This window comes from Corynebacterium sp. H128, assembly GCF_037482625.1.
Taxonomy (GTDB): Bacteria; Actinomycetota; Actinomycetes; order Mycobacteriales; family Mycobacteriaceae; genus Corynebacterium.
On the sequence record NZ_JBBHKW010000008.1, the window covers coordinates 55,866 to 113,536 of the forward strand.

Annotated in this window: 48 protein-coding genes, 2 tRNA genes and 3 pseudogenes (1 of these 53 only partly in view); 23 read left to right on the plus strand and 30 right to left on the minus strand. The window is 58.0% G+C overall.

Going from position 1 to position 57,671, the window contains the following annotated elements; all coding sequences use genetic code 11:
* Positions 1-172 precede the first annotated feature (172 nt).
* Entirely contained in the window at positions 173-889 is a 717-nt protein-coding gene (locus WG915_RS08465) for a DUF305 domain-containing protein (RefSeq protein WP_339564947.1), read from the plus strand.
* On the opposite strand, the gene WG915_RS08470 is transcribed toward WG915_RS08465, so the two are convergent.
* Positions 886-2,055: a L,D-transpeptidase gene (locus tag WG915_RS08470; RefSeq protein ID WP_339564948.1), complete on the minus strand. Its 1,170-nt coding sequence runs from the start codon at positions 2,053-2,055 to the stop codon at positions 886-888. The genes WG915_RS08465 and WG915_RS08470 overlap by 4 nt on opposite strands.
* 226 nt (positions 2,056-2,281) lie before the next feature.
* On the opposite strand from WG915_RS08470, the gene WG915_RS08475 reads away from it, so the two are divergent.
* The 4 genes and pseudogenes from WG915_RS08475 to WG915_RS08490 all read left to right on the plus strand — a co-directional run bounded on the left by WG915_RS08475 (position 2,282) and on the right by WG915_RS08490 (position 4,030).
* Positions 2,282-2,354, plus strand: a tRNA-Lys gene (locus tag WG915_RS08475).
* A 41-nt stretch (positions 2,355-2,395) separates the two neighbouring features.
* A pseudogene (locus WG915_RS08480) lies at positions 2,396-2,699 on the plus strand (hypothetical protein).
* 86 nt (positions 2,700-2,785) lie between these two features.
* Positions 2,786-3,397, plus strand: a complete 612-nt coding sequence (locus WG915_RS08485) for an isochorismatase family protein (RefSeq protein WP_339564949.1) — start codon at positions 2,786-2,788, stop codon at positions 3,395-3,397.
* A gap of 63 nt (positions 3,398-3,460) precedes the next feature.
* Entirely contained in the window at positions 3,461-4,030 is a 570-nt protein-coding gene (locus tag WG915_RS08490; protein WP_339564950.1) for an isochorismatase family protein, read from the plus strand.
* 93 nt (positions 4,031-4,123) lie between these two features.
* On the opposite strand, the gene WG915_RS08495 is transcribed toward WG915_RS08490, so the two are convergent.
* The gene (locus tag WG915_RS08495; protein ID WP_339564951.1) at positions 4,124-4,402 is read right to left on the minus strand and encodes a DUF3618 domain-containing protein; all 279 of its coding nucleotides are present in this window, start codon (positions 4,400-4,402) and stop codon (positions 4,124-4,126) included.
* A 124-nt stretch (positions 4,403-4,526) separates the two neighbouring features.
* Between WG915_RS08495 and bcp the strand changes: the two genes are divergently transcribed.
* Positions 4,527-5,006: a thioredoxin-dependent thiol peroxidase gene (gene bcp, locus WG915_RS08500; protein ID WP_339564952.1), complete on the plus strand. Its 480-nt coding sequence runs from the start codon at positions 4,527-4,529 to the stop codon at positions 5,004-5,006.
* A gap of 5 nt (positions 5,007-5,011) precedes the next feature.
* Complete coding sequence (locus WG915_RS08505) at positions 5,012-5,638, plus strand: TetR/AcrR family transcriptional regulator (RefSeq protein ID WP_339564953.1); 627 nt, start codon at positions 5,012-5,014, stop codon at positions 5,636-5,638.
* Position 5,639: 1 nt separating this feature from the next.
* Here the strand turns inward: WG915_RS08505 and acpS are convergent, their stop codons facing one another.
* Positions 5,640-6,008 carry a holo-ACP synthase AcpS gene (acpS, locus tag WG915_RS08510; protein WP_339564954.1) on the minus strand — a complete coding sequence of 123 codons (369 nt, stop codon included), beginning with the start codon at positions 6,006-6,008 and terminating at the stop codon, positions 5,640-5,642.
* A gap of 109 nt (positions 6,009-6,117) precedes the next feature.
* Here acpS and WG915_RS08515 point away from each other — a divergent pair, with 109 nt between their 5' ends.
* Positions 6,118-6,531, plus strand: coding sequence for a hypothetical protein (locus tag WG915_RS08515; RefSeq protein WP_339564955.1), 414 nt, complete (start codon positions 6,118-6,120; stop codon positions 6,529-6,531).
* Positions 6,528-6,821: a winged helix-turn-helix domain-containing protein gene (locus tag WG915_RS08520; RefSeq protein WP_339564956.1), complete on the plus strand. Its 294-nt coding sequence runs from the start codon at positions 6,528-6,530 to the stop codon at positions 6,819-6,821. Before WG915_RS08515 ends, WG915_RS08520 begins: the two co-directional genes overlap by 4 nt.
* 82 nt (positions 6,822-6,903) lie before the next feature.
* Here WG915_RS08520 and pflA read toward each other — a convergent pair whose 3' ends face one another.
* From pflA to WG915_RS08560, 8 genes and pseudogenes are all read right to left on the minus strand, one after another.
* Positions 6,904-7,773 carry a pyruvate formate-lyase-activating protein gene (gene pflA, locus WG915_RS08525; RefSeq protein ID WP_339564957.1) on the minus strand — a complete coding sequence of 290 codons (870 nt, stop codon included), beginning with the start codon at positions 7,771-7,773 and terminating at the stop codon, positions 6,904-6,906.
* A gap of 6 nt (positions 7,774-7,779) precedes the next feature.
* Positions 7,780-8,358 (minus strand): annotated as a pseudogene (gene grcA2, locus WG915_RS11625) (autonomous glycyl radical cofactor GrcA2).
* Positions 8,332-10,182: pseudogene (locus WG915_RS08535) on the minus strand (pyruvate formate lyase family protein); the annotation flags it as partial. The pseudogenes WG915_RS08535 and grcA2, both read right to left, overlap by 27 nt.
* Before the next feature lie 244 nt (positions 10,183-10,426).
* On the minus strand, positions 10,427-11,281 hold the full coding sequence (locus tag WG915_RS08540) for a helix-turn-helix transcriptional regulator (RefSeq protein ID WP_339564960.1): 855 nt from the start codon (positions 11,279-11,281) through the stop codon (positions 10,427-10,429).
* A gap of 102 nt (positions 11,282-11,383) precedes the next feature.
* On the minus strand, positions 11,384-12,769 hold the full coding sequence (locus tag WG915_RS08545; protein WP_339564961.1) for an L-serine ammonia-lyase: 1,386 nt from the start codon (positions 12,767-12,769) through the stop codon (positions 11,384-11,386).
* Between the two features lie 35 nt (positions 12,770-12,804).
* Entirely contained in the window at positions 12,805-14,124 is a 1,320-nt protein-coding gene (locus tag WG915_RS08550; RefSeq protein WP_339564962.1) for an HAAAP family serine/threonine permease, read from the minus strand.
* A 1,199-nt stretch (positions 14,125-15,323) separates the two neighbouring features.
* Entirely contained in the window at positions 15,324-24,272 is an 8,949-nt protein-coding gene (locus tag WG915_RS08555) for a fatty acid synthase subunit beta domain-containing protein (RefSeq protein ID WP_339564963.1), read from the minus strand.
* Between the two features lie 210 nt (positions 24,273-24,482).
* Entirely contained in the window at positions 24,483-24,668 is a 186-nt protein-coding gene (locus tag WG915_RS08560; RefSeq protein ID WP_339565019.1) for a hypothetical protein, read from the minus strand.
* A 108-nt stretch (positions 24,669-24,776) separates the two neighbouring features.
* Between WG915_RS08560 and WG915_RS08565 the strand changes: the two genes are divergently transcribed.
* Entirely contained in the window at positions 24,777-25,403 is a 627-nt protein-coding gene (locus WG915_RS08565) for an RraA family protein (protein WP_339564964.1), read from the plus strand.
* A gap of 106 nt (positions 25,404-25,509) precedes the next feature.
* Here the strand turns inward: WG915_RS08565 and WG915_RS08570 are convergent.
* Positions 25,510-25,591, minus strand: a tRNA-Leu gene (locus WG915_RS08570).
* 81 nt (positions 25,592-25,672) lie between these two features.
* Between WG915_RS08570 and WG915_RS08575 the strand changes: the two genes are divergently transcribed.
* A complete protein-coding gene (locus tag WG915_RS08575) occupies positions 25,673-26,065 on the plus strand; it encodes a hypothetical protein (RefSeq protein WP_339564965.1) in 393 nt (130 codons plus the stop codon).
* A 2-nt stretch (positions 26,066-26,067) separates the two neighbouring features.
* Entirely contained in the window at positions 26,068-26,424 is a 357-nt protein-coding gene (locus tag WG915_RS08580) for a DUF3817 domain-containing protein (RefSeq protein WP_339564966.1), read from the plus strand.
* 92 nt (positions 26,425-26,516) lie between these two features.
* Here WG915_RS08580 and nagB read toward each other — a convergent pair whose 3' ends face one another.
* Genes nagB through WG915_RS08605 form a run of 5 tightly spaced genes read right to left on the minus strand, consistent with a single transcriptional unit; the run spans position 26,517 to position 30,720 of the window.
* Positions 26,517-27,287, minus strand: coding sequence for a glucosamine-6-phosphate deaminase (nagB, locus tag WG915_RS08585; RefSeq protein WP_339564967.1), 771 nt, complete (start codon positions 27,285-27,287; stop codon positions 26,517-26,519).
* Positions 27,288-27,289: 2 nt separating this feature from the next.
* Complete coding sequence (locus WG915_RS08590) at positions 27,290-28,426, minus strand: N-acetylglucosamine-6-phosphate deacetylase (protein ID WP_445227813.1); 1,137 nt, start codon at positions 28,424-28,426, stop codon at positions 27,290-27,292.
* Positions 28,419-29,111, minus strand: coding sequence for a putative N-acetylmannosamine-6-phosphate 2-epimerase (locus tag WG915_RS08595; RefSeq protein WP_339564968.1), 693 nt, complete (start codon positions 29,109-29,111; stop codon positions 28,419-28,421). The genes WG915_RS08590 and WG915_RS08595 overlap by 8 nt, the downstream gene beginning before the upstream one ends.
* Before the next feature lie 3 nt (positions 29,112-29,114).
* A complete protein-coding gene (locus WG915_RS08600; protein WP_339564969.1) occupies positions 29,115-30,020 on the minus strand; it encodes an ROK family protein in 906 nt (301 codons plus the stop codon).
* Positions 30,013-30,720 (minus strand): FadR/GntR family transcriptional regulator, encoded by a 708-nt coding sequence (locus tag WG915_RS08605; protein ID WP_339564970.1) that lies wholly within the window; start codon positions 30,718-30,720, stop codon positions 30,013-30,015. Before WG915_RS08605 ends, WG915_RS08600 begins: the two co-directional genes overlap by 8 nt.
* Positions 30,721-30,992: 272 nt before the next feature.
* On the opposite strand from WG915_RS08605, the gene WG915_RS08610 reads away from it, so the two are divergent.
* The 5 genes from WG915_RS08610 (at position 30,993) to WG915_RS08630 (ending at position 37,484) form a co-directional block, all read left to right on the plus strand.
* Positions 30,993-32,603, plus strand: coding sequence for an ABC transporter substrate-binding protein (locus tag WG915_RS08610; protein ID WP_339564971.1), 1,611 nt, complete (start codon positions 30,993-30,995; stop codon positions 32,601-32,603).
* A gap of 163 nt (positions 32,604-32,766) precedes the next feature.
* Positions 32,767-33,732 (plus strand): ABC transporter permease, encoded by a 966-nt coding sequence (locus WG915_RS08615; protein ID WP_339564972.1) that lies wholly within the window; start codon positions 32,767-32,769, stop codon positions 33,730-33,732.
* Complete coding sequence (locus WG915_RS08620; RefSeq protein WP_339564973.1) at positions 33,732-35,744, plus strand: dipeptide/oligopeptide/nickel ABC transporter permease/ATP-binding protein; 2,013 nt, start codon at positions 33,732-33,734, stop codon at positions 35,742-35,744. The genes WG915_RS08615 and WG915_RS08620 overlap by 1 nt, the downstream gene beginning before the upstream one ends.
* A gap of 2 nt (positions 35,745-35,746) precedes the next feature.
* Positions 35,747-36,544: an ABC transporter ATP-binding protein gene (locus WG915_RS08625; protein ID WP_339564974.1), complete on the plus strand. Its 798-nt coding sequence runs from the start codon at positions 35,747-35,749 to the stop codon at positions 36,542-36,544.
* 16 nt (positions 36,545-36,560) lie between these two features.
* Positions 36,561-37,484 carry a dihydrodipicolinate synthase family protein gene (locus tag WG915_RS08630; protein ID WP_339564975.1) on the plus strand — a complete coding sequence of 308 codons (924 nt, stop codon included), beginning with the start codon at positions 36,561-36,563 and terminating at the stop codon, positions 37,482-37,484.
* A 58-nt stretch (positions 37,485-37,542) separates the two neighbouring features.
* On the opposite strand, the gene rdgB is transcribed toward WG915_RS08630, so the two are convergent.
* From rdgB to clpS, 8 genes are all read right to left on the minus strand, one after another.
* Positions 37,543-38,145 (minus strand): RdgB/HAM1 family non-canonical purine NTP pyrophosphatase, encoded by a 603-nt coding sequence (gene rdgB, locus WG915_RS08635; protein ID WP_339564976.1) that lies wholly within the window; start codon positions 38,143-38,145, stop codon positions 37,543-37,545.
* The gene (rph, locus tag WG915_RS08640; RefSeq protein ID WP_339564977.1) at positions 38,145-38,879 is read right to left on the minus strand and encodes a ribonuclease PH; all 735 of its coding nucleotides are present in this window, start codon (positions 38,877-38,879) and stop codon (positions 38,145-38,147) included. Before rph ends, rdgB begins: the two co-directional genes overlap by 1 nt.
* A gap of 139 nt (positions 38,880-39,018) precedes the next feature.
* Entirely contained in the window at positions 39,019-39,777 is a 759-nt protein-coding gene (locus tag WG915_RS08645) for an MBL fold metallo-hydrolase (RefSeq protein WP_339564978.1), read from the minus strand.
* A gap of 64 nt (positions 39,778-39,841) precedes the next feature.
* Positions 39,842-40,660: a glutamate racemase gene (gene murI, locus WG915_RS08650; protein ID WP_339564979.1), complete on the minus strand. Its 819-nt coding sequence runs from the start codon at positions 40,658-40,660 to the stop codon at positions 39,842-39,844.
* A 21-nt stretch (positions 40,661-40,681) separates the two neighbouring features.
* Complete coding sequence (locus WG915_RS08655; RefSeq protein ID WP_445227817.1) at positions 40,682-41,299, minus strand: rhomboid family intramembrane serine protease; 618 nt, start codon at positions 41,297-41,299, stop codon at positions 40,682-40,684.
* A 123-nt stretch (positions 41,300-41,422) separates the two neighbouring features.
* Positions 41,423-42,361 carry a P1 family peptidase gene (locus WG915_RS08660; RefSeq protein ID WP_339564980.1) on the minus strand — a complete coding sequence of 313 codons (939 nt, stop codon included), beginning with the start codon at positions 42,359-42,361 and terminating at the stop codon, positions 41,423-41,425.
* 4 nt (positions 42,362-42,365) lie between these two features.
* On the minus strand, positions 42,366-42,905 hold the full coding sequence (locus WG915_RS08665; protein WP_339564981.1) for a DUF2017 domain-containing protein: 540 nt from the start codon (positions 42,903-42,905) through the stop codon (positions 42,366-42,368).
* A 3-nt stretch (positions 42,906-42,908) separates the two neighbouring features.
* Entirely contained in the window at positions 42,909-43,217 is a 309-nt protein-coding gene (gene clpS, locus WG915_RS08670) for an ATP-dependent Clp protease adapter ClpS (protein ID WP_339565015.1), read from the minus strand.
* Between the two features lie 142 nt (positions 43,218-43,359).
* On the opposite strand from clpS, the gene WG915_RS08675 reads away from it, so the two are divergent.
* The 3 genes from WG915_RS08675 to WG915_RS08685 all read left to right on the plus strand — a co-directional run bounded on the left by WG915_RS08675 (position 43,360) and on the right by WG915_RS08685 (position 45,810).
* The gene (locus WG915_RS08675; protein WP_445227814.1) at positions 43,360-44,715 is read left to right on the plus strand and encodes a nicotinate phosphoribosyltransferase; all 1,356 of its coding nucleotides are present in this window, start codon (positions 43,360-43,362) and stop codon (positions 44,713-44,715) included.
* Positions 44,716-44,847: 132 nt separating this feature from the next.
* A complete protein-coding gene (locus WG915_RS08680; protein ID WP_339564982.1) occupies positions 44,848-45,225 on the plus strand; it encodes a hypothetical protein in 378 nt (125 codons plus the stop codon).
* 3 nt (positions 45,226-45,228) lie between these two features.
* Positions 45,229-45,810, plus strand: a complete 582-nt coding sequence (locus tag WG915_RS08685) for an RNA polymerase sigma factor (protein ID WP_445227815.1) — start codon at positions 45,229-45,231, stop codon at positions 45,808-45,810.
* A gap of 88 nt (positions 45,811-45,898) precedes the next feature.
* On the opposite strand, the gene WG915_RS08690 is transcribed toward WG915_RS08685, so the two are convergent.
* From WG915_RS08690 to WG915_RS08700, 3 genes are all read right to left on the minus strand, one after another.
* Positions 45,899-47,965 (minus strand): Hsp70 family protein, encoded by a 2,067-nt coding sequence (locus WG915_RS08690; RefSeq protein ID WP_339564983.1) that lies wholly within the window; start codon positions 47,963-47,965, stop codon positions 45,899-45,901.
* 118 nt (positions 47,966-48,083) lie between these two features.
* Positions 48,084-49,547, minus strand: a complete 1,464-nt coding sequence (locus WG915_RS08695; protein WP_339564984.1) for a GTPase — start codon at positions 49,545-49,547, stop codon at positions 48,084-48,086.
* An 11-nt stretch (positions 49,548-49,558) separates the two neighbouring features.
* Entirely contained in the window at positions 49,559-51,382 is a 1,824-nt protein-coding gene (locus tag WG915_RS08700; protein ID WP_339564985.1) for a dynamin family protein, read from the minus strand.
* 261 nt (positions 51,383-51,643) lie between these two features.
* Between WG915_RS08700 and WG915_RS08705 the strand changes: the two genes are divergently transcribed.
* The 3 genes from WG915_RS08705 (at position 51,644) to WG915_RS08715 (ending at position 56,787) form a co-directional block, all read left to right on the plus strand.
* On the plus strand, positions 51,644-53,278 hold the full coding sequence (locus WG915_RS08705) for a hypothetical protein (RefSeq protein WP_339564986.1): 1,635 nt from the start codon (positions 51,644-51,646) through the stop codon (positions 53,276-53,278).
* Positions 53,279-53,416: 138 nt separating this feature from the next.
* Positions 53,417-55,399 carry an ATP-dependent DNA helicase gene (locus tag WG915_RS08710; protein WP_339564987.1) on the plus strand — a complete coding sequence of 661 codons (1,983 nt, stop codon included), beginning with the start codon at positions 53,417-53,419 and terminating at the stop codon, positions 55,397-55,399.
* Positions 55,396-56,787 carry a class I adenylate-forming enzyme family protein gene (locus WG915_RS08715; protein ID WP_339564988.1) on the plus strand — a complete coding sequence of 464 codons (1,392 nt, stop codon included), beginning with the start codon at positions 55,396-55,398 and terminating at the stop codon, positions 56,785-56,787. Before WG915_RS08710 ends, WG915_RS08715 begins: the two co-directional genes overlap by 4 nt.
* Here WG915_RS08715 and WG915_RS08720 read toward each other — a convergent pair.
* Together WG915_RS08720 and WG915_RS08725 are read right to left on the minus strand one after the other, a co-directional pair.
* Complete coding sequence (locus WG915_RS08720; protein WP_339564989.1) at positions 56,728-57,579, minus strand: hypothetical protein; 852 nt, start codon at positions 57,577-57,579, stop codon at positions 56,728-56,730. The two genes, WG915_RS08715 and WG915_RS08720, sit on opposite strands and share 60 nt — an antisense overlap.
* An 81-nt stretch (positions 57,580-57,660) precedes the next feature.
* Positions 57,661-57,671, minus strand: partial view of a hypothetical protein gene (locus tag WG915_RS08725; protein ID WP_339564990.1) — the end only. 889 nt of this gene lie beyond the right edge of the window; the window shows 11 of its 900 coding nt (coding positions 890-900); its start codon lies beyond the right edge, outside the window; it ends in the stop codon at positions 57,661-57,663.

Here is a 57,671-nt window from a genome sequence, read left to right on the forward strand (position 1 = left end):
ATTCCAAGACTCTCACCGAAGCGCCACCGAATCCCGCACCTTTAGTTTAAGAAAAGCCGGGCAACACACTGACTGTTTCCTGCTATCTAATTGGAGCCGTCGTCCGCAGTAGATGCCTTCGGTAAGTTCGACCGTAGACGTATACCGACGGAAGGGATCAGGGTTACTTCAGATGAACAAAAGATCAACTGCACTCCTAGTGTCGGCATTGAGCCTCGCCTCCGCCGGCACCCTTAGTGGCTGTGGCGGATCACCGGAAAGCACTGGATCCACAGGCGCTAAGCCAATCACTTCCCTTGCCCCTGGCGAAAGCCTTCCGAGCACTTCTTCAGCTTCTCCGGAGACCTCCGTCGCCGAAACGAGTTCAGATACCCCGTCAACTCAAAGCGACGAGCCTCGTAGCGCAACCCCGGTTGATGGCATCCCCCGCGAAACGGACTACAACAACGCGGACGTGGAGTACGTCGCTGAGTCAAGCATCCGAGCAGAGCGTATGGCACAGGCCGCGGAAATCTACCTGGCGCGCGGCGGAACTTCCGAGAAAGGGAAGGCCATTGCGCAACGAGTTAAGGCTCAGCAGTCGAACCTAATTCAGCCGCAAAACGAGCTTTTGACAACGTGGGGCATTGATAATCCACAAACGGTCTTCCCTGCACATCCGGCAGGAATTCCGACCGCCGAGCAGGTGGAGAGCCTCAATTCTTTGGAGGGTAAAGCTGCAGACGATGCTTTCCTCGGGCTTGTTTCAGCGAATCTAGACGGCGCTGTTGAATCAGCCCGTAGCCATGTCTCGGCAGGATTCCACCCCGAGGTGAAGGAAGCTGCCCAGCTAGTCATAAACGAGTACGAAAAGGAAAAGGCCTCCATTACGGAGGCCCAGCAGGTTTAAGCGTTACCGGCTTTCCATTCTCCCCATGGGATGTTCCAGTCTCCAAGGCCGTCATAGCCCGACAGGGTGCCGCCTAGGGTGTTCTGCACAACGACGACGTCGCCACGCTTGAAGTTCTGCTGGAACCAAGCAGCATTTTCGGTGGAGACGTTTACGCAGCCATGCGAGGTATTCTGACTCCCCTGCGCCCAAACCGACCATGGGGCGGCGTGCACGAAAATGCCCGAATAGCTCATCTGTGTGGCGTATTGCACTGTGGTCTTGTAGCCGCCAGCGTCAAGAGCCAAGCCATAGGTGGTGGAATCCATGACCATCGATTGGTGCGAATCTCCGATGATGTAAGTGCCATTCGGTGTCGGCCATTGGCTCGATCCAAGTGAAACCGGGATTGATTTGACTACGTTTGCGCCATCATAAATGGTCATAGTCTTGGTGTTGTCATCAACAACAGCCTTGTAACCAGCGGCGATGTTGAAACTAGTGGCGTTATCTTCACTGCCATAAACACCGCCACCGAGGTCCACACCGTAGATTTTGGCATCAACCTTCACCTTTGTGCCCTCAGGCCAGAACTCGGCGGGACGCCAACGCACCTCATAGTCATTGAGCCAATAGAACGCGCCCTCGACCTTGGGCTCAGTGGTGATAGTAATCGCCTCTTGCGCGGCGCGACGGTCCACAACGGGCGTCGAGAAGCGCATGCCGATGGTCTGACCGACACCAACATTGGAGTCCTCCAGCGGAGACAACGACACAAACGCCGTTCCCGCCGGATTCATAGTAGAGAACGTCGAAGTGGTTTCCGTCCCGTTAGATCCCGTGGCGGTTACCGTATAAGTCCGGTAGTAGCCGAGAACTTCAGTGGTTTCCCAGGTTTTCTTATCTGCGGAAAGTTTTCCTTCTACCACCTTGCCGGATTCATTAGTCATCGTGACTTCTTCCAGCTCATCTTCTAGCGCTTTCACCAAGATGGGCTCCGCAGGGCTCACGTTCTCAGCGCCATCCGCGACAGACACCGCAGGCGCCAGCTTCTCGACGGCCGCAGTACCATCTCCCTGCGCCGTTTCACCAGCACTTGACGAATCCGCACCACGATCAATTGTGCAGCCAGCAAGCGACACCACTAAACCAAGGGCCACTACAAGAGCAGCGATGGACTTTCCCATTTATCCTCCGCGCCTCAGCACAATACTTTTCCAGTCATTGAATCTATACCGTCGACAAAGGAAAACCTTACCCAAAACACCCTTTTAACTACATCAACCCGTGCTAGGGTAACCACTAACACCAAAACACGTTCTGACCTGCCGATTTTACTTGCACCGTTAGAAGCTGTTATATTTTTCTTCGTTGCCAACGAGGCCAGAACATTAGTTCCAGCCCGATCAACATGCGCCATTAGCTCAATTGGCAGAGCAACTGACTCTTAATCAGTGGGTTCGGGGTTCAAGTCCCTGATGGCGCACAATAAGGCCCCAGCTAGACAGTGGTTTTCACTGAAACTAGCTGGGGCATTTTTGTTTTACCCCCTACCCCCGATTTCGTTCCAACGCATTGGGTGACGATCTACACCCACAATCAAACATCGACAAGATGGCTGCGACTCATCGGTTGTAGCGCGCTCAAGCGCTCCTATCGCGACGAGATCCGTACCCTCGCCCCGGACGTGAAGTTTGTCCACGTACACGGCAGTGACGAGCTATTGCAATCCCAGCTGGATGCTCTTAAGCCCCTTGATCACGATGAAGCGGGGTACGTGTTTGATATCGCCGCCGCTCCGCAGCAGTTGGTATCAGAGGCGAGCTCGTGAATTGGAGTCTAGGAATTCCTAGTAACTGGCTGTGGGGACGTATTGTTTTACCCCACAGCTTTCCTGTGTGAATACACTTAGGAAGTATGACCGGTCCAAACCATTCAAAACCGCCACAACAGCGCAATGTCAGCCGCGCATTAATAGTGGTTGACGTTCAGAACGATTTCTGCCCCGGCGGGACCCTTGCCACCGAAGAAGGTGGAAACGTAGCCAAGAAGATCGCAGCGCTGCTGAGCAACCAGGATGACTATGCTGTTGTCGTCGCCACGCAGGATTGGCACATTGACCCCGGGGAGCATTTCTCCGATGCCCCGGATTTTGTGAATTCTTGGCCCGTGCACTGCGTTGCGCAATCGGATGGCGCCGACTTCCATCCCGCGCTCCAAGGCTATCCCTTCGATGCTGTTTTCCGGAAAGGCGAATACGCAGCCGCCTATTCTGGTTTCGAGGGCGCCGATCACGGCACCAGTCTGAACGAATATCTGCTCGAACACGCCATCACCAATGTAGATATTGTGGGTATAGCAACCGATTATTGTGTGCGGGCGACAGCCCTTGACGCGGTAGCCAACGGCTATGTAGTGCGAATTCTCACTGACTACGTGGCGGCAGTTGCCGAAACTACCGGCGTCGCTGCCCTCAGCGATATCGCTCGCGAAGGTGCCACCGTGGTCGACGGCAGCTCACAAAACTAATTTCCTGTTTAAACGATGGCCTGTCAACCGGGAAGCCGAAGGGATTTAAATATTATTAACTCTGTGGAAAACAAGCACGCGCTTCTCATCGTTGATACTCAAAATGACTTCTGCCCCGGCGGGGCTTTGCCGGCAGAAGGAGGCAATCTAGTCGGTGAGAAGATTGCGGACCTGGTCATGTCCGATCACGGTTATGACTACGTGCTGGCCACTCGAGATTGGCATATTGACCCCGGTCCACACTTTTCCAAGAAGCCCGACTTCGTGGATACCTGGCCAGTCCACTGCAAAGCGGGCACCCTCGGGGCAGAATTTCACCCGGCTCTCGAGCTCGCATTTCAGGAACTTCCCCCAGATGCGGAATTCCTTAAAGGCCAGTACACGCCGGTGTACTCCGGGTTTGAAGGTAGCTGCAACGGTGTGTTGCTGGAGGACTACTTACGCGAAAAGGGAATAAGCCACCTTGATATCGCGGGCATAGCCACTGACTTTGTGGTGCGCGAAACCGCGATGGACGCAATCCGACGTAAATTCCGCGTCCGGATACTCACAGACCTAGTAGCCCAAATCAACGCAGATTACGGTCAGCTGGCGTTAGATGAGCTCAGCGAAGCCGGAGCCGAATTGGTTTAGCACCGAACTAGGTGGCCAAGAGTCCCCTATTCCTTAGACAGCACAACAAAAATGCCCAGCTAATACGGCTGGGCATTTTGACTGTGCTGTGAACTAAGCGCGCTCAGCGAGCATCCGCTGGATCTCCTTGAGATCGCGCTTCTTCTGGCGAGAACGCGCGACAGAGAGGGCAATCAGGCAGACAACAACAGCAGCTGCGCCACCCAGGACTGCCTGTACCTTTGGTTCTTGTACCTTATCCGCAGCGGAACGCTTTGCGTCTCCTACGAGCGCCTGCGGACGGCTGCGATCGGCGAGTTGGTCGAGCGTGCTAGCGAGCTGACGTCGGGTGCGCTCAATATCGCGCTGGATGTCATCAATGTTGCGTGCCACGAGGAATCTCCTGGTTCATTGTTGTGCGGTTTATCGTTTTGACTCTACCGTCAAAGGTAGTCGACGTGCAGATTTCGCGCATACACAGCAGGACTTTCTGCTACTGCACGCTAAAGTAGGACATATGACTGAAGCGATTCGACTCGAACCTGGCACCAATGCCCCCGAATTCAGCCTCACAAATGACGAGGGTGGCACGACCTCCCTGCAGGACTTTGCTGGCAGCCGCGTCGTCCTATTTTTCTACCCTCGCGCTAATACGCCTGGTTGTACCAAAGAAGCCTGCGATTTCCGCGACTCCTTGGCACCACTGAATGATGTCGGCATCCAAGTCGTGGGTATTTCCCCAGACAAGCCGGAAGCGCTGGCCAAGTTTCGGGCGGATCATGGGTTAAACTTCCCGCTCCTTTCCGATCCGAATCGCGAAGTCCTAAAGGCCTATGGCGCGTTCGGTGAGAAGAAGAACTACGGCAAGATCGTCGAAGGCGTCATTCGCTCCACTTTCCTTGTGGAGGCTGACGGGACCATCGGCCTTGCTCTGTACAATGTGCGCGCCACCGGCCACGTCGCCCGCGTGCTCCGCGAATTGGATGTGACCCCATAGGGACCATGTCGGAGATCCTCGTACCCCGGCGCCGTCCGGCACAACAACGCAGTCGCGAGAAGTTCTGCCGCATTCTGGCTTCCGCGCGCGCAGTGCTTGTCGACGTCGGTTTTGAGTCCTTCACTTTCGATGAAGTAGCAAAGCGCGCTGAGGTACCCATCGGCACGCTCTACCAGTTCTTCGCCAATAAGTACGTACTTATCTGTGAACTTGACCGAGAAGATACCGCGGCAATTGTGGAAGAACTGAACAATTTCTCTCAGCGTGTACCCGCGCTGCAATGGCCAGAATTCCTCGACGAATTCATTGACCACCTCGCTAAACTCTGGCGTGAGGACCCGTCACGGCGGGCCGTGTGGCACGCAATCCAATCCACTCCGGCGACCCGCGCCACTGCTGCGGCCACGGAAAAGCAGATGCTGGAGATCATCGCGGAAGTCATGCAGCCGCTCGCCCCCGGGACTCCCCTACAAATGCGGCTAGGGTTGGCCGGCATTCTGATCCACACCGTGACCTCGTTGCTGAACTTCGCAGTGCGCGAATCTACAGAGGACGAGTATTCCTTCGAAGCGACCGTAGTGGAGATCAAGAGAATGCTGGTGGCGTATCTCTTCGCCGTCGCCACGGTTTAGGTCACTCGATACCCAGCACGCACACCGCCGTGGCGTAGTCACCATCGTGGCTAATGGAGATTTCTACGGTGGCGTCGACAAGCGATTGCTGCAGGCGGACCCTCCCCCACTGATCCTGCTGCACCACCACCTGACTCCAGATCGTTTCTGCAGCCACTGGCGGCCTACCGTACATCGACTGGGACCACGCCTTAACAAAGGCCTCTTTGGCGGCCCAGCAGCCCGCTAGATGCTGTTCTCGGCTCGGTTTGCCCAGCGCACGGCGCAGCTCAGTTGGATGAAACACCTCGCCAAAGTGGGAACCCGGCCGAGCGAGCTGCTCCGAGAAGCCGGGAATGTGAACGAGGTCGATGCCAACGAAGTTACGCATAGCAACCAAGCTTAAAGACTTTCCATCATTATCCTACGGAAAGTACTTGCCATTCTGGAAAGTTGTTTCTATAGTTGAGATAACACTTCGACCAGGAAAGGCTCATTCCATGACCACTCCAGACCAAGCCCGCGAACAAATTCATCTCGCCGATTCTCTCGCCCATCGCGCAAGCAGCTTTAACCCAGTGTGGATCACTTACGTCGCTATTTGCGCAGCCGGTTCCTTTTTCATCATGGGTAAGCATTGGGCACCAAATTCCCTCATTCCCATGATCCTCAGCCTTAGCTGGGTGGTGGCTTTCATTGCCATGATTGGTGTCTTCGCCATGATTCAGCCTGCAGCTCGCCGCGGCTTCAGCAAACGCTGGGGAATTATGATGGTCCTTTGGACTGTCACATGGACACTCACGACAATCTTGGAACCGAGCCTCAATGTGGCGATGTCGCTGTCAACTGCGTTCCTATTGCTGGCCGTTGCGGGTCCTATCTGGGAAGCTATTGCGAATCGGACAGTCCGATGAGCTCGCACCCACGTTTGGATCTCGACCCAGCATTCGGAAACCCCTTACGCTTTTCCCTCGTAGCTGCGCTGTCTGGCGTGGATTACATGGTATTCAAAGATCTGCGCGACTACATAGCTACCACTGATTCCACGTTGTCGAAGCACGCATCTGCTTTGGAAGAATTGGGATACGTAAAGATCAAGAAGGGCTTTGTGGGAAAGAAGCCCCAAACGAAATTGTCTCTCACCAGCGCCGGCCTTAAGGCATGGAAGGCCCACCTAGTGGCGCTTAGAGAGATTGCCGGCTAGCCCACGGTCACAACTAGCAGCAAAAAGCAACAGCACCCAATGGATTTTCCATCGGATGCTGTTGCTTCCCTAACCCAAGGTTTTAGTGGACTTCAAATCCGGCCGCACGGAACTTTCCGCGAATTTCGGCCATGCTCTCTGCGGTCGGCGGAGAAGTTTCAGTCAGGCTGTAGTGCATATCAAGTTCCCGCCACTTGTCAGCTCCCATGTTGTGGAACGGCAGGACCTCAACGCGCTCAACGTTTGTTTTCCAGCGACTAACAATATCCACAACTTGTTGGACGTTTTCCGCAGAATCCGTCAAACCTGGAACTACCACGAAGCGGATCCAGACTCGCTTTCCAAGCGCGCTGAGTCGATCACCAAAATCAATGGTCGGCTGCAGCTGACGCCCAGTCACCTGCTGGTAGGTTTCTTCGTTACCGGATTTCACATCAAGCAGAACAAGATCGAGATTCTCTAAATCCTGGTCAGTGAGGCGAGTTCCTAGGAAACCTGAAGTATCGATGCACGTGTGGATACCCGCATCATGCACCATCTTCAGCAAGCGTCGGGTAAACGCAATCTGGAAAAGGGGCTCGCCACCGGAGATGGTCAGCCCGCCACCGGAGGCACTGAACACTGCTTTGTAGCGCTTAATGCGCTTGTAAACAGCCTCAATTGGCTCCAAGGTGCCGGTCTTCATCTCCATGGTGTCCGGGTTGTGGCAATACAGGCAGCGCAGCGGACAACCAGACATGAACAACGTCATGCGGGTGCCGGGACCATCCACGGAAGTCACTAGCTCCCAGGAGTGGATTAGCGCCACGTCACCGGTTCTGCGGGCTGCGAGCAACTCTTGCCGGTTTTCAGTTTCGAGGAGCTCACCTCCGCTGATTCCGGCAGCGACGCCGCGGACCTTCTCCCCGACTGAGGGTTCGAGGAGAACTACGCCTGTAATGCCATCGGCCATAGAGCTTTAGGATCCTTCGTGGAAGGTACGGGAAATGACGTCAAGCTGCTGTTCCTTGGTCAGCTTCACAAAGTTCACTGCGTAGCCAGAAACACGAACGGTCAAGCTTGGGTACTTCTCTGGGTGCTCGACAGCATCTTCAAGGGTTGCGCGATCAAGCACGTTGATGTTGGCGTGGTACAGACCAGCCTCCATGTTGTGCTCCGCACGGTTCTTCTTCATGTTCTCGAGGCGCTCGTCGAAAGTATGTGTAGCCATTAGAGTGATCTCCTTCTTAGGAAGTGGTTAGTTGGCAGGGTCCATGATGAAGCCAGCATCCAGCACACCAACGAGGTTAGTGATGCGTTCTTCTGACGTACGTCCCAAACCGGATGGCGTGATCGTGTTGGTCAGCGAGATGCCGTCGAGAGCATCGTTGTAGTCCAACTTGCCCACGGACAGCATCGAAGCGACCATGCCGTGGTTATCAGCACCGTTTTCTGGGTTTGCACCTGGTGCGAACGGGGTGCCAGCCTTGTGGCCGGATGGGAACGCGCCGGTTGCCTTGCCGTAGACCACATTGGAGGTAATGGTCAGGACAGACATGGTTGGCAGGGCATTGCGGTACATCGGGATGGCCTTGATCTTTTCCATCACGGTGTGGACAACGGTGGCGGCAATGTCGTCGGCACGGTCGTCGTCGTTGCCGTACAGCGGGAACTCACCCTCGGTCTTGTAGTCCACTACGAGACCAGTTTCGTCGCGAATCGGGGTGACCTTAGCGTACTTAATTGCTGCCAAGGAGTCTGCAACGATGGACAGACCTGCAATGCCGCAGCCCATGGAGCGCAGGATGTCGGAGTCATGCAGCGCCATTTCGATGGACTCGTAAGCGTACTTGTCGTGGCAGTAGTGGATGATATTCAGGGCTTCGACGTAAGTGCCGATTACCCAGTCCAGCATGTCCTCGTACTTAGCCCAGACCTCATCGAAGTCGAGTGGGCCGTCGCCGTCGATTGGAGCAAAGCCTTCTACGATCTGCTTGCCGGAGACTTCGTCACGGCCGCCGTTGATTGCGTAGAGCAGGGACTTCGCAGCATTGACGCGTGCGCCGAAGAACTGCATTTGCTTGCCGACGCGCATTGGTGAGACACAGCATGCGATGGCTGCATCGTCGCCCCACTTGTCGCGGATCTGCTTGTCTGACTCGTACTGGATCGAGGAGGTCTCGATGGAGATGTGAGCACAGAACTTCTTGTAGCCCTCAGGAAGCTCAGGATCCCAGAAGATGGTGATGTTTGGCTCTGGGGATGGGCCGAGGTTTACCAGGGTCTGCAGCAGACGGAACGAGGTCTTGGTGACCATATGACGGCCGTCGTCAGCGAAGCCTGCATCGGACCAGGTGGCCCAGTATGGGTCGCCAGAGAAGATCTGGTCGTAGTCTTCGGTACGCAGGAAGCGGACGATGCGCAGCTTGATAACGAGCTGGTCGATGATCTCCTGTGCATCAGTTTCCGTGATCAGGCCCTTGGCCAGATCGCGCTCGAAGTAGACATCGAGGAATGCGGACAGGCGACCGACGGACATTGCGGCGCCGTCCTGGGACTTGATGGAACCGAGGTAGCCAAAGTAGGTCCACTGCACAGCTTCTTTAGCGGTGGTGGCTGGGCCGGAGATGTCGAAGCCGTAGGACTGAGCCATCGCCTTCAGCTTCTTCAGAGCCTTGATCTGCTCGGAGTGCTCTTCGCGGAAGCGTGCCCAGTCCTCGTTGAATGGCATATCCGCAACACTGTCACGGCTTTCCGTCTTCTCCTGAATCAGTGCATCTACGCCATAGAGCGCGACGCGGCGGTAATCGCCGATGATACGGCCACGGCCATAGGCATCCGGCAGACCGGTGATGATGTGCGAGGAACGAGCCGCGCGAATACGTGGGGTGTAGATGTCGAAGACACCATCATTGTGGGTCTTGCGGTAGCGAGTGAAGATCTTGGCAACTTCTGGATCCGGCTCTTTGCCGGCTTCCTTGATTGCCTGCGCAACCATGCGCCAGCCACCGTTAGGCATCATGGCACGCTTGGTTGGCTCGTCGGTTTGCAAGCCGACGACAACGTCATCATCTTCAGAGATGTAACCAGCTGGGAAGGCGTCGATATCGGACGGGGTGTGCGTATCGATGTCGTACACTCGGCGCTCACGCTCTGCGGCCAAGTACGTGGAATCTAGGTGTTCCCAAACGCGCTTGGTCTTTTCGGTTGGCTCAGCAAGGAACTGAGCATCGCCATCGTATGGCGTGTAGTTGCGCTGAATGAAGTCACGGACATCGATTTCTTCAACCCAATTGCCGGGGGTGAAACCCTCCCATGCAACGTCCGAGCTTTCAACATTAAACTTACCCATAAAATAATAACCTTTCAGGTTGGGAAGCATATTTTTTTGAGATATTTGTCAATCTCAAAGTTTTAGATAGTTGATCACTTTTCAGCGACCAATTAAGTTTTCAAGTCAACGCACTCACACAGCTTTAACCGCCTCAAACGGGGCAATGTGAAGTTAGCGGATCTAATGTGTCCATTATATCCGCAGAATCGATTCAGATCCAGTTCGGGCCACTATTTTTTTCAGCGCCTGGCAGTTAACGGGATCAGCCCCAATCCCCCACCACATCGAGCCGCTATCCTCGCACTCGAACCAAGTAGCGGTACACCGTGGCTTCCGAGACGCCCAGCTTGGTTGCGGTCGCCGAAATTCCACCCTTGAGCAGGTAGAATCCTGCATCGTCCAGCTCGGCGACAATGTGCAACCGATCATCAAGACTAAGGTTATCCACATCCGCACCATGCTTCACAAGTACCGAACTGAGCATGGACTCAAACAGAGTATCTAGGTTGGAATGCAGGTTTTCCATTGTGGCATCTTGCGAGTCAGCCTCCTGCATGTTGCTCGTCATTTCTTCAACGGCCCGCTGCTTAACTTCGTCGATTGTAGGCAATCCATCAAATGCATCAGGTTGCCCAAATTGATCCGAAATTGGATCTGGAATTGGCAGGTCATCAACAAACTGCTCATAGCCCTCCGCAATTACCGGCGAGGCGCCACCAATTTGCGGTCCGATAAAACGCTGAAATTGCACGAAGTCAGTGATATCAACATTGGTGCAAATCATTCCGATAAGCTCATCGTTTTCATCTCGGATAAAATAACTGGAAGAACGACAAATGCGCCCAACTCCATTGACTGCTCGATACCCGGCCACGTAAGGCACGGAGGAACTCGCCCCTTGACGCATGAACCATAGCGCGAAGTTTGTGACCGGCCCGCCCATTTTCCGACCGCTGATGTGGCCATTAACGATGGCAATAATCGACTCGTCCGGAACCGTGAGATCGTGCAGCACAATCTCACAGTTGGGCCCGACTGCTTGCCCCAAAAACTCCACTAGCGGAACGTAGCGAGCATAAAGGTCGCGCCGATCCTTCACCGGGGGCGAGGTGAGTAGGCTCTTCATTGATCTGGGTGCAAATTTCATTGTCTTCACTCTTTTTGGCGTCGATTTCGGTATAGGTATCGGCGGGCTATACAGCCCGCCGATTACACGCTCTCAATCGTCCTTATTGGGTAGACCTTACCCCTATGAGCATGGAAGAAGTACGGGAAATACGACCTTCGCCAAACCGCCGGAGGAGGTTTCACGGTACTTGTAGCTCATGTCCTTGCCCGTTGCGTACATCGTTGTGATGACCGCATCGAGGGAAACTGCTGGAGCAGACTCGCGATTCATAGCCATAGTGGCTGAGTTGATCGCCTTTACAGCACCGATAGCGTTTCTTTCCACACAAGGAACCTGTACCTGCCCGCAGATCGGATCACAGGTGAGGCCGAGGTTGTGTTCCATGCCGATTTCCGCAGCGATGCAAACCTGCTCAGGGGTGGCACCGAGCAGTTGAGCCAGACCTGCGGCAGCCATAGAACAAGCCACGCCAACTTCGCCTTGGCAGCCAACCTCTGCACCAGAGATGGACGCATTCATCTTGTACAGTGCACCAATCTGCGTGCAGGTGAGGAAGTAATCTGCGTATTCCTTCTCACCAACTGGGGCGATGAACTCGTTGTAGTAAGCCAAAACAGCTGGCACAACGCCACAGGCACCATTAGTTGGAGCAGTCACCACGCGACCACCGGAAGCATTGGTTTCACAGACTGCAATTGCAATCATGTTTACCCAGTTGACGCTGGTCAGTGGGCCGACTTTACCGGTTTCCTGATGGGATTCCAGGCGTTCCTTCAGCGCCTTTGCACGGCGAGGGATACGCATTGGCCCAGGCAAAACACCTTCGGCCTTTTCACCGCGTTCGGTTGCTTCCTGCATGACGTTCCACACCTTGGCCATGTGTGCCTTAACAGCGGCTTCCCCATGGGCTTCGATCTCGTTCGCCATGGCGAGCTCTGGGATGCTGATGTTGTGCTTCTCACACAGACGCAGCATGGTATCGGCAGTTGGGAATGGGTATGGAACTGGTTGGTGCGTGGTACAGCGCTTGCCTACTTCGTCCGCCGGCACGATGAAACCGCCGCCGATCGAGCAGTATGCCTTGGTCAAAATGACTTCATCACCGCGGTAGGCAGTGACCGACATGGTGTTTTCGTGTGCAGGGTGGAAGTCATTGTGGAAGATGATGCCGTTTTCGCCATCAAAGTCCACTTCCTTTTGGCTGCTACCAATTTGAATCTTGCTGGTAGCACGTACGGTGTCCAAGAAGATAGGGATTTGATCGATGTCCACCGTCTCTGGTTCGAAGCCAGCAAGGCCCATGATGATGGCGTCATCTGTCGCATGTCCCTTTCCGGTGAGGGACAAGGAACCGTATACAGCCGCTTCAACCCGATCGACCACATCGATGAGCTCACTTGATTCCAACTCGTCGACGAAGGCCTTTGCTGCCTTCATTGGGCCCAGGGTGTGAGAGCTTGAGGGGCCGATGCCGATCTTGAACATTTCGAAGATGCTAATGAACATCTTGATTCACTTCCGTTTCTTTCCTGATGCTCGAACTAGAAAGCCTGGATGATGTTGTAAACGATGGTGCCGGCGGCAATGAAGCCGATGAGCCAGACGAAGTAGTTGCTGAAGTGGCCGCTGAAGCGCTTCAGGGCAGGGACCTTCATCATTGCGTACTGAGGCAGGAGGAAGAGAAGGATGGCGATCGTTGGGCCACACAGAGTCTCGATCATGCCCAGGATAGATGGGTTAGCCCAGCCGGTGAGCCATGCAGTGACGAGCATGAAAACGAGGGTGAAAGTTTCCAGTGCTTTGCCCTGAGGGCCTTTTCCTGCAGATACGCGCTTGACGATGCCTTCGAAACCTTCTGCAGCACCGAGGTAGTGGCCCAGGAAGGACTTTGCGACGGCGATGATTGCGACGATCGGGGCAACCCAACCGATCACTGGGTCATCGAAGTGGTTAGCAAGGTAGGACAGGATGGTGATGTTCTGTTCTTTTGCTTCTGCAATGTTCGCTGGGGTGAGGGACAGCGCGGTGGAAAAGACGAAGAGCATAACTACGACGACCATGAGCAGTTCAGCTGCAGCAAGGATCTTGCCGGTCTTCTTGTCGGAGTGAGCACCATAAATCTTCTTGTTCTCCTTGGCGAAGGAGGAGATGATTGGCGAGTGGTTGAAGGAGAACACCATCACTGGCACGAGCAGCAGGAGGGTTACTGCGAGTCCGTGGCCCGAGGCTGCGGCGACAGACTCAAGGTTGAAGGTGGTGAACAGCGCGCCGGTCCACTGTGGGATCAGGTACAGCGAGAGGGCAACCAGGATCGCGATGAATGGGAAGACCAGGACAGACATGACCTTGACCACGACATTCGCACCGAAGCGAACAATGACGATGAGACCACCGACGAGGATGAGGGACAGCAGCCCACGTGGTGGAACCGCCATGTGGAGCTGGTGCTGCATGAAGGAGGCCACCGTGTTAGTGATGGTCACGGAGTAGACGAGGAGGATTGGGTACACCGAGAGGAAGTACAGGATGGTCATGGCCATGCCGGCCTTTGGACCGAAGTGCTCTTCCACTGCCTCAGTGAGGTCTCCGCCCTCAGAAGAGGAGGAAAGGACGAAGCGGGTGAGGCCGCGGTGTGCCCAGAAAGTCATTGGGAATGCAACGAAGGTCATGATGAGCAGCGGGATAATGCCGCCGACGCCTGCGTTGATTGGGAGGAACAGAACGCCAGCGCCGATGGCGGTGCCGAAGAGGCTCAGCATCCATACGGTGTCGCCCTTATTCCATTTAGGGGCGGAACTGGAGGAGTTTGCGGATGGGGCGTCATCCATCTTGGAGCCATCTGGCTTGATTGCGATTGACATGAGGGGTTTTCCGATCGAGTGCGGAGTTAAGAGAAACTTTGCATTTCACTTGTCTACCCTTCGACGTTCGTGATGTGAAGCACAAATAATTTCTCAACTGACATGTTTCACACTAGTCGAGTTTGTCCAGTTTGCGAAAATCTTTTTAACATTTAGGGCCCTTTTGCGACCTTTTTCACATTGTTGAACAGGAGCACGAGGAGTCCTACACCTTAGATTTCAACGAAAAACGCACCATTTATACCGTTCTAGCTGCAATAACTTCAACACATAGTCCCATTGGTGAACATTGTTAGTTCTTTTGCACTTTTTGAGTCTGGGACATATTTTGCAATGAGAATTTTGCATTGGCTTCCCGCGCAAATTCTCGCAGCCGTACATTTCTGCAAAATTTGCTCGCAAATTTGAGCTGTGCCGACTCCTTTGGCTTCGATTCGACCGGAATGTCAGCCCCAAATCGAGAAAACTAGGCCGTGCGATCGCCGAACATCCCGTTACATCGCCGCGATGTGGTCGGCAATGAGTTAAAACGAGCACAAGTTTTCGCATCACTCCCCTTGCGCACTTCACGCCATCCATAACAGACGATAGCCTTAGGCAAAGAAACCCCATTTGGCAAAAGATGACGCACCAAAGTTTCTCGACGGTAACCGCGGCGGGGTCACCGAAAATGGCTTTTCCTTGAATTACTGTTCGCACTCTCAACAACGACTCTGGAGAGATCACGCTCCGTTACCAAGATGGACGGGGAGCAAAACAGTTGCAATCAGCGCCACCGGTTCTCCCAGAGCGCCGCAATCCAACTCAGACGGTAGATCGGAACTATTGCCAGCTGGTCGTTCGCCCATTTATTGGCAGCAGTCGGTGTGCGTCGAGTGTTAAACCTACTAGTAGCGCTAGGAGAAGCTGGAACAATCACATACATCGCGAAGTACGGCTAGTTCCGAAGGAAACAAATGACCCGGCTCATCGTCAGAATTGTCGTATTCCTAGGTGGAGCCTTGGGGCTGGTTTACAGCTCAAACAACCGCAAGAAACAACCAAACCCAAAAACAAGTAGCCGCGCTCCGGGAGATCGCCGGGTAGGCCCGTGCTTTTCGACGCCCCCAGCGCTCGCGCCCACCGCGACACAACAACAAGCCCCGCTCCCCGCCCCTAGCAGCTAAGGCATCGGGGGCGGGGCTGCGCCGCCGTCCGGGCTATGCCTGCATCACGCCGTCGATAAGCCGCGCGGATTCGGAGAGCAGCATCGCTGCCTCGCGTTCTTTGGCCACCGCGCCGGTGCCACCCAAGTTGCGATCAACGGGCTTTTCGTAGAGCGCAGCGCCGCCGTGCATGGCGCCGAGGACGCGGCGCAAACCGGCCTCCTCGCGGTCTGCGGCCGCGGCCTGCCAGGATGCCAGTCGGGAGCCCAAAGCAGCCTCAAACGCAGCCGGATGCACGATGGCGATCAACGCAGATACGTGTCCGAAGCCCAGAGAGGTAACCAGACCAGCCTTTGGTGCACGACTACGCAAGTCAAGCGCAGTACGCAACCACACCAAGTGTTCGTTCTTTGCCAAAGCAGGATCCACGCAGTCCAGGGAACGGTTTGGCGGAACCACGCCAGAACGCAGCACCTGAGTCAGCCCTATCATCTGGAAGGCCGCAGCACCACCCTTTGCATGGCCGGTTAGGGCCTTCTGGGAGATCACGAACAGTGGATTACCCTCAGTACGACCGATCGCGCCTGCGATGCGAGTGTGTAGATCAGATTCGTTCGGATCATTGGCTTCTGTCGAGGTGTCATGCTTGGAAATAATCGCAATTTCATCAGCGCTAACGCCCACGGCAGCCAATGCGTGGACCAATCGAGAATCCGTACCTCCACGCGCAGCACCCAGCGCACCGAGGCCAGGAGCCGGGATAGAGGTATGCGCGCCATCGGCAAAGGATTCGGCAAAGGCCACGACACCGAGCACTGGTAGCCCAAGATCAGCTGCTACCGAGGCACGCGCCAGCAGAATCGTGCCACCACCTGCGGATTCAACGAATCCGCCGCGACGACGATCGTTGGCGCGGGAGAAGAACTTGTCCTCGATTCCCTTGCCTCGCATCTCACCAGAGTCTGCCGTGGCTGCCATGTCGCCGAAGCCGGTGATGCCTTCCATGGACAGATCATCCAAGCCGCCGGCAACCACAAAATCGGCTTTGCCAAGGCGAATCTTGTCCATGCCTTCTTCTACGGACACTGCTGCCGTGGCACACGCGGCGACCGGGTGGATCATCTGTCCATAGCCGCCTACGTAGGACTGCATGACGTGGCCAGCCATCACGTTCGGTAGTGCTTCCTGCAGAATGTCATTCTGCCGTGGCTCAGCGAGCATGCCGTCGATGAACAAGGAACGCAGAGAGGCCATGCCACCCATGCCTGTTCCCTGTGTCGAGGACACCCGGGTTGGGTGCAATGAGCGCAGGATTTCCGCCGGAGTGAAACCGCTGGACAGGAAGGCATCCACCGTGCATACCAGGTTCCAGACGGCAACCCGGTCCAGGTTGTCCATCATGTCAGCTGGGATGCCATAAACCGATGGATCGAATCCCTCAGGGATCTGGCCACCGACGAAACGGGACATCGCCATTCGGCGTGGCACACGCACCGCGGAGCCTGCCTTACGGGTCACGATCCACTCCCCTGCCTCTGCGTCGAAGTGAGCCGTGGTGGTGTCGGGTTCCGAATCTACAAAGGTGCGGGCGGCAGCCTCATCGGAGACATTGAAGCTCAGGTCGCGGTCCAGGTAGACGGTAGTCAGCTCCGGCATGAGGTTATCCACCATGCCGAAGTCATCGTGGTACTGGCGCACGCCGACACGAGCAAGAACCTCGTCGTGGAAACGCTCGAAGATCTCTTCTTCTGCCACCGGTTCATCGGAAGCGTCGTACCAACCTGGCTTTGGATCCTCATCCCAGTGGATCAGCCCCATGGACCATGCCAGCTCGGTGACGCCAGCGGCGGAGAGGTCACCGTTCAGCTCGGCGTCGAAACGCGTCCGGGCAGATCCATACGGGCCCAGCTCGCCAGCACCAACGATGACCACCATGTCTTCGAGGCGTTGCGTTACCTCGAAGGACGGCGTGGTGGTTTCGAATCGGCGGTACGGGGTAGGCAGCGCCTTGAGCGTGCGTGGTTCCTCCACATCCTCCGCTTCGACAGCTGCTGCAGCCGCATTTCGTGCCAGCTCAGCCAAATCCAAATCCGCCTCGCCGAGACCACCGGTGAAGTCCTTGGTGATCGGATCCTGCGCAGCAGACTTACGGACCGTTGGCTCGATCTGAGAGAGCAGCTCCTCGGCGATCTCAGAGGTAGCGTAGGTGCGCACGCCAGCCGACTCCACAGCATCGACCAGCGGATCGTTGCCGCCCATGAGGCCAGTGCCGCGCACCCAACCGATGAGAGCGTGGACGAGGGAGGTACGAGCGCCCCAGACAGGTTCTGCATGCCAGCGGGTAACCAGCGCGTCAAGGGCGGCCTTGGACTCGCCGTAGGCACCGTCGCCACCGAAACGACCACGGTTCGGCGAACCTGGAATCACCACATGCAAGCGCTTGCCGATCTCAGTATCGACGCCGATTGCGGACAGCCCCGCGATGAGCCGCTCAACTGACCAGAGCAGCAGTCGCATCTGGTTCTCGGCCTGCGGGCCAGCATCCACAAGGGAACCGGAAACGCGAGGTGCCGCGAATGGGAACAGCAAAGTCGGAACCAGTGCAGCCTTCAGCACCTTCTTAGCACCGTTGACCGTAGCCGTCTGCTCAGTACCAATCCATTCGATGATGGCATCCAAATCCTGGTAAGAGGACAGGTTAGCTGGAACAACCCACAGCGCAGCCTGACCGCGGGCAGCGCTGCGATAAAGGTTCTTGTAGAACTCGAGGCGCTCGTGGCTCAGGCTCGACGTAGTCACGATGACCGTAGCGCCACCTGCGAGCAGCCCTGCTGCGACAGCGGCCGCAATGGAGTTCGGGGACGCGCCCGTCACTACCGCTAGATCCCCGGCGTACTCCAAGGCTTCAGTCGAACGTGCTTGTGCCGCCAGCTCCGTCAGACCGAAGTACTCTGCCTGCTTAGCGACGGCCTCGCCTGCGCCAGTCACATCAATCTCGGTGAGCTCGCCCAACGCAAACCGGGCGATGTCTTCGCGAGCAGAGGCCCAACGGTCGTCGAGGAGCACTGACTTGTTCGCGTCAAAGGACGGGGCCACCTGACGTGGCCAGTCCGAACCCAGTTCCTTAGACACGAGCTCAAAGAGTGCCACGCTGTCATCCTGCTCAGCGAGCTCATTCTGATGCGTTTCATTGAGCCCCAGGGAGGACAAGATTGTGCGAGCAGTTTCCGCAAGGACACCCTCACGACCGGTCACGGCCTCAGCGAACTCGCCGAGCGCAGCGGAATCTACGACTCCACCGCCAGCGCCTCCTGCCGATGGCAACGCAACGGAAACGCCCCGGCGCGCCGCTACGGCCTGTACTGCGGCGTCGATGAGCGCATCGAGTTCAGCAGCGTTACTTGGGGTGGCAGGGCTCAGCGAAGCTAGGTCACCGCCGCGCAGGGAGGAGCCCTCCCGAGCCCCCATCACTACCGCTGCCTGGACATGGTCGGCCCAACCCGGGCCGAGCTGCCACGTACCGGTGACGCGTTCGGCAATGTAGCTCGGGCGCTTGCCGGTCGGGCCGGTGATGCGGCGGAGGGCATCTGCGGAAGCATCGGAAAGCACCGGGCCGAAAGCAGAGTAGCCCTTGGCCATGCGGGAAACAGTATTCTTCAGGTCCTCCAGTTCCGCATCGGCAGCACCATCAATGGCGCCCAATCCGAACTCCACGCCGAGGTCCAGCAACAATTGGTTACGGCGAGAGGAAACGCCTTCTACCAGCGTTTCAATGGAATCGCTTGCCCCCATTTGCTCTGGGCGCACCTTGGTCCAGATTGCGATGAGCATCTCGGTAGCGTCGGATGGGGTGAAAGCAATGTCCTCCGGGCGTGGTCCCCCGGTTGCAGCTGGTGCTACGACGGCAGGAGCTTCGGTAGGTGCCTCCGCAACGTTCTCGGAGGCTGCCGGTGTTGCTGTTTCCAGGTCTGTATCCGCTTCGACTTCGCGAGTAATGGCATCAGTGGCGAATACTGTGGTGGCATCGCGCTCAACGTTGAGCACCTCGATGTCTACATCGCGGTACTGCGGTAGGCGTAGGGTCTGGCCGAGCATGTTCGCGATAGTCGGCGCAGATCCCACGCCTACCTCTACGAAGCGCTCCACATCGAGTGACGTCAGTGCCAAGTGTTGCGTCTCGATCCAACGCACTGGAGAGGCGAATTGCCAGGCCAGGAGCTCGATGAGGAGGGTGCGTGCGAGCTGTTGTTCATCTGCTCGGGCACCGTCGTAGTCGGCAAGGATGGCGTCGAGAAGCGGGCTGGAGACCACCTCGGTCATGGCCACCACGAAGTCCCGCTCGAGAGAAAACGGGCGCGCAACCAGGTTGGGAATGTAGCGGCCAACCAGGATGTCCAGGTCGATCTCATGCGGGATCAAGGAATCCAGATGATCGCGGAATGCGCCTACACCGTCCCGTAAGTGTGAGGAGTGGAAGGGAACGTCGATGCCTGGGATCTGGATGAAGGCACGCTGCCCTGGTGCCCGCTTCTCGGCGTCGGCCGCCAGTGCTGCGAGTCCGGCGCGAGTGCCGGCAACAGCGTACTGGACACCGGCAATGTTGTAGTTCACGATCTCAACGAACTCGCCCGACTGTTCAGCGATCTTGGCAACATAAGGGAACACGTCCGCAGCGGAAATGCCCATCTTGTTGGGGCGCAGCGCTGCCAGGCCGTAGTTGGAAACGCCCCGTTCATCGCGCTCCACCAACCGGTGCATGGTCAGTCCACGCTGATAAACAATTTCCAACACGGCTTCGAGGGAGAGCACGCCGGCATAGGCTGCGAGGGCGTTGTACTCGCCGACGGAGTGGCCTGCGAAGTAGGCACGCTGGTTGAGCGCCGCAGCTTCGCGCATCTCAGCAACCTGAGCACATCCCAGCGTTGCCATGGCTACCTGGGTGAACTGGGTCAGGTACAGCACACCGTCGGGGTGCTGGAACTTCTCGCCCTGAACGATCACTTCCTGTGGGTTGTTTCGGACGATCTCCAGAATGGAGTAGCCGAGTTTCGCGCGGGTGTGCGCATCAGCGCGATCCCAGATATCGCGAGCCGCTGCGGATGATTGATAAGCAGCCATACCCATTCCTGGCGATTGGATGCCCTGACCTGGGAAGGCGTAGAAGGTGGTTGGTGCGGCCATGACTGCAGTGCCGGTCATGACCATGGTGCCATCCACCTTGGCAACGATCTCACGGACTTCGCCGAAGCCTGCGCGCTTATCGACGCCCGCGCGCTTCACGGTGAACTCGATCTCCGCCCCCGGCAGGATCGGTGCCAGCATCGTGGCGGTGTATTCAATCACCTTCTTTGGCTCAGAGCCCTCAAAGCCGGAGGATGCGATGAGTTCGGCGATAGCTGAGGTCCACATGCCGTGGACGATGACGCCGTCTGGCAGCCCGGCCAAGGAGGCAGCCACATTGGAAACGTGGATCGGATTGCGGTCTCCGGATACCACCGCGAATGGCTTCATCGAGGTCGGGGCGACCACCTTGGCGTAGGCGCGGAAGGAGCGTGGCGTATCGACGACGGTTGGGAATACCGAAGTGTTAGTGCGGGCAGTGGTCTTGCCGTTGCGGCCGCGGATGGCAAAGCGCTCGGATAGCTCCGCTGCGAGGCATTCTCCTCGATCAGGATAGGTGGCGTAGACCCGAGCACGCACCACTACGACGCGACCCATATCAGTATCAGACACCTCGTCTGCGGTGGCTTCAACGCGGATAGGGACGCTGCGGGTTGGCAGCGCATCCGGCTGAGCTTCCACCAGTTTGATGTGGTGTTCCAGGTGGACCAAGGACAGCATGCCTTCAACAACTGAAGCGGAGTCGGTGCCGGGGATAACGGCAGACTTCACAGCTGAGAAGATTGCCGGCCAAGCCAGGCCCACGATGACGTCGGGGGCGGTGCCTCCGGGGCGTACGGTGCGATCCAAGTAGGCAGCGGTGACATTGTTGTAGTCGGCGATGTGCTCAAGCGAAAGCTCGGTGTGCCACTGCGCTGAACCATCCTTGATTTCCGCCAATTCGCCGCCCGCCGCGATGCGGGTGAGTTCCCCCATGGCGGCTTCCGCGTCCGCTTGAGTCACTGCCGGCACGCCCGCGCCTTCCGGCAAGGTGAATCGGATCTTCAGCTCAGCGGTGGTGCCTGGCGCGGTGGAACCGGACAGCGGCACTGTCAACTCTGCGTGGTCCGCATCGAGGTCACAGATGGCAGCACCTGTTGGCGCGTGGGTGGCCGAGTCGCGGGTTTCGCTTAGCTCCCAGGCAGCTAGGTCTCCAAGGCGGGCCACCATAGATGCGGTGTTGCGGCCAGCCCAATAGGTGCCGTCTGCGGCCAATACCCGCTCGGTGGCGGTCTGCACTGTTTCGATGCCTTCACCGAGGCGCTCGATAGTGGCCTGGTTGAAGCGCGCGAGCAGTTCCGCGATCGGTTCATTGGCCTTGGTGATTCCCGCTACCGCTGCAGGTCCGGGAATGATGCAAACTTCGTCAGCGCTGTAGCGCTCGTCGTGTGCCTGCCAGAGGGAGTCTGAACGCCACCAGCGACGCACGTCCTTATCGATGACCGGCACAAAGTTCACCGGCTTGCCCGGGGTACGGCACAGGCCGAGGAACCACGCGATGTCTGCTGGGTGTAGCAGGTCAGCAGTTGGGTAAAGCTCACTGAGCTTTGCGACGGCAGCAGCCGGGTCTGTTCTCAGCTCCACCTGTGGCTCGAACTCGCCGTGATCCTGCGAGATGAGGCGGGATTCGGTGCGCTCGAGCATCTGTGCAAAGCGGTTCTTCCAGGAGACATCGGTCCACTGACCGTCCACCGGGCCGGAGAGCTCCAAGTAGCGGTTCAGCCAGCTCTCGTAGGTCATTTCAGCTAGGTCACCGAAGTACACCTTGCAGGTCTTGGCCATGGCAGCGATGATCTCCTCGCGGCGCTCAGCAACTGCTGCGGCATCGCCGGCAACCTCGTCCAATAGCCGTCCGCACTGTGCGAAGGAGTTATCGATCTCGTGGATATCAGCACCAAGCTGGGAGCGGCCCGAGGCCATTCCAAAAGCGCCCTTACCTGCACCGACCCATTCGTCCTGCCCCTTGGTCTCTACGAGCAGCTGTTTGACGGATTCGGAGGTCTTCGCTTCTTTAGCCGCCATGGCGGCGGTACCGATCAAGATGCCGTCGACAGGCATAGCCGGCAGGTCGTACTTTTCGGACCAGGTGCCTAGCAGGTAATCGGAGGCGCGCTCCGGGGTGCCGATGCCACCGCCGACGCAGAGAACGGTGTTTTCCGTGTCGCGGATCATGCCGTAAGTAGCGATCAGAAGCTCGTCAAGCTCTTCCCAGGAGTGGTGCCCGCCTGCTTTGCCACCCTCGACATGCAAGATGATCGGAACTTCAGGGACCGCGCGTGCGATTTCCAGAATCTGACGGACTTGTTTGACGGCTCCTGGCTTGAATGCGATCCAGGGGAAGCCGTTACCGCGCAGCTCGTGAATGAGCTCTACAGCCTCGTCAAACTCGGGGATACCCGCGGTGATGACGATGCCATCGATCGGGGCGCCGTTGAGCCGGGCTTTCTGCACTAGGCGCTTGCCGCCAATCTGCATCTGCCACAGGTATGGATCCAAGAACATGGAGTTGAACTGGGCATTAACCCCCGGGTTCAACAGCGAATCGAGCTTTTCGATGTTCGCATCGAGAATCTCCGGGGTGACCTGACCACCTCCGGCAAGCTCTGCCCAGTGGCCAGCATTGGCAGCGGCCGCGACGATCTCTGGGTCAACTGTGGTCGGAGTCATTCCGGCAAGCAGCATCGGGCTGCGGCCCGTGAGCTCGGTGAACTTGGTAACAACGCGCCCGTTTTCAAGGCGCGGAAGGAAATCGCAGTAACGAGTTGGCAGAGTTGGGGCGCTGCCGGCGTCGAAAAGCGCGGACTGACCGGTGTGGGTGCCGATGCTCAAAGCGGCTGCCCCGCGCCCGGAGACGATCTGGTTGCTTAACGCAGATACGCCCTCGCCTGGGCCAACGTCGAGTAGCCACCGCACCCCATCATCGACGGCCTCGGTTACCTCCGTCACCCAATCTTCGACTACGACGAAGGTACGCCCGGCCAGCTCATTAGCGAGATTCGCATCCAACCCAGCCTGCTGCGCCCAAGCGGTAGCTAGCTCAACCGCTGGCTGCATCTGAGAATGGTGGAAAGCGATCTGCACGTTGAGGAAGGCAAACTTCGGGGCGAATGGCGCGCCGCCACGCTTCTTTTGCTCGATCTCGCGGGCATCTTTCGCGGCCAGCTTTTCCAGCTTGGCTTTGAGAGCGCGCAACTCTGCTGGGGCCCCTACGGCTACAAACCAGTTGCGACCGTTACGCAGGCCAATCTCAATGTTGGTGCCCTGAATCGCCTGGGATAGCTGTTCACGTGCGATGCCCTGAATGGACAACATTGGGCTGGTTTCACCGTCGGCGACCAGGCGCAGTTCCCGGGCTACTTTGCTGCCGGCGGCCCCTATCAGCTGCGCAATTGCCAAAAACTCGGCCGCGCGGGTGAGGTCGCGCAGCGCGTAGGCCCCGAGGATGCCCTGCGAATGCCCCAGCGCAGTGTGCGCCGCCTCGACGTCTAGCCCCTGCGCTTCCAAGGTCATGAGGGTGGCAAGCTGCGCCGTGAGAATGCCAGGAACGCTTATCGACGCCATGGTCGTGTCAATCAGTGGTGGCTGCTCGGAATCGGCCCAATTCACAGGGTCGAAACCGAAAGGGCGTGCTGCTGCGATCTCATCTGCTACCGGAGTGAGTTTCGCTGCTGCCTCACGAACAATTTCCGCGATGTGACGAGCGGCGCCTGCAGACATTGATGTCCGTAGGCTGGCGAGCCAATCATAGCCTTGGCCTGCGAACACCAGGGCAAATGGCGTCTCAGCGAGTTCATCAATGAGGCGGTTTTCGCCTGCTACTCGCAGAATGTGCTGCTCAGTCACGTAATTTCCTCTTTCTTTGGGCGGGTATTGCAAGCGCCTTTAGGTGCACTTCTCCCAGATGTGCGGGATAACGCAAGCAAATATGCCACAGATCGTGAGGAAACCGTCATGTTTACACGAGAGTTAGTTAGCGTGTCGAAACTGTTCGGCCATGCTTTTTGCAGGTTGAAATATGTTTTCGGGATAAAAAGTAATTCCCGACCAGCTCCCCTACATTTGGGGGTGTTCTTCAGAATCGAGAACTTCGAGCACTAGCCCGCGCACTTGCTCGAGACTTTCGCCAGGTAATTCCACGTCACCGTCAAAGACCTGGCATTCACTTTCCGGAACAACCGCATCGGACTGCACGATGCCTCGCTCCGCCAAGTATTCGTCAATATGCCTTGAAATGCTCATTTCTCCTCCTTGCCCCAGCTTTAGCCTACTGACCGGCCTAGTTTTCGCTAGATTGGGATCTGCGTCACTATTCCTTATTATTATGACTCCAATTCCAAAGGGCCGCGCATGACCACATCACTCCCCACCGTAGGCACCACCGGACTGGCCAATGTCGTCGAAGACTCCGCCGTCATGGATTCCGGTATTCGGCCGCTCATTGACGGCACACCACGCATCGCAGGCCCCGCATACATCGCACAATGCGGCCCCGGCGACAATCTGATGATGCACGCGGCCATTTACCGCGCCCAGCCCGGCGATATCATCGTCTGCCATGCTGGAGACACTGCGGCAGCTGTCGCTGGAGGCAACGTATGCGCAGTAGCCCAACAGCGGGGCATTGCCGGTTTTGTCATCGACGGCAATATTCGTGATGTCGAAGAAATCCGAGAGCTCGGCCTGCCAGTGTATGCCCGGGGACTCTACCCAAAACCCGGCACCAAAAAAGCTCTCGTTCCAGCCGAGACTGTCACCGTGGGCGAGGTCCGCGTACACAACGGTGACATCGTAGTCGCCGATGAAGACGGCATCGTAGTCATGCCCGCCGATCAAGCAGCTGAGATCATGGCTCAAGCTGCGGATAAAGAAGCGGCCGAAGCCGAGGCTGGATTAGCTGCGTGGACTCAAGACCACCGCGCAAAAGTACGTGCAGCGCTAGCAGCCGCAGGAGACTTCGAAGGATTGCCGGAGTAGTTTACTTCGTTTCCGGGAAGCCCCCTACCCAAAAAGCAAAACACTAGCGGCCACCCGCACTTGATTGGGTGGCCGCTAGCAGTTGCGATCCAATGACCGCTCGTTGTGGGCCTGGGGAGACTTGAACTCCCACGTCCTAAGACACTGGAACCTAAATCCAGCGCGTCTGCCAATTCCGCCACAAGCCCGTGGTCATTAACATGGTACACGGCGAAGTCACACAGCTAAAATCGTGGCTCTTGCAGGCACAACAGGTACACTATTGCTTTGTGAGTGAAGATGTCGAACCTAAAAAGCCTCAAACACGGGTCAAAGCATCGCACATTGTGTTTGTCACCTTGGCGGTGCTGGCCACGTTAGGACTCGCCTACTGGCAGTGGACTAGGTTCCGCGCAGGTTCCGGCACCTTCCAAAACCTCGGTTACGCTATCCAGTGGCCTGCTTTCGGTTTCTTCATTGTCTATGCCTACCGGCGGTACATTCAGTTGGAGCAGGAACTGGAAACCACTGGCGTGGCCCCGGTAGAAGCTGAAAAGCAAAAGCGGGCCGAACAGGGTGAAATAACAGAGATCGACGAAGAATTCCTGCCCGAGCGCCCGCAGATTAACGTTGAGGAGTTCAACGCACTGAACGAACCTCGACGCAGAAAACGACAAGGATAAACATGACTACTCCACAGGTCCATCCAGAACGCAAGGCCCGCGTCGCTAAGGCGCTGAAGATGTTCTCCATCGCAGCCTTCGTAACGGGCATTTGGCTTCTGATTTTGGTCTCAGAGATGGTTTATAAGTACCTCATTCTGCCGTCTCCTGATGATGCCCCGGGCTGGTTCTTCTATGTTGCGCAGGCTCACGGCCTGTTCTACATGATCTACCTGGTCACTACCGTTAACCTCGGCATTAACGCCCGCTGGGAGCCGCTGAAGTGGATCACTACTGCGCTCGCGGGGACGATTCCCTTCCTCTCCTTCGTCGCCGAACATCGCCGTCGCAAGGAAGTAACCGCCCAGTACCAGCTCTAGTTAAAGAGCGAAGCGATCCGAAAGCCCCCGGGTGACTGCCGTTGGGACTTTCGGATCGCAAGTTTTTCTACAGCTAGCTACTCAGTTCGCCTTCAGAAGCCTTGGCCTGCTGGTTTGTTATCCAAAGCAAAGCGGTAGTAGTCACGATTCTTTAGGGCTGCGGCAGCCGCCGAATCGAGCACGACGGTAGCGTGTGGGTGCAACTGCAATACCGAGGCTGGACACCAGGCCGATAGTGGCCCTTCCACCAGTGCTGCCACGGCCTCCTGCTTCCCAGCACCAGTGGCGATCAGCAAGAGATGTCCAGCTTCTAGAATCGTCCCCAGCCCCTGTGTGAGCACATGGCGTGGCACTTGGTCTTCATCGCCGTCGAAAAATCGCGCGTTGTCCCGGATCGTTTGCGGATGCAGCGTCTTCAGGCGGGTGCGCGATGCCAGTGATGACCCAGGTTCGTTGAACCCGATGTGACCATCGGAACCAATTCCGAGGAGCTGCAGATCCACGCCACCGGCCTCCTTGATGGCAGCGTCGTAAGCCGCCCCAGCCATCAACGGATCTGCGCTGGTGCCGTCGGGACTGCGCACTGCCGAATCGTTGATATCGACGCTTTCGGTGAACTCGCGGCGGATCGTACGGAAGTAGCTTTGTTCGTGCTCTCGAGGCAAACCGACATATTCGTCCAAAAGGAATGCCTTGCAATCAGCAAAGCTCAGCCCCTCCTCGCGGTGACGCCGGATTAATTCCTGATAGGTTTTTACCGGCGTGGAACCGGTGGCTAACCCGAGAGTTTTCCCTGCCCGCGCATATGATTCGATGATGTCCGCCGCGACCAGTTCCGGGCGCTCGGTGATGACAATTTCCACTGTTAACCTACTTCTTCTGCGTCCCGGAATACCCGGGTGATCTGCAAGTTCGAGTCGCACAGGACGAAGTTTGCCGGCGTGTTCAGCGCGATGCTCGCGCGGTGCGACTGACCTACTAGGTGATGCCCGCTGGTGCAGGCCTTAAGGATTTCTGCCAGGGGGCGCCCGGCGCGTGCTTGTCGACGCAATTGATCAATGATTCGCGACGTGCCACCTGCAATAGCACCTTCTGAACCATCACTCGTGCTCAGGCGCGCGACACCATCCGCGACAGTCACATCGAGCGCGCCCAGGGTGTACTGCCCATCAGCCTTACCAGCTGCGGCCATGGCGTCAGAGACGAAGGTCACCCGCTCCGGGCCAACTAGATTCAGCACCATGTTTACTGTTGCATCGTCGAGGTGAACCCCATCGGCGATGAGTTCAACCGTCGCTTCTCCGGCGGCAGCCGCCTCGAGGAGTGCAGCGACGGCACCAGGGCTACGGTGATGCAGCGGTGGCATCGCATTGAACAGGTGAGTCGCCGTTACGCTCGCACCCCGCTTGACGGCATACGCAATGATCGCCGCGGTTTCCGGTGCGGTGGCATCAGTGTGTCCCAGCGAAACAATGACATTGTTGTCCGCGCACAAGCCGATGAGTTCTTCTACGTTTTCTGTCTCTGGGGCAAAGGTGATGGATCGTAGCTGACCACGGGAGGCCTCGATCATGCGCTGCAATAGATCGGGGTCACCGGGGATGATCGCAGCTGGATCTTGAGCTCCGCAGCGGCAAGCGTTGACGAATGGCCCCTCCGCGTGGATGCCATCAATGGCTCCCATGTCCACGACGTCGGCAAGCAGGCTCAACTGCGGCAGCAGCCGTTCCTCTGGTAGTGACACCGTAGAGGCGAGCAGCGTCGTCGAGCCATTGCTGCGGTGGTAACGCGCGGCAGCCAAACAGCCCTCGAGATCTGAGCTGGGAAAAGACTCCCCCGCGGCACCATGCGTATGGATATCGGCGAGCCCCGGAAAAGCAATTAGTTCCGCAGGTGCGTCGACGGCTTCCATGCCCACGATGGTGCCATCGGAGATGGTGATGTTGTGCGTGCCTAGGTCTGCGCCCGGCAGCACCACTGTGGCCAGGAATGACTCAGTCATGAGCAGCCACCACAAATTGATTGGTAACCCAGGCGACATCGGTAATTGCGGTGCCAACGATGATGGCGTCTGCGCCCGCTTGCCGGCCTAGCCGGACGTGGTCTGGGCTGTGGAAGCGTCCTTCACCGATAAGGAACACCTGGTCACCGAGGTGGGTGCGGATCTCCTTAATCAGCTCCAAGTCCGGCCCGTTCGTCTTCTGCCGATGTTCCGTGTACCCAGCCAGGGTCGTGGAAATCAGATCCGCACCAGCCTCATGTGCGGCCACGGCTTCCTCCGCAGTTGCGATATCTGCCATTGCTAGCGCTCCCGCTTCGTGCACGGCGTGGACCTGCTCGGCGAAAGTAGAGCCATCCTGACGGGGACGAGAAGTGGCATCAATGGCGACCACAGTGGCGCCCGCCTTGGCGACGGCCACTGCCGAAGCCACGGAAGGAGTGATGTACACGCCGGTATCGCCTTCCTTAGTCAACCCGATGACCGGCAGGCTAACCGCATTCGAGATGGCCTCAATATCTGCGAGCCCGCCGTAGCCACCGCAACGGATTGCGGTGCTTCCTCCTGCCTCGGCGGCTTTCGCAAGAAAGGCCATGGTGCGCGTGTCGCGGAGCGGATGCCCATCGGGGGCTTGTACGGACACAATGAGACTGCCTCGAACGGTATCGAAGAAGGTGGTGCTGTTCACTGGTTATTCTCCTTTGCAAGCCAAGCTGGCCAAGTACCCGGCGCCCACGAGTGGCGCATTGGTGCCCAGCTGGGCCGGCAGAATTGGGATGGTATCTATTGGGTGCAGCGCGTGCTGCCGGAAGCCTGCGATAATTGGTTCCAAGATCGGGGCGCCGATGGCGCCGACACCGCCGCCAATGATGAGGGCATCTATGTCGATCGCTGAGGCAAAACCCGCGAGAGCCTCCCCAAGGGCGATCATATTGCCGCTCACCACCGCGCGGGCGCTTTCTTCACCTGCGTGATAGCGCTGCATGATTTCGGGGAGTTGAATGTCACTGCCGGTCAGTTCGTTATAACTCCGGGCCAAGCCCGGCCCGGAAGCAAAGTCTTCCACCGGTGCAGCCTGCCCATTGGGGACTCGCCCGAGAATTGCCCGCAGCTCCCCCGCAGTATGGTGCGGTGAATCGATGAGGCGTGCGCCACGAACAAGTGCGCCCCCCACTCCGGTTCCCAAACTGACAAACAAGGTGTTGGCTACCCCTTGGGCGGCACCGAAGACGGATTCACCGAGCCCCATGATGCGGACATCGTTATGGATAGCCAGCGGGATATCGAATTCGGCGCGAATGGCGTCTGCAATGCTCGTGCCAGCCCACCCGGGCATGGTCGGTCCTGCAGACACGACTCGACCCTCGAATGGGTCAATCACTCCTGGCGCGCCCACTCCGATGGCCCGGATGATGCCTTTGCGCGCCGCGGCATCTTCTGACAATTGGCGAAGCACCTGCAGCACGGCAGCCATGACGTCATGGGACGGTGTTGGGGTGCGTCCGGTGTTGAGCACGGTGGTCGGGTTGGTGGCGTCGATAAGCGCATAGGCAATCTTGGTGCCACCAATGTCTATGCAGGCATAAAAATCAGTCATGTATCTTCTCTTCGATCATGCGCTTGAGGGGGCCATAGTGGACTTCAAGAGTGCGGAGGAGCTGCGCCTCATCCCCTGCTTCAAGAGCTTCAACCATGCTGAGGTGTGCGTCAACGGTATCCCGCAAGTCTCTTTCGCGATCCAGCTTGAGTTGGGGCACTGCCTTGGTGTGCACTTTCCATAGCGCCATATATAGCTCTTGGATGAGCTGGTTAGAGAGTTTGCTGTTGAGCTCTTCATGGAATCGGCCGTCAGCTTCGGTGATGGATTCACCTTTTTCAAAGCACTCCTGCATCTGAGCAACGATTTCACGTAGTCGATCCGTGGGATGCTGGCGGTAAGCAATGATAAGTTTCGGCGCATTGAATTGATCAAATGCGATGCGGGTATCCACCACTTGTTTGAGGTTGCGCAGGGCACTGTCTTGATCAATGGTCAGTCGCAGTGTGAGCCCATCCACCAAGGGGGCGAGCGACATCTGCCCAACATAAGTGCCGTGCCCGTGGCGGATCTCCACTACATCGAGCGAAGCAAGGGTACGCATGGCTTCACGAACTGAGCTTCGGGAAACTTCTAGCAGCTCGCACAGTGCGGCTTCTGAGGGGAGCATATCTCCGGGCTTGAGAGAATTATCACGAATATAGTTCTCAATCTCCGTAACTGTGGGATTGAGCTTGGGTTTTCCAAGCACCTTTGACATTGCTGTTCCTTTTGGTCATTGGGAGGGCCACATTACTCGGCGATTCCGCCTGCTCATCGACGGCCCCGTAAGACTTACTCGCAGGATTTTGCTTTCCCAATTGACTTTAGCAGAAATCCTGTACAACATCGGACGTCTGACGTATGCTGTATTTATCCACTGGTGGACGGTGACTCGTTTGCCAGAATTTACTACCCCATAACTGCAAATCGGCAGAAATCGTTTTCCATCGCCTTCTCAAGGAAATGGAAGACTCCACGAAAGGAAGCACCATGACCCGCGCATACTCCCGTCGCGATTTCATGAAGATCACCGGAGCGCTCAGCGCCGCCGCCGGACTCTCCGCCACTCTCGCCGCTTGTGGCAGCCCCGCTCAAAACGGTGGCAGCAATGCCCCCGCAGCCGACCCAAGCGCTAAGAAGGCTGACGGCACCCTCACCGCAGCGATCTCCTACGAGCTCGGAACTAACGGCTACGACCCGATGAGCACCACCGCGGCCCTTACCGTGGCAGCCAACTGGCACACCCTCGAAGGCCTGACCGAAATGGATCCGGCAACCGGCAAGGTCAATGCAGCCCTGGCCAAGGACATGCCAAAGGCCTCCGGCACCACCGCTGAGGTTGTCCTCCGCGACGGCGCACAGTTCCATGACGGCAGCCCAGTGACCGCCGAAGACGTCGTCTTCTCCTTCGAGCGCGTCTTAGACAAGGCAAATAAGTCTCTCTACGCATCCTTCATCCCATTCATCGAAAAGGTGACTGCCAAGGATGAGAAGACTGTTGAGTTCACCCTCAAGCACGAAACCGGCGTCTTTGCCGATCGCCTCGCCGTGGTCAAAATCGTCCCTAAGAAGGCTGTAGAAGCGGGTGCCGAAGCATTCGCCGCCAAGCCAATAGGTTCCGGGCCTTACAAGATGACAGATAACGGTGGTACGTCCAAGAACATTCAGTTCGAGCGTTTTGACGCATACAACGGTCCACGGCCAGCGCTGGCCAAGAAGATGAATTGGCAGATCATCCCAGACGCCTCCACCCGCACCAACGCCATTCAGTCTAAGACTGTACAGGCTATCGACTCCGTGCCGTATCTCTCCGTCGAGCAGCTGAAGGCAGTTTCCACGGTAGAATCAGTCCAGGGCTTCGGCCTGCTGTTCGCGATGTTCAACTGCTCGCCAAACAGCAAATTCAACGACGTGAAGAATCGCCAAGCCTTCATGTATGCCCTCGATATGAACAAGATCATCGAGACCGGCATGCTCGGCCAGGCCACCGCCGCCACCAGCTTCCTCCACAAGGAGCACCCGAACTACAAGGAAGCAAAGAACGTCTACTCGTTCAAGCCAGAAAAGGCACGGGAGCTGTTCGCCGAAACTGGACTGACGGAAATGCGCCTGCTGTGCACTGACCACGACTGGGTCAAGAAGTGTACCCCACTCATCGAGCAGTCCCTCACCGGCGTGGGGATCAAGGTGGAATTCATCGAGAAGAAGTCCTCGGATGTCTACAACACCATCGATGGCAAGCCGGAAGCATACGACGTGGTCATTGCACCAGGCGACCCATCTGTCTTTGGTACCGACCCAGATCTGCTGATGCGCTGGTGGTACGCAGGCGACACCTGGACCGATAGCCGCATGCACTGGAAGGGCAGCGAAAGCTACACCGAAGTCCAGCAACTGCTGGATGAGGGTCTCAAGGCAACCGACACATCAGTCCAAGATAAGAAGTGGGCCGAGCTGTTAGACAAGATCTCGGAAAACATCCCGCTCTACCCATTGTTCCACCGCAAGAGCACCACGGCCTGGGACAAGTCCACTCTGATTGATTTCAAGCCGATCTCACTGACCGGCCTTTCCTTCCTGGATGTCGCTACCACCAAGTAGTCCAGACTTCAGCAGTCAATTCACCGGCCGGCCCGCTAGCTGCACCTTCACCTGTAAAGGCAACCTTTCTGGGCCGGTCGGCCCGTGACACACGAACTTTGACGTTGAGCACTGCCCATCGCAAGAAGTTGGGCGGGAACTCAACCGGAATTAAGGACAGCATATGTCAAACCTCGTCCGCCTCATCGGAAGACGGCTGGTGGCTCTCCCGATCATGATCCTCGGAGTGACTTTCCTGGTCTTCTTCATCATGTCCTTCAGCCCCGCAGACCCGGCGCGTCTCGCACTCGGTGAATCTGCATCCCTTGAAGCGCTCGCAGAATACCGCGAAACTCACGGTCTTAATGACCCACTGCTCGTGCGCTATTGGGATTTCCTCATGGGCATGCTGCGCGGTGACCTAGGAACCACCACCGGTAGCGCCTCGGTAACCGATGTCGTAGCCAAAGCATTCCCCATCACGCTGCAGCTGACTTTCCTCGGCCTCATCATCGCCGCTGTCATCGCGCTCGTGCTGGGCGTTGTTGCAGCGCTGTACCGCGACAAGTGGCCAGACCAGCTCATCCGCGTCATTTCCATCGCGTCGCTAGCAACCCCGTCCTTCTGGCTGGCAATCTTGCTGATCCAGTGGCTCGGTACCATCCCCGGCGGCATGGGAATGTTCCCCGCCCTGATTACTGCATGGGTGCCGCTCGCCGAAAACCCTGCGGTGTACATGAACAACATGTTCTTACCCTCCTTCGCGTTGGCGGTTCCCGTCGCAGGCTCCCTCACCCGCGTGGTACGAACCGCAATGGTGGAAGAACTCGACAAAGATTACGTGCGCACCGCGATCGGATCGGGCATTCCAAAGTCGGAAGTTATTTCCCGCAACGTGCTGCGCAACGCACTGATCACACCGATCACAGTCCTCGGTCTACGCGTCGGCTACCTCATGGGTGGCGCCGTGATCATTGAAATTATCTTTAATATTCAGGCAATGGGCCAGCTCATCCTCGACGGTGTTACACGCAACGACGTTTACCTCGTCCAGGGCGTGACCCTTACGGTGGCCATCGCCTTCATCATCATCAACATCATCGTGGACATGCTGTACGTCCTCGTTAACCCACGCATCAGGAGCATCTAATGCGTAGAAAACTCACTGAAAAACTAGAGTCCCAGGCCGGACAGCGTTTCCAAGGCATCAAGGCACTGCCCATCGCCTCCAAGTTCGCACTCGGCTTCCTGACGTTGGTGGCATTGATGGCGATCTTCGCACCGCTGCTCTCCGGCTACAACCCATTGGAATCCAACGCGCCGGTACAGCCACCAAGTGGTCAGCACTGGTTTGGCACTGACGCCATTGGACGAGACATCTTCTCCCGCGTCTTGTACGGCTCCCGCGCTTCCCTGGTCATCGGCATGTGCGCTACCGTTTCGGCCCTCGCCATCGCCGCAGTACTCGGCTCAATCGCAGCCACCGCTGGCAAGGCAGTATCCGAAGTACTGATGCGCATCTTGGACATCATCATGTCCTTCCCAGGCATCGCACTGGCAGCCGTCTTCGTCGCCGTGTTTGGCAATTCCCTGCCTGTCCTGGTCTTCGCCATCGGCTTCCTCTACATCCCGCAGCTGTCCCGCGTGGTACGCGCCAACGTCCTATCCGAATTCGGCGAGGACTACGTTTCCGCAGCTAAGGTGATGGGCGCGAGCATTCCGCACATCCTGTTCAAGCATGTCGCCCGCAACACCATGGCGCCGATCGCAGTGTTTGCCACGGTGCTGGTTGCAGACGCCATCGTCTTCGAAGCCTCACTGTCCTTCATCAACGCTGGCGTGAAGCCACCACTACCATCGTGGGGCAACATCCTTGCCGATGGTAAGCAACTGCTGCTCACCGGCGCTTGGTGGCCCACGTTCTTCCCAGGCCTGATGATCCTCATCACGGTGCTAGCGCTGAACATCTTGTCCGAGGGGCTCACCGACGCCATGGCGTCGCCACGCATCAAACGCACCATCCGCGTTACTGACGACGACCCCAGCATCAACACCGCAAAGTCGCTTGGCTCGCTTTCCGACGAAGAGGCTCGCGCCGCGCTTGATGTTTCGCTCGGCAAGCTGCACGACGCCGAGAGCGTCGAGAATCGCCGCCTGGTGTACACCCGCGCAGAAGAACCATTGGTCCAGGTCAAGGACCTCTGCATCGCCTTCCCGGAGGCACACGGTGACGTCAACATTGTTGACCACGTCAGCTTCGAGGTCTCCCCTGGCGAAACCATGGGCTTGGTCGGCGAATCCGGCTGCGGCAAGTCACTGATCGCTATGTGCATCATGGGGCTGCTACCACCCACGGCCCGTATCACCGGTGAGATCAGCTACGACGGCAAGAATCTGCTGGAGATGACTACGGAGGAGCGCAATGCACTCCGCGGTCATGACATGGCCATGATCTACCAAGACGCCCTCAGCTCCCTGAACCCATCCATGCTGATCCGCACCCAGCTCCAGCAGCTGATTCGCCGCGGTGGCAAGCGCACTGCGGAAGAGCTCATGGAGTTGGTCGGGCTGGATCCGGATCGTACGCTCAAGTCCTACCCTCACGAGCTCTCGGGCGGCCAGCGCCAGCGTGTTCTGATCGCCATGGCACTGACCCGCAACCCGCGTCTGCTCATTGCGGACGAACCAACCACTGCGTTGGATGTTACCGTCCAGCACCAGGTGGTTGATCTGCTCAACGAACTGCGGGAGAAGCTGGGCTTCTCCATGATCTTCGTCAGCCATGACCTCGCGCTCGTAGCGAAGCTGGCCCACAAGATCACAGTGATGTACGCCGGCCAGGTTGTCGAACGCGGTAATACGCGCGAACTACTCACCGACCCACACCACGAGTACACCCGCGGCTTGCTGGGCGCTGTGCTGTCCATCGAGGCGGGGGCTAATCGCCTCTACCAGGTACCGGGAACGGTGCCGAGCCCACGGGACTTCATCGACGGCGACCGCTTCGCACCACGCTCCCGCCAGCCAGAACTAGGCATCGGGCAGAAGCCGAAGCCACGCGCCGTTGCTGGTTCCACCACGCATTACTACGCCGCCACGGACGACGCCTTTGCGACTCGTAACGGCACTGGTTCTGTTCGCATCGCTCAGAAGGAGAAGTGATCATGCCGACACCTAAAGCACAAAGAATCATCGAGCTCAAAGATGTCAACGTGATTCACAAGACCCGTACCGGCAAGCTGTTTCGACCAGACACCGTGCATGCCAACAAGGACGTGAATTTCTGGGTGGATCGCCGGGAAGTCGTCGGCATCGTTGGCGAATCCGGCTGTGGCAAGTCCACGCTGGCACGCGTCATGGTCGGCCTGCAAAAGCCCACGAGTGGCACGGTCTTCTTCCACGAGAAGCCCCTCAAGCACTCCAGTCGTGACCGCAAGGAAATCGGCCGCTCCATCTCCATGGTGTTCCAGGATCCAGCTACCGCGCTGAATCCCCGCATGACGGTGAAGGATCAGCTGCTCGATCCGCTACGCGTGCACCACATCGGTGATGAGAAGTCCCGCCTGAAGCGAGTTCAGGTGCTGCTTGATCTGGTCGGTCTTCCACAGTCTGCGCTCGATGTGCTGCCCCGCCAGATCTCTGGCGGTCAGCGCCAACGTGTGGCGATCGCCCGCGCCCTCGCGCTCGAGCCCGACCTAATCATCGCCGACGAGCCCACCTCTGCACTCGACGTTTCCGTCCGTGCCCAAGTGCTCAACCTGCTCACCGACCTGAGGTCTGAACTCGGGCTTGGTCTGGTCTTCATCTCCCACGACATCAACACTGTCCGCTACATCGCGGACCGCATGTGCGTGATGCTCAAGGGCGAGATCATTGAGCAACAACCAACGGACGATCTTTTCGCCTCCCCGCAGCAGGAGTACACCCGTACCTTGCTCGCCGCAACCCCATCTTTGCTCTAAGGAAGTAGCAATCATCATGAACGGAATTGTTTCCGGCATCATCCCTCCCCTGCTCACCCCACTGACTGAAACCGGCGATGTGGACTATGCGTCCCTCGGCAACCTGGTTGAGCGACTCGTCGGTGCCGGTGTAGACGGCATCTTTGTCCTCGGTTCCTCCGGCGAGGTCGCTTTCTTGAGCGACGACGTCCGTGACCAGGTGATCGCCAAGGTCCTTGAGCTTGTCGACGGCCGTTGCCCGGTCTACGCCGGCGTCATCGACACCCAGACCAACCGCGTCATCGAGCACATCCAACGGGCAGAAAAGCTCGGCGTGCAGGCAGTAGTCGCCACCGCCCCGTTCTATGCCATCACGGGTCCAGCCGAGATCGAAGCACACTTCCGTGCCCTCCGCACGGCCACTACTCTGCCGATCATTGCCTACGACATTCCAGTTTGTGTCCACAGCAAACTTGCACCGGAGCTATTGGTGCAACTCGGCGCCGAAGGAGTTCTTCAGGGAGTAAAGGACTCCTCCGGTGACGATGTCTCCTTCCGACGACTCTGCATGCTCAACAAGGCAGCTGGATCCCCTATGAAGGTGCTCACCGGACACGAAGTAGTTGTCGATGGCTCCTATCTTGCAGGAGGAGACGGCTGCGTCCCAGGGCTCGGCAACGTTGACCCAAGTGGCTATGTTCGCATGTGGCAAGCTTTCCAATCCGGCGACCTACGCCAGATGAAGGAAGAGCAAGATCGGTTGGCACGACTCTTTGAAATCGTCTTCACCCCAGTGGGCAAGGTCGGCCCAGCCGCCGGTGTCGGCGCATTCAAGACTGCTTTGGAGCTCATCGGCGTCATCAAAACCAACACCATGAGCGTACCGATGACCCCAATCTCTGATTCCGCATCGCGTGAGGCCATCGAGAAGATCGTGCGGGAGGTGGGCCTCATCGACTAAATGAAACCTACCTTCTCACTGTGCCCCTGCGATCCCCTCCTTCGCAGGGGCACAGTCATTAGGAAAGCCGAGAAATAACCGGCACCAACTGCGCTAATGCCTTGCCACGATGTGAGCGGGCATCCTTTTCCGCCGGGGATAGCTCTGCCGATGCGCGCCCTTCGGCGTCTTCAGGCAAGAAGAGCGGATCGTAACCGAATCCCCCCTCGCCACGGCGTTCCCGAAGCAACGTGCCTCGCCATTCACCGCGTGCCACATGCTCCGTGCCATCTGGTAGCACGAGTGCGCACACCGAGACGAAACCGCAGCTCCTTCGCCCATCAGGAACATGCGCCATCTGACCGAGCAACAACTCGTTGTTGGCATCATCGTCACCATGCCCGCCCGACCACCGGGCAGAGAGCACACCCGGCATTCCGTTCAGTTCATCGACGGCGAGACCGGAGTCGTCGGCAAGCGACGGCAATCCAGTTGCAGCGGCCCCGGCGCGCGCTTTGATCAGCGCGTTGTCTTGGAAGGTGCGGCCGTCTTCGATCGGTTCCGCATAGGGTGCCACATCCGCGGTCAGGAGGATCTCCACGCCCGCGATGCCAGCGGCATCCAGCACGCGTTGAAGTTCTTGTGCCTTCTTCTTGTTATTCGATGCCAAGTACAGCTGCATTAGAGCGCCAACTCCAACGCTGCTTTCTGGGCTGCGATCAACTCACGGCACCCCTTTTCTGCGGCATCGAGGAACAAGCCCATCTGGGTGCGACTAAAGGTTGATTCTTCGCCGGTGCCCTGGATTTCTACGAACTCACCTGATTCCGTCATGACCACGTTCATATCTACCTCGGCACGGGAATCTTCCTCGTAAGGCAGATCAAGGCACACTTTGCCATCAATGAGACCGACAGAGACCGCAGCAACAGGAGGCAGTAGCGGATTGCCCGGCACCACACCACGCGCACTCAGGACAGCGATGGCGTCGGCAAGCGCAACATACGCCCCGGTAATCGAAGCCGTTCGCGTGCCGCCATCGGCTTGCAGCACGTCACAATCGATGTTGATCGTGTTCTCTCCCAGCGCCTTGAGATCAACGGCAGCCCGCAGGGACCGCCCAATCAAGCGAGAAATCTCGTGAGTACGCCCCTTGACCTTGCCCTTCATAGATTCCCGCGGCATGCGATCGTGCGTGGAACTTGGCAGCATCGCGTACTCTGCGGTGAGCCAGCCTTCGCCGGAATCCTTCTTGAAGCGGGGCACGCCCAACTCAACAGAGGCAGTGCACATGACACGGGTATTCCCGAACTCCACGAGCACGGATCCCGCCGGATTCGTCGTGAATCCGCGGGTGATGGAAACGGGACGTAGTTCATCAAGTGCGCGCCCATCGGCGCGGGTGAAAGAAGTCATGCCTTTCAGCGTACTCATTTAGCGCGACGACGATCATGATTCCACGATCATGATTATGAGAGAAGTCCACGCCGCAAGATGGAGATAGCACAGCTTCTACTCTCGAAATCATGATCGTGAAATCATGGCGGACGAGCGGTTAAAACTCAAACACCATCCCGGACTCGCCAATGACCACTTCGCCATCGAAGTTCTCCTGCGCACCGCGCAGTGCCCCAGCTGCATCGCCCCATGGCGGAATATGCACGAGGACCAGCTTTTTTGCCCCAGCCCGGGAAGCGATCAGTCCGGCTTCAGAGCCACTGAGATGCATATCTGGAGCTTTGCCTGCGCTTTCATAGCCCCAGGTGGCTTCGCAAAGGAACAGATCTGCGTCTCGAGCACACTCGACCAAGGAGTCGGTGTATGCGCTGTCAGCAGAGTAGGCGATGACTTTTCCTGAGGTCGCTTCGGTGACACGAAGGCTGTAGGTTTCCACTGGGTGGATCGCTGGGAACGGGGTGATTTGCACCCGGTCGACGATCTGTGGCGTTCTTGCCGTCCAAGGGGTGAAGGCGAAGGTGTCGGAGAGGTCGTCCGCTCCCTCGAGGTTCAGAGGCCCCAGATGCCCGGTGGTGTCCGCAGGCCCGAGCAAAAGGTGGCGGGATTTCGCCGGGCTAGCCGGATGGTATCGGCGCCACACAATGAGCGAGGGAAGATCTAGGCAGTGATCGGCGTGGAGATGGCTCAGCACCACGTGCAGATCGGAAGGATCCGCCAGTTCTTGCAGTTTGGCAAGCACACCGGGGCCGATGTCCATCAGGACACCCGGAGCGTTATCTACCTGCACCAGATAGCCCGAAGGAGGGTTGGCTGGCGAAGCGGTGCTACCACTGCAGCCAAGAATGGTCAGCTTCATAACTTAACTTTCTCATGAGTGAGCCAAAATCGCGATATTTTTGCCAGGAAGTTTCTTGGCGAGGCTACACCCTGGGATGTGATGCCACTGTGGTGATACTTGGCCCGAGGAAGCGTTGCGATAGTTGCGCGAAAAGGTGCGGGTCGCCGGTGGATTCAAAACTGCGCGTAGGCTGCGGATGCTGCTCGGGATCGGCTAACAGGTCTTTCTCGCTGAGCACTCGCAAGACATCTTTGGCGGTTTCTTCGGCACTGGATACTAGTGTCACGTTCTCCCCCATCGCCAGTTGGATAACGCCTGACAGCAACGGGTAGTGCGTACATCCCAACACCAGGGTATCCACGCCTGCTGCTTGTAGTGGCTCCAAATATGCCTCCGCCACGCCCAAGATCTGCCGACCAGAAGTGATGCCTCGTTCCACAAAATCAACAAAGCGCGGACATGGTGCTGCCACACACTCGATGTTTGGGGCAGCAGCAAACATGTCTTGGTAAACACCGGAATTGATGGTGCCCAAGGTACCAATCACGCCGACTTTGCCATTGCGGGTAGTGGCCACTGCACGTCGTACTGCAGGCAGGATAACCTGTACCACCGGGACGTCGTAACGCTCGCGCGCATCACGCAGAAAGGCGGCGGTGGCGGTGTTGCAGGCGATGACCACCATCTTGCATCCCCGCTCCACCAGTTCATCAGCGATTTTGGTGGAATGCTCACGCACCCGCTGGATCGGCTGTGGCCCGTACGGTCCATTCGCAGTATCGCCGATATAGATAATGGACTCGTGGGGCAACTGGTCAACAATTGATCGCGCAACAGTCAAACCGCCCACACCGGAGTCAAAAATACCAATGGGGGCGGATGCATCAGGGGTTTTAGTCATAACAGATTCAATAGTAATCAGTTAGATCGAACCGCGTTGCAAACGCTTCTTCTCCCGCTTTTGCACCAACGCTAGGGGGTCATCGGAAGTGATAGTTGCACCAGCAACGATGCCACCAATCCCACCGAACAGGTGGCCCTGCCAGCTCACCCCGGCATCACTGGGAAGTACTCCCCAAATCAGACCGCCATACAGACTGGCCAGTACCACTCCGAGCAGGACCTGCCCCAGGCTGCGATTAAACATGCCTCGGACAATCAAGTACGCAAGCCAACCGTAGATCAGCCCCGAAGCACCAACGTGGTTAGTACCAATCCCGCCAAACAGCCACGTGCCAATCCCGCCGATTATTGCAACGATGAGCGAAACTTCCCACAGCACTTTATGCCCCGACCAAGCGATCAGGAACACAAAAATCGCTGCGGGCAGCGTATTGGCTATCAGATGCGGAAACCCGACATGCAAGAACGGTGAGGTGAATATGTATGGCAGCGAACTGACGTCCAAGGGATGAACGCCGAAGTGCGTTAGGTTTTTCCCCGTCAACAGGTTGATGATGTGCACGACCCAAATGATCGCAACAAAGGTACCGGCTGAGGCTGCCCCACGGCGAGCCGCCTGGCTCCCCTTCGACACCAGTGACACTCCGCCTGAAGACGGCACCTGCGGCACATAGTTTGGGTTCGGGAACTGGTACGACACGTTAGTCACGTCCTCAAGGAATGTGCTCTGACAAAGAATTAATCCATGTGTTGCGTTATTTTACTGGCAATCGCGAAGCTGCGCGTAGCTTGCCAAGCCATAGCCACTGCTAGCATGCACCACCGCATCCACAATCGCAGCGCAGACGACATCAGCAGCAGCAGTAGACAGCGCAATCATCTCTTCGATCCCAACGCCGATGCCGTTCCCGGTTGCGAGGGCGAAAAGGGTATCGCCGTCGAGAGGCGAGTGTGCGGGACGGATCGCTCTGGCCAGGCCGTCGTGCCCCGTCATGGCGAGCCGTTTAGCTTGAGCCTTGGTCACCGGCGCATCGGTAGCAATGACCCCGATGGTGGTATTCAACTTGGTCAGCAAACCCTTTTGCTCGGCGAAACGGCCCGGGTCCACCGCTGGTACGGCAGAGTCTCCCCAAAACCTGCCGGTTTCCTTATCTATCACCGCACCTACCGGATTGGCCACCACACCTGCAGCAACCGTATAGCCGCCGACCTTTTGCGAGGATTGACCGAATCCACCCCGCAGCACTCCAGCGGTTGCGCCGCATCCAGCCCCTACCGAACCTGATTCGGTCTGTGGCTCCCCAAATGCCGCTTGGACCGCAGCATAGCCGTCCGCGGCGGTCGGCCGATGTGAGGCATCGCCTACGAGGAGGTCAAAAATGACGGCACCGGGGACAATCGGCACCCGCGGACCCGGAATCTCCTCACCGAGCACTGGGAAGCCGATCTCTCTTTCTTCCAGCGCCCGCATGACACCATCAGCGCTGGCCAAACCGAAAGCAGAACCACCGGAAAGCACCACAGCGTGAACTTGCTGAACCGTATTGTGTGGCTCGAGCAAATCAGTTTCCCGGGTACCCGGGCCGCCACCACGCACATCGACGGCAGCCACAGCGCCCCCAGGAACGACAACCACGCTCACACCGGTATCGCCCAGACTGCGGTGCCCGAGCAGCACACCGGGGACGTCGATAAGCACTGTGCTAGCCCATCATCGCTTCGAGCAAGGACTCTTGGTTGAAAGCGAGCCACTGGACAAGCATGTCACGGTCCTGTTCTTCTTGTTCGCTGCCTTTGAGCTCGCCTGATGCCAGGTAGAGGCGAATGTCGTTGAGCCCTGCGACCCAGGCGTGGGCCTCTTCTTCCGTTGCCACCACCGCCACATTGCCGTCAGGGCCCAGTGCATTCGTGATCACGGCCAGGTTCTCCAGCTTGGCTCGGCAAATGTCGTTTTCATGCAGGGAGCGCAAGAGTGAATTGTCGCCCTCGTATTCCTCGTCCCCTGCCATCTCAAAGTCCGGCAGCAACCGCGCGAGCGCAGGGTCAGTTGGCGGCTCCTTATGCCCGGAGGCCATGCCGGTGAGCTCAGCGAGCTCGTCTTTCGGCGCAGACTGCGCGCGGTGAATAAGCGCCTCGGCCACGGCAGATGCCATGTCCCCTAAGACTTCACGCTCCATCGGCTCGAAAGTTACAGTGAACCTCGCGCCCCGCATGATGGACTTCCTCTTTTTCCAGGCTTCCATTGTCTATCCCGCCTGCTGCATCGTGGCCCACAGCCCCGCTTTGTGCAGCTTCTTCACGTCAGCTTCCACCTTGTCACGCTCACCAGAGCTCACCACCGCCTTGCCCTCGGTGTGCACCTGCATCATCAACTCGGTGGCTTTCTTGCGACTCATTCCCAAAACGGTCTGGAAAACATACGTCACATAACTCATCAGGTTGACTGGATCATCCCACACGATACACATCCACGGCAGGTTTTCACTGGTCATCACGTCAACATCGACGACTTCCTCCAGCTCCGGAGAAGCCATCGGCGCCGAGGGGGTGCTCATTGATCGGAAGCGCTCACTCATGCTTTCCCAGCTTAGTAGCCAGCCGCCCACAGCCGCACGCTAGCCCACGCCGACCTATGCCGAGACCCGCCCCAGCAGAAAACCCCCACCGTGCTGGCAAGCAGTGCATTAAGCTGGCAATGTGACCTCTTTAACCGAACTCACCGGTGTTACCGGATCCGCGTCCTCACTGCCAAGCGATCGTTCTACCTCGCTGCTGACAGATAAGTACGAACTGACGATGCTGCAGGCTGCGCTTGCCGACGGCACCGCGCACCGGCAGTGTGCTTTCGAGGTTTTCGCACGCAGGCTCCCCAATGAGCGGCGTTACGGGGTCGTGGCCGGCACCTCCCGTGTCCTGAATGCAATCAAGGACTACGTATTCACTGAAGAACAACTCGCTGGCTTGGATTTCCTCAACGAACAGACGCTGGCTTACCTCCGCGACTTCAAGTTCAGCGGGCATATCGACGGCTACCGGGAAGGCGAGCTCTACTTCCCGAACTCGCCGCTCCTCACGGTCCGGGGCACCTTCGCCGAATGCGTGATCCTGGAAACGGTCATCCTTTCCATCATGAACTCCGATTCCGCCATCGCCTCCGCGGCCGCCCGCATGGTCACCGCCGCAGATGGCCGCCCAATCATCGAGATGGGCTCTCGCCGCACTCACGAGTATGCGGCTGTCACTGCCTCTCGCGCGGCCTATCTCGCGGGGTTCGAAGCCACCTCCAATCTCGAGGCAGGGCATCGTTACGGCATACCGGTATCGGGCACCGCCGCCCACTCCTGGACCCTGGTGCACGTGAATGAGGACGGCACCCCGAACGAAGAAGCGGCTTTCCGCTCCCAGGTTGAGGCGCAAGGGCCGGGTACGACGCTGCTCGTTGACACCTTTGATATTGAAAAGGGCGTAGAAACGGCGATTCGGGTTGCGGGTCCAGAGCTGGGCGGAGTTCGTATTGACTCCGGTGATCTCGGCATACTCACCCGTCGTGTCCGCCAACAGCTCGATGGTCTCGGGGCCCACAACACTAAGATCGTAGTGTCCTCTGACCTGGACGAATTCACTATCGCGGGCCTACGCGGCGACCCAGTCGACGTGTACGGCGTTGGTACCTCGGTGGTGACGGGATCGGGAGCGCCCACCGCTTCGATGGTGTACAAAGTCGTCGAAGTAGACGGTCACCCGGTGGCCAAGCGTTCCTCTTCGAAGAAGTCTGTGGGAGGTGCGAAGCGTGGCTGGCGCGCATGCCGTAATACGGGCACCGCGGTCGAGGAATTGGTCACGCCATTCGGCGCGGAGGCCCCCACCGTAGGTTCCCTTGAGGTCCGCGACCTGACGGTGCCGTTGCTTCGCGACGGCAAACCGGTGGCAGATCTCCCGACGCTTGTTGAGTCGCGCGATTACTTAGCCTCTCAGCTAGTGTCGTTGCCATGGGAAGGTCTTGCGCTCTCCCGCGATGAGCCTGCGCTCAACACTCGCTTCATCGGTTTCTAGTTTTTCCACGTGCATGTGAGTTTTCAGCCACCGCCGGGAACATCACCGCGCCCTAGCGCATTTCACTGCTAGGTGAGGTGTTTTTCACCGGTTTACAGCACGACTCTCAGCACGTGGAACGGAGGTGACACAATGACAAATGATATCGACCTAGCAGCGGACTTTGCTGATGATCCGCCAGAGGTGGAATCTCCAATTCTGCCTCCCCTGACGGAACTCTATGGCGATGAAGCGCTGCCTGCGGACTTGGACTTCGACGCGATGATCGCCACTGCTGTCGATCCTGCTACCCCGCCGCCGGCTGGTGACCTCATCCCCGAATCGGAGCCTTATGCTTCGGATGAGGTGGCTGCCACGTCCGCTCTGGATGAGGAGCTGCTGCCCCCTGAGCTGGATGATGACCTCGGTTTTGCAGACACTCACGAGGGGCTTCAGGAGGATGACTTCCACCTGGATGATTCGCAGGAGGATGCTACAGATTCCGACTTCGATTTTGACCCGGGGGTGTAGACCGTGAGCGATATTTCCCTCGACGGGTTCGAAACCGGGGTCAGCCAACAGCACGCTACGGAAGCAACACTGCTCGCTCGCGCCAAGTCCGGCGACGAGCGAGCTTTTGCTGCGTTGGCGCAGTCGGCTTCCAGTCGAATGTGGTCCGTGTGCCTCTCCATCACAGGCAATAAGCACGACGCGGAAGATGCCATGCAAAACGCCCTGACGGCAGCCTGGCAGAACTTGGATCGCTTTGACGGCGGCGCGAAGTTCTCCACGTGGGCATACCGGATCGCATCCAATGCAGCTCTCCAGATAGTCCGTAAGCGCCGCGAGCTACCTGATGACGAGGCCGGCTACAACGAAGTAGCACCAGGATCGAATATAGACACCCAAGTCACGGCGGGAATTGTGGTTCGTGAAGCCCTCGCAACACTTCCCGAGGAATTCCGAGAGGCGATCGTCCTACGCGAATACGCTGGCCTGAGCTACCAAGACATCGCCGAGCAGCAGGGCATCCCAATCCAGACGGTAAAGAGCCGCATCAACCGCGCGCGCACGAAGCTTCTCGACGCCCTACGCGCCGCAGGGGTCGACTCTTAACTTTTTGGCGGCAACGGCAAGAAACAGCCAGCCGCAGCCTGGGTGGTAAACACGCCGTGGCTGCGACCGGCTAGGTTCCGCTCATGGGCTACTGCAGGAAACCCCAGTACTTCAGGTATTCCGTCTCCTTGCCCTTGTAGTTAGTACCGGTGTGGGATGCAACTAGGATTTTCTGATCTGGGTACCAGGCAGCCCACTCCGGGGAGGTATCGCTGTCAGAAGTCAGGCCGGTCACAACTTCCGGCTTGTTTCCGCTCGCATCTTGGAGCTTCTGCGGTGGCATTTTGCTCGACTTCTGTACTGCGTCCCAGCCTTTTTGGGCTTCATCGCCGACGAGTACATACTTCACACCCGAGTATGCAGATTCGTTCTGCTTATCACCCAGAGCGCTCGTTTCCACCAGGCACGCATATCCCGTGGCAGGAGAGTCTGCAAACCAACCGACGCTGGAGCCAATGTCGCGCGGATCGTTGCACGAGCGGATCTTGTCCACAAAGGCAGCTGGGAGCACATCCTTCGTGCTCGACTCACGGTTTACAATGTGCCGTTCGTTCTTGCTCGGGTCTGCCAAAGCATCATTCGTCTTGGACGACGATCCGGAGCCGGAAGACTTAGAGGTTGTAGTGGACTTCTGAGTGCTTGGCGAGGCCGCCTGCGTCTCGGTCGAAGCTGGGCTCGGATCTTCAGAACCACCATTTGTCAAGGCCCAGATGCCACCGCCAACAAGAGCTAGGGCCAAGACACCACCACCGATCAACAGCGGAGCCTTGGACTTACTGCCGGAAGCCCCACCAGCGGTGGTGCTATAAGCCGAAGACGGGACGTTGTTGTTCCCGGAACCGCCAGCTGAAGGTGACTGGCTGAAGGCGTTGGCAGCAGGCTGCCCAGCGTTATCAGCTCCACCGCCATAAGGGTTAGCACCATAGGGATTACCTGTGGGTGCCGCTGCACCTTGAGGGGAAGCCGGCGCAGAGTTCGGGGCAGCATTGCCATAGGGGTTCGCCCCTCCTGCTAGCGCGCCGGCTCCAGCAGCCCCGGCAGCTGGAGCTATCGGAGTCTTTGCAGTGGCAGCACTACCCTCGGTGAAACCATTGAGCGTGGCGCGCAACGCACCGCGGGACACCACGGTCTTCGGGTCATCAAGAGTCATGACCGTCCCGATCTCGCCCAGTCGATTCTGTACGTAAGGAATACGAGAAGAACCACCGGTCATGTAGATCGGAGTTGTTGCCTGATCCACGCCTGCCTGCTCGAGAGCTGCGCGAGTCAGTTCGACACCACGTCCGACGGAGTCCTGGATAATCCCGTTGAACTCATCGCGGGTGATCAGTATGTCGCGCTCGCCCTGCGGCGTAGAAACAGTGATGGTGGCAGAAGAAGTATCAGACAGAATCTCCTTCGCCTCTCGGATCGCTTCTTCCAGCGAGTGCATAACGGAGACTGGGGCGGTGCGCACATAGTCTGCGAAATCCGGGTCATCGTGTTCCAGCTGTGTAATCACCCAGCGGAACATCAAGTTGTCTACAGTGCGACCGCCTAAGGAGTTATCGCCCTTTGCCGAGACGACTCGGAAGTTGCCGTCGTTAAGCGCCTCAAGAACTGCGATGTCAAGAGTTCCGCCACCGAAGTCGAAGACGGCAACGTGGCTCCCCGGCTTCACCTGCTGCTGCGCCGCGTAGTGCACAGCAGCTGCGCGTGGCTCGGAAATAGTGCGGATGATCTCGGCGCGGACCCCAGCCTGCTGAGCTGCATTCTTAAGCTGGTCTACTGAGTGCACCGACCAGGCCTCAGGGTGGGTCAGGGTCACCGTCTCCGGATCTTGACCTGCGTGCTGGGAACGCGCCCGATCTAGAGCAGTGGCAATCACTGCGGCGATTAGTTTGAGGGTGTCCTCGTCATGTCCACCCAGCTGGACATGATCGTGATCGATGTAGCGCTTGGGAGATAACAGCAGCTTGGATGCGTCACGACGCCCACGCAGCAAGGCAGTATCACCGGCGAGTACAGCGCCATCTTCTAAGTACACTGCGGAAGGCATCAGATTGGATCGGTGTGTCAGTGCAACCGTCTCTACTGAGCCACTCATCGGCGCAGTGTGGGCAGCCGAGGTGTTGCTGGTGCCAAAGTCAAGCGCGAAATGCCAGGCAGTACTCATTTGTCGCAGTCTCCATGGGTTGATGATTAATAATTTTCGGTGCAAAATATTGGCTTAACGAACCGATACTAAACTATTTTTCAATTTGTAGCAGTGTAACCGGTCACATTTAGGCCACTTATGCCAGTGCTTTAAGGGCCGCCTGATACGCCACCACCAGGCGTTCTCGCGCTTCATCCTCAGCTGCAGAGAGCAGGCCCATTGCCATGTTTTGCATTTCGCTGAGGCGTTGTTGCAGGGTGGCGCGGACCTGCTCCGGAGCGGTATCGGACGGCAATCCAACGACTTCGGCAGCTGTGCGGGCGGAAATCGCCGCACGTAGTGGCGCCAAGAGTGCCGAATCTGGGGTCGAGGAGTAGGTGTTGCGATAGCTGCGGTAGAGCATCACAAAGTGCATACCCGGCTGTGCGAGGGTCACTGACTGCACCCACCGGACATGATCCTTTCCAATATTGCTTCCGGCGAGGTCATCCAAGGCATCAAGCATCCGCACGGCGCGCTGCAGCACAGCAAAGTAACTGATCTCTCCGGTGAGCATTTGGGTGAGGCGACTAATGCCGGAGCGGTCCACCATCCAGTTCATCAGCCCGACTGCCCCCTCACGCGCGGCTACGTCACGGCCAGCGATGATGCCATACTCCCCGACCGTATCCAGCAGGCTGTCACGCATCTGCGCGGTGAATCCCGGCACGACTCGAGCGGGATCCGGCAGCTCGATGACGTCGAGAAGCTGCTCGCGGTCAAGAGGGGAAAGCTGCGCTAGGGTGCGCGCAACATCGCCGGTGATCCTGCCGACAAGTGCAGACTCGGCCATAAAACCGGAGAGCGGCAGCACCTCGGAGACGGAATTGCCGAGTTGCTGCGCGATCGACTTGGCATGTTCCTGGGCGTACTCCAGCGGATCCCGATGCCCGAAGGCACCTGCGCCGAAGCTGTCGGCCCGAGAGAGCACGCCTATCGACGTCAACGGTGTCATCCCCAGCTGAGAGATAAAGAGCTTTTCGTCTTCGCGCGGAGCAGAATCTGACAGGAACACCAGGGAATCTGCCCACGAGCTGGCACGGCGCGTGTCGTTTTGACCGTCGACAAGAACGCGCCGAGTGCGCGCCTCATTTTCAACGGTCAAGGTTGCGGTACCCGGGGTATCGATCAAGGAAAGACGTCGCAGTTGCGCGTTGGGCAGAAACTGCTCAACATGGTCTACCTCATCCAATGGCATCCCCAGGTCGGTGAGTGGCCCGTCTCCCAGCGGGATGCGTTGCTTCTCACCCGTGGTGGTGATCACCTCGGCACGCGCTGGTGCGCCGTCGAAGTACATACTCACTGCCATGGTGCATTCCAAAGAACCGGTAGCAGCAATAACATGCTGGGTGAGCGCGTTAACGAGGGTCGACTTCCCGGACTTCAAACGTCCCACTACTGCTACCCGCGGCGGTCGCGAAACCATTTTGCGCAGTTCTGCAGCATGCTCGGCGAGCTCCGGCCCGCCCTGCGCGAGAGCATCGGTGGCTTGTGTGAGCAAGGTGGTTAGTGCCGCGATCGCTGCATCGCGCGAGGTATCCACTTCTTGGTTTAGGTTCATGTCCACCACGGTTACTTCCCCCTCGCTTCGGTCAATAGCGCTCGTTTATGTGCCTCGAGTTCGGCCATGGTCGCCTGGACAATGTCCCGATTTTTCTGCAACCTGGCTACCCGATTCTTCCGCTCAGATTCAGATTCTTGGGCGATCTTGCGGGCGTCTTCAATCTTCTGTTGGATCTCCCGCTGCCGCGTGCGCAGATTAGAGCGGTGCCGCAATAGGATTTCGGTGCGCGCATTAGTAATGACCTGATCAATCAAGCGCATTGCCGTGGAGCGCGAGTTTCCTTGCATTTCACGCAGCCATGAGAGCAGATTCTGTTTGCCGTTGCGCATCGCCTTATAAGCAAGGTTGACCCCGATCCAGATGCCTCCGGCGAGCGGAGCAACCGGAATCACCATTGCCAGGGCGCCGGCTCCCATCATGCCCATGGACAGCACCGCCGGATCCACTAGATCCTTCGTCTTCTTATCTACGTCACGCTTGACAATATCCGCAGGAACCAGGGACGCTAGGATGCTGCCCATCACCTCACGAATTGTGTTTTCATCGTCAAACAAGCCACGGCAGCTGCGCTCGACTTCAACAAGAATCGCTTGCACGCTGTCTTCCAGAATCTTTTTGAATTCGACCTCGATTTGGCTGGTAAAGACCTGCGGCTTGCTGCGCAGCACCCGCATGCCATCGGCATTAATCCGATCGGTCCAGGTGATGCGCAATTGCTCGAGGCTATGATCCAGGTTGCCCGAAATCTCATTACGGGCCAAAGAGATATCTCGCTGGAACAGCTGCTCCCATTCACTGGTTTCCTCACGAAACTGTTCCAGGTTGGCGCGCTCCTGCTCGAGCTTGGCGACGGCGTCAGAGGCCCCCGTATGAAGCTCGATATCCTGTTCCACACCCTTCTTAATATCCGCCATGCACACCTTCATGGAGTCGATCGCAGTGCGCATTCCGAGGCCAGAGGCAGCGGAGAGCTCCCAGCGAATCTGCTTGCGCAAGGCGGCCATGCCGCTACGGTCGTCGATAATCGCGCGTCGCTCAGGGTCCGTCGCCGCCATCGCGTCGAGAGCACGCAGGCTGGAGACGCCGATAACAGGTATTTCAATACCCAAGTGCTGAGTGATGAGGCGACGATTGTCCTCCACGATGGCGCGCCAGCGGCGAATATTCTTATCCGTTTTGGTCACCGCGACGATGACAGAGCCAACCGTCTCCCGTGCTTGCCGCAAAATGTCCATTTCGGGAGCGGTGATCGGTGTGGATGCATCGCAAACCATCAGTAGCACGCCGGCCTGGCGCGCCTCCGCAAGCGCCGCAGCAATAGCATGTTCATCAAGGCCGCCGACGCCGGGAGTATCAATGACTGTGAGCGCCCCTAGTCCCTCAAAACCCAATTTGATTTCAGCTGCACTCGGCAAGAGCAAGGCGGCATCCTCATCCCCTGCCGCCTGGTCGATTTCTTGTACAGCCTGGTGCGTGACCCACTTCGGGAGCTCAGCATGCGGGATAGGATCCTTATGATCCCCACGTACTAAGAAGAACTCCGGAGCGCCGTCCATGTGTGGGTCAGTGAGCACTCGGATGGGCGCCGAGGTACACATGAGGACGTCAACCGGCAAGAGATCCCGGTACCCCACCAACGCGTTGACCAGTGAGGACTTTCCGCGTTTAATCTCGCCAACCACGACGACGGTTCCCGCACGAAAGTTCGCATCCATGAGTGCGAGCGCGTGTTCCGCGGACCCGGCGCGTCCATACTTACGAGCAATTTCAGCCGCTCGAGTCACGGATTCCCGCGGGCCTCGCTTGGGTGGATTACCGATTGGAGCAGTCACAATATTTCACTTTCATTGGGTCTCAAGCCGGACGACCAGGGACGCTACCCCCGATTGGAACATTCTTCTATTGTGCCCAAAACCATTATCGACCGCATGTTTTATTGAAAATATTTCTTCTTATTCGGAGTTCTTTCTACCCCCGGGGAACATAACGGGTCGATGCCGCATTCCATAAACGACAGGACAACAGCGAAGTCCTGAACGATACTAGGCACTACCAACCTATGACGAAAGTCACGAGACCGAAAGGGTTCCCCAATGTCTGACTACAACAAGAATGCAGCTGAGCAGAACTCCGCAGGCACCAAGCCAGGCGCGTTCGAGACCATCGATGCCCAGGGAAACAAAGTACAAGGCCAGGTAATCGGAGCACAGGACTCCGATCTTGACGGCAAGCTCGACTCCTACCAGGTCGACATCGACGGCGATGGCAAGGCCGACGGAACCGTCACCGATGCCAACGAAGATGGCAAGGCCGACAAGATGGAAATGGACCTGGATAAGGACAGCATCACCGACACAGTCCTCGTGGACTCCGACAAGGACGGCACCATGGATCGGGTGTCCCTCGATCAGAACAACGACGGTTTGATTGAAACCCACATCGTGGACACGGATGACAACGGCCGAGTCAACAAGGTTGAACTGGATACAGACGGCGACGGAGTTGTTGACACCAAGGCACGTGACTCCAACGAGGACGGCCGCATCGACTCCATGCACTACGACACCGACGGCGACGGCAAGATGGACGTTGACCAGTACGATTCTGACGGCGATGGCCGCGTCAACAGCACCTCCGGAGACGGCGAGCTTTCCGCCGCACAGCAGGCGGTTGGACAGGGCGCTTTCTCCCAGGGAATCCCAACCAATGGCGCGAAGGGCGCTGCAGATGCAGCTGGTGATTCCGCTGCTGCTGGTGCCGCTGGAGCTGCCGGTGGCGCCGCCGCAGGTGCCGCAGCAGCCCCACAGGCTGAAGCCACTACCCCAGCCCCAGAATCTTCCGCATCGCCAGAGGCTCCAACTCCAGAGGCGCCAGCCCCTGAGGCAGCTGCTCCGGAAGCGCCGGCAGAAACTGCAGCCCCAACTGCTGCTGGAGACCGCACTCTCGAAGACTCCGACCGAGATGGCGTTGATGACGTCGTACGCATCGACACAGATGGCGATGGCAACGTGGACGTACGCGCCTACGACCGGGACGGCGACGGCGACATCGACTCTGTGCACTACAGCGAAGAAGGCAGCGGAGGAAGCGACTCTTTCGTGTTTGATTCCAACAACGACGGTGTGGCCGATCACCAGCGCAACATGGAAGATGTCACCGATAGCCAGTCCGCATTGGGTGACCTCATGGGACAAGGCCTGAACGATGTCGCTGCCGGTGGTGCCGCCACTGCCGCAGCACCTTCCGAGGCACCAGCGACCGAAGCACCAGCACCAGCTTCCGAGGCACCAGCTTCGGAGGCACCAGCGGCTGCAGCTGCGCCGACCAACGCACCCGCCAGCGCTCAGAGCGCGCCAAGCACCGGAAACGGCACCGAAGTTGACCTGGACGGCGACGGCTACTCCGATGGCTTCGCGCAGGATACCAACAACGACGGCCGAGCTGACATCCTGGAATACGATTCCAACGATGACAACATCACCGACACCGTGATTGTCGATGGCAACTACGACGGCCGCATCGACGAGGAGCACCGCGACACCGACGGCGACGGCCAGACCGATGAGGCACTCATCGACACCGACTTCGACGGTTACGCCGATATCAAGGGCATCAACACCGACGATGATCTGATGTACGACTCCTACGAGGAAGTCACCTCCGATCTGGCCCCTACCATCGACGTCGATATGCCACAGGGCGACACTGACAGCGGCGACTTCGCTTAAGGTTTAGCCAACCCGCTAGGTTGCACAGCCCCGACTTCCCACCAGGAGGATCGGGGCTTTGCCATGCCGCATACCCGCCAACTGACACCGACTACACTGACTGATAGCCCAGTCGCTCTACCTCGCCCGAAAGTTGCAATGCCAGATACCTCCAGCCCCGGCAGCTCAAGCAGCCCTAGCACCTCTGACCTGCTTAACGCTGCAGTTACAGCGCTCGGCGGGACCCGGCGCGAAGGACAAGAACGCATGGCCGCGGCGGTGACCCAGGCGATGGAAACCGAAAGGCACCTCGCAGTCCAGGCTGGCACCGGAACGGGCAAGTCTCTTGCCTACCTGGTTCCTGCTATCCGACATGCGCAGGAAACCGGTACTACGGTCATCGTCTCTACTGCGACGATCGCGCTGCAGCGGCAGCTCGTGGATCGAGATTTGCCCCGGCTTGCTGATGCCCTCGAACCATTGTTAGAGCGTCGCCCTACCTTCGCCATCATGAAAGGGCGCCAAAATTATCTGTGCATGAACAAGGTTTCCCAATCACAACTGGATGGCGGCGAGTCGCTCATTCCAGAAGAAGAGCTTTCATGGCTGGGGAAACACGTTGCCCGCCTGCATGAATGGGCTAATGAGACCGAGTCCGGAGATCGAGACACCTTGGAACCTGGTGTGCCGGACTTGGCATGGCGCCAAATGAGTGTGAGTTCCCGGGAGTGCCTTGGTGCCACCCGCTGTCCCCACGGCGAAGAGTGCTTTGCTGAGCTGGCCCGCAGAGCCACCAAAGATGTGGACATCATCGTTACCAATCACGCATTACTCGCCATTGATGCGCTTGCCGATATCAACATCCTGCCCGAACACGAAGTGATCATCGTCGATGAAGCGCATGAACTGGACGGCCGCATCACTGCCGTGGCCACAAATGAAATCTCAGTCACCTCTCTGAATATGGCGGCGAAACGTGCCGGAAAGTTGGGTGCTGAGGGCCGTGAGGACAAAGTCACTGACCTAGCCCGTGAACTAGATGACGCGTTCATGAGCGCCCCTGATGGCCGATGGAAAGCTATGCCCGAAGTCGCCCAGAATATTCTCATCGCCGTGAAAGACGCGCTGTGGAGTTTGCGGGAAACCATTCAACGCGCCCCCGATGGCGAAGCTGCCAATCAACCGGAGAGATTTGCAGAGCGCCAATCCCTGAGCAATCACCTCACTGATCTTCACGATGCCATCGTGCGTATTTTGGAGGTTTTCGCCCAGTCGGATGCTTCAAAACACGCGGATGTCGTATGGCTTAACAAGGACGAGCGTCGTGGCAATATTCTGCGCGTGGCCCCGCTGTCAGTTGCTGGTCTGCTGCATTCCCGCTTGTTTGAAGGCCAAACCGTGATTCTGGCCTCAGCCACGTTGACCATCGGCGGCAACTTCAATGCCATGGCCGCCAGTTGGGGACTTCCCAAAGGCAGCTGGGATAGCCTCGATGCTGGTACTCCCTTTGACCCGGCTAAATCAGGCATCCTGTACACCGCCCGCCAGTTGCCCGACCCAGGCCGCGATGGTGTCCCGCAAGAGACTCTTGATGAAATCTTCGAGCTCATCATGGCTGCCGGTGGGCGCACACTGGGGTTGTTCTCCTCCCGTCGTGCGGCCGAGCAAGTCACCGAGGCGATGCGGCTGCGCCTGCCCTTTGATATCTATTGTCAAGGGGAAGACTCTACGGGTGCACTAGTGGACAAGTTCGCGGCTGATGAGAACTCGTGTCTCTTCGGCACGCTGTCATTGTGGCAAGGTGTGGATGTTCCCGGCTCGGCTTGTTCGCTAGTGCTGATAGATCGCATCCCCTTCCCGCGTCCAGACGACCCGCTGCTCCAAGCACGAAAGGAAGCGGCTGATGCCGAGGGCAGGAATGGCTTCATGGAAGTCGCCGCTACCCATGCCGCCTTGCTGATGGCCCAGGGGGCGGGGCGTTTGCTCCGGCATGTCACTGACCGTGGTGTCGTCGCAGTTTTGGACAATCGTCTGGTGACCAAACGCTACGGTTCATTTCTTCGCCGCTCAATGCCCGTGTTTTGGGAGACAACCAATCCACAGACCGCCAAGGATGCCCTGAAACGATTGGTAGCCCAATGAGTGTGTACGAAGCAGTCTTTGGCGGCGATCTGCCGGACACCACCGCCATCATCAGTGGCGATGAACAGCTCAGCTACCCCCAACTGGCTGAGAACATTGAGGATGCCGCAGCGAACCTCTTTCATCACGGCGTACGACCTAATGATGTCATCGGGATCCAGCTTGCCAATGGTGCAGATTTCGCGGTGCTCTTCCACGCGGTGCTTCGCCTCGGCGCGGTGGTAGCCCCGCTCGGCACCCACCTGCCCACTTCCGATCGAGACAGCCAGCTGCGCGCGGTGAATGCAAAATTACTGCTGGGACTGTCGGAAGCTCGCAAGCTTCGTAGACCCCGGGGCGCTCACACCGCCCCTACGACGAGGATCGACCCCGAACAACTCGCTTGTCTCCCCTTTTCCTCCGGAACCACCGGCACGCCAAAAGCTGTCATGCTGCCGCACCGCGCCCTAGCCGCCAATGTGGAGCAATTCCGCCAAGTGCTGCCGCTTCGCCCCGGCCAAACCTGCTTGTCAGTGCTGCCATTCAGCCACATTTATGGGCTCACCGCTCTGCTCAACGTCCCACTTGCTTTGCGAGCCCGCGTTGTCGCACAAGATTTTCAGCGCGAATCCTTCATCAAGGCACACGAAACACATCAGGTAGACCTCACCTTCATTGCCCCGCCTTTGGCCACACTGTTGGCAAATGACCCACTCGTACCCCGCACTGACTTTTCCACCCTAAAGACTGTCATCTCGGGGGCAGCCCCACTCAACCCGGAGACCGCTCGGGCCGCAGCTGAGCGCGTTGACGCGCGGATTATGCAGGGTTTCGGGCTCACCGAGGCCGCTCCTGTTACTCATTTGGCGTCACAACCCGGACTCCCGATCTCTTCCATCGGACATCCATTACCCGGGACGTCGATTAGCGTGCGCCATCCGGACACCCATGAGCCGGCTGCAGAGGGGGAAATGTGGGTACGCGGCCCGCAGGTGATGGCCGGCTATCTGGGCGATCCCGAGGCGACCACACGCACGCTTGTCGACGGCTGGTTGCGGACCGGCGATCTAGTGCGACGCAATCCAGACGGATCCTTTGAGGTCGTGGACCGGATCAAGGACATCATCAAGTACCACGGCTTCCAGGTGTCGCCGGTGAAACTAGAGCGAGTGATCCTAGACCTACCCGACGTGCATGATTGCGCGGTGACGAGGGGCTATGACCCGCGTGGCGAAGAACAACCAGAAGCTTTCGTAGTGGTGGAACCCGGTTCCCCACTGTCTGCTGCGGAAATCAAGAACTGGGTGGCAGCCCACGTTGCTCCTTATGAGCGGGTCCGCGCCGTACACCTAGTAGCGCGGATACCCCGCAGCGCCGCTGGAAAAATTCTCCGCAGGCAGCTGGGCTAGTTCCCGCTCCAGTTCTTGATACTTGGTCACCATGAGGACCGACAAGTACGGATAGGTGATTACCGCAGCTAAGCCGGAAGAAAATGATTCTGCCAAATGGATGAGGCCGACCAGCAGAAAGGTAACGAAACTGTCACCGAAACGCTGCGTGGTCAGGTGCCAGGACCGGGCGAAAGCCCGCGAGATTGACATCTGGGTTGCGGCCGCGGTGACAAAGAAGGTCAAATAACTCGCCACTGGAATCCATAACAGCGAAGCGATGACCGCCACGACGATTCCAACAACATAAAGCTCCCCTGTGCCCCCATCTGCTGTGAATCCGGGCAGCAGCAGCATCGCAAGCAATGCGAGTAACGGTACCCAGGCGACCAGCTTGGACAGCAGATAGGCCATCATGATGCGGCCGGTGCCCCGCAGAGTTAGATAGTGCCCCAAAGTCGGCTGCTTCCCCGCCAACAGATCGCTTGCACGGCGATGCTGAATCGCAACGACCCACAATGATATGACAAACACTGCGCCGATGAGAAGCACCGCCCCTGTTGCCATGATCCTATCCAGCTGGCTTTGTGCCACCCGCAGGACTTCTTCAAAAAAGAAGCCCGTCAGGATGAACGATGCGAAAAGCAGCACGATTGCAACGGCTCCGCCGGCCAGGCTGAGCAACATCCCGCCGAAATTGTTGATGCATAGATTCAGGGCCAGCTCGAATGCACCTTTCCGCGCCGGTGGCCCGTGGTGGTATTGCGTGGCTGCGTGCGGTGGCGGTGGCAAATGTCCATGCGGGTTCGTCATGGGCCCAGTCCTACTTTTCTTCTCGACTCCATTGCGGCTATGGAATGCTCCACAGCCACAATTTGTTTCCGAGCTTTATTGTTACACGCGTT

Excerpts from the sequence above, each read along its gene's own strand:
- WG915_RS08465 (WP_339564947.1), top strand. The coding sequence starts at position 173 with ATGAACAAAAGATCAACTGCACTCCTAGTGTCGGCATTGAGCCTCGCC.
- WG915_RS08470 (WP_339564948.1), bottom strand. The coding sequence starts at position 2,055 with ATGGGAAAGTCCATCGCTGCTCTTGTAGTGGCCCTTGGTTTAGTGGTG.
- WG915_RS08485 (WP_339564949.1), top strand. The coding sequence starts at position 2,786 with ATGACCGGTCCAAACCATTCAAAACCGCCACAACAGCGCAATGTCAGC.
- bcp (WP_339564952.1), top strand. The coding sequence starts at position 4,527 with ATGACTGAAGCGATTCGACTCGAACCTGGCACCAATGCCCCCGAATTC.
- WG915_RS08505 (WP_339564953.1), top strand. The coding sequence starts at position 5,012 with ATGTCGGAGATCCTCGTACCCCGGCGCCGTCCGGCACAACAACGCAGT.
- acpS (WP_339564954.1), bottom strand. The coding sequence starts at position 6,008 with ATGCGTAACTTCGTTGGCATCGACCTCGTTCACATTCCCGGCTTCTCG.
- WG915_RS08515 (WP_339564955.1), top strand. The coding sequence starts at position 6,118 with ATGACCACTCCAGACCAAGCCCGCGAACAAATTCATCTCGCCGATTCT.
- WG915_RS08520 (WP_339564956.1), top strand. The coding sequence starts at position 6,528 with ATGAGCTCGCACCCACGTTTGGATCTCGACCCAGCATTCGGAAACCCC.
- pflA (WP_339564957.1), bottom strand. The coding sequence starts at position 7,773 with ATGGCCGATGGCATTACAGGCGTAGTTCTCCTCGAACCCTCAGTCGGG.
- WG915_RS08540 (WP_339564960.1), bottom strand. The coding sequence starts at position 11,281 with ATGAAATTTGCACCCAGATCAATGAAGAGCCTACTCACCTCGCCCCCG.
- WG915_RS08545 (WP_339564961.1), bottom strand. The coding sequence starts at position 12,769 with ATGTTCATTAGCATCTTCGAAATGTTCAAGATCGGCATCGGCCCCTCA.
- WG915_RS08550 (WP_339564962.1), bottom strand. The coding sequence starts at position 14,124 with ATGTCAATCGCAATCAAGCCAGATGGCTCCAAGATGGATGACGCCCCA.
- WG915_RS08560 (WP_339565019.1), bottom strand. The coding sequence starts at position 24,668 with ATGAGCATTTCAAGGCATATTGACGAATACTTGGCGGAGCGAGGCATC.
- WG915_RS08565 (WP_339564964.1), top strand. The coding sequence starts at position 24,777 with ATGACCACATCACTCCCCACCGTAGGCACCACCGGACTGGCCAATGTC.
- WG915_RS08580 (WP_339564966.1), top strand. The coding sequence starts at position 26,068 with ATGACTACTCCACAGGTCCATCCAGAACGCAAGGCCCGCGTCGCTAAG.
- WG915_RS08590 (WP_445227813.1), bottom strand. The coding sequence starts at position 28,426 with ATGACTGAGTCATTCCTGGCCACAGTGGTGCTGCCGGGCGCAGACCTA.
- WG915_RS08600 (WP_339564969.1), bottom strand. The coding sequence starts at position 30,020 with ATGACTGATTTTTATGCCTGCATAGACATTGGTGGCACCAAGATTGCC.
- WG915_RS08605 (WP_339564970.1), bottom strand. The coding sequence starts at position 30,720 with ATGTCAAAGGTGCTTGGAAAACCCAAGCTCAATCCCACAGTTACGGAG.
- WG915_RS08610 (WP_339564971.1), top strand. The coding sequence starts at position 30,993 with ATGACCCGCGCATACTCCCGTCGCGATTTCATGAAGATCACCGGAGCG.
- WG915_RS08615 (WP_339564972.1), top strand. The coding sequence starts at position 32,767 with ATGTCAAACCTCGTCCGCCTCATCGGAAGACGGCTGGTGGCTCTCCCG.
- WG915_RS08620 (WP_339564973.1), top strand. The coding sequence starts at position 33,732 with ATGCGTAGAAAACTCACTGAAAAACTAGAGTCCCAGGCCGGACAGCGT.
- WG915_RS08625 (WP_339564974.1), top strand. The coding sequence starts at position 35,747 with ATGCCGACACCTAAAGCACAAAGAATCATCGAGCTCAAAGATGTCAAC.
- WG915_RS08630 (WP_339564975.1), top strand. The coding sequence starts at position 36,561 with ATGAACGGAATTGTTTCCGGCATCATCCCTCCCCTGCTCACCCCACTG.
- rdgB (WP_339564976.1), bottom strand. The coding sequence starts at position 38,145 with ATGCAGCTGTACTTGGCATCGAATAACAAGAAGAAGGCACAAGAACTT.
- rph (WP_339564977.1), bottom strand. The coding sequence starts at position 38,879 with ATGACTTCTTTCACCCGCGCCGATGGGCGCGCACTTGATGAACTACGT.
- WG915_RS08645 (WP_339564978.1), bottom strand. The coding sequence starts at position 39,777 with ATGAAGCTGACCATTCTTGGCTGCAGTGGTAGCACCGCTTCGCCAGCC.
- murI (WP_339564979.1), bottom strand. The coding sequence starts at position 40,660 with ATGACTAAAACCCCTGATGCATCCGCCCCCATTGGTATTTTTGACTCC.
- WG915_RS08665 (WP_339564981.1), bottom strand. The coding sequence starts at position 42,905 with ATGGAAGCCTGGAAAAAGAGGAAGTCCATCATGCGGGGCGCGAGGTTC.
- clpS (WP_339565015.1), bottom strand. The coding sequence starts at position 43,217 with ATGAGCACCCCCTCGGCGCCGATGGCTTCTCCGGAGCTGGAGGAAGTC.
- WG915_RS08680 (WP_339564982.1), top strand. The coding sequence starts at position 44,848 with ATGACAAATGATATCGACCTAGCAGCGGACTTTGCTGATGATCCGCCA.
- WG915_RS08690 (WP_339564983.1), bottom strand. The coding sequence starts at position 47,965 with ATGAGTACTGCCTGGCATTTCGCGCTTGACTTTGGCACCAGCAACACC.
- WG915_RS08695 (WP_339564984.1), bottom strand. The coding sequence starts at position 49,547 with ATGAACCTAAACCAAGAAGTGGATACCTCGCGCGATGCAGCGATCGCG.
- WG915_RS08705 (WP_339564986.1), top strand. The coding sequence starts at position 51,644 with ATGTCTGACTACAACAAGAATGCAGCTGAGCAGAACTCCGCAGGCACC.
- WG915_RS08710 (WP_339564987.1), top strand. The coding sequence starts at position 53,417 with ATGCCAGATACCTCCAGCCCCGGCAGCTCAAGCAGCCCTAGCACCTCT.
- WG915_RS08715 (WP_339564988.1), top strand. The coding sequence starts at position 55,396 with ATGAGTGTGTACGAAGCAGTCTTTGGCGGCGATCTGCCGGACACCACC.
- WG915_RS08720 (WP_339564989.1), bottom strand. The coding sequence starts at position 57,579 with ATGACGAACCCGCATGGACATTTGCCACCGCCACCGCACGCAGCCACG.